This is a genomic window from Methylobacterium sp. J-068 (assembly GCF_022829445.1).
Taxonomy (GTDB): Bacteria; Pseudomonadota; Alphaproteobacteria; order Rhizobiales; family Beijerinckiaceae; genus Methylobacterium.
Genome location: NZ_JAKSXY010000063.1, coordinates 1 through 57,280, shown reverse-complemented (window position 1 = coordinate 57,280; position 57,280 = coordinate 1). Strand labels below are relative to the sequence as shown.

At 71.6% G+C, this 57,280-nt stretch carries 49 protein-coding genes (1 of these 49 cut by a window edge); 16 read left to right on the top strand and 33 right to left on the bottom strand.

What is annotated here, in order from left to right; translation table 11 throughout:
- The 3 genes from bchC to MKK54_RS08715 all read right to left on the bottom strand — a co-directional run.
- Positions 1–520, bottom strand: the 5' portion of a protein-coding gene (gene bchC / locus MKK54_RS08725; protein ID WP_244010401.1) for a chlorophyll synthesis pathway protein BchC. The gene continues 413 nt to the left of window position 1, outside the view; the window shows 520 of its 933 coding nt (coding positions 1–520); it begins with the start codon at positions 518–520; the stop codon falls past the left edge of the window.
- Between the two features lie 133 nt (positions 521–653).
- Positions 654–1,802, bottom strand: a complete 1,149-nt coding sequence (locus tag MKK54_RS08720; protein ID WP_409564151.1) for a methyltransferase — start codon at positions 1,800–1,802, stop codon at positions 654–656.
- Between the two features lies 1 nt (position 1,803).
- Positions 1,804–2,673 (bottom strand): polyprenyl synthetase family protein, encoded by an 870-nt coding sequence (locus MKK54_RS08715; protein ID WP_244010400.1) that lies wholly within the window; start codon positions 2,671–2,673, stop codon positions 1,804–1,806.
- Positions 2,674–2,765: 92 nt separating this feature from the next.
- Between MKK54_RS08715 and crtD the strand changes: the two genes are divergently transcribed.
- Together crtD and MKK54_RS08705 are read left to right on the top strand one after the other, a co-directional pair.
- Positions 2,766–4,310 carry a 1-hydroxycarotenoid 3,4-desaturase CrtD gene (gene crtD / locus MKK54_RS08710; protein WP_244010473.1) on the top strand — a complete coding sequence of 515 codons (1,545 nt, stop codon included), beginning with the start codon at positions 2,766–2,768 and terminating at the stop codon, positions 4,308–4,310.
- On the top strand, positions 4,268–5,167 hold the full coding sequence (locus MKK54_RS08705) for a carotenoid 1,2-hydratase (protein ID WP_244010399.1): 900 nt from the start codon (positions 4,268–4,270) through the stop codon (positions 5,165–5,167). Before crtD ends, MKK54_RS08705 begins: the two co-directional genes overlap by 43 nt.
- Positions 5,168–5,173: 6 nt before the next feature.
- On the opposite strand, the gene MKK54_RS08700 is transcribed toward MKK54_RS08705, so the two are convergent.
- From MKK54_RS08700 to MKK54_RS08600, 21 genes are all read right to left on the bottom strand, one after another.
- Positions 5,174–5,329 (bottom strand): hypothetical protein, encoded by a 156-nt coding sequence (locus MKK54_RS08700; protein ID WP_244010398.1) that lies wholly within the window; start codon positions 5,327–5,329, stop codon positions 5,174–5,176.
- A complete protein-coding gene (locus MKK54_RS08695; protein WP_244010397.1) occupies positions 5,326–6,402 on the bottom strand; it encodes a phytoene/squalene synthase family protein in 1,077 nt (358 codons plus the stop codon). The genes MKK54_RS08700 and MKK54_RS08695 overlap by 4 nt, the downstream gene beginning before the upstream one ends.
- Complete coding sequence (locus MKK54_RS08690) at positions 6,383–7,909, bottom strand: phytoene desaturase (RefSeq protein WP_244010396.1); 1,527 nt, start codon at positions 7,907–7,909, stop codon at positions 6,383–6,385. Before MKK54_RS08690 ends, MKK54_RS08695 begins: the two co-directional genes overlap by 20 nt.
- 44 nt (positions 7,910–7,953) lie before the next feature.
- Positions 7,954–8,871 (bottom strand): alpha/beta fold hydrolase BchO, encoded by a 918-nt coding sequence (gene bchO / locus MKK54_RS08685; RefSeq protein ID WP_244010395.1) that lies wholly within the window; start codon positions 8,869–8,871, stop codon positions 7,954–7,956.
- 11 nt (positions 8,872–8,882) lie between these two features.
- The gene (locus tag MKK54_RS08680) at positions 8,883–10,592 is read right to left on the bottom strand and encodes a magnesium chelatase subunit D (RefSeq protein WP_244010394.1); all 1,710 of its coding nucleotides are present in this window, start codon (positions 10,590–10,592) and stop codon (positions 8,883–8,885) included.
- A complete protein-coding gene (gene bchI, locus MKK54_RS08675; RefSeq protein WP_279597253.1) occupies positions 10,589–11,674 on the bottom strand; it encodes a magnesium chelatase ATPase subunit I in 1,086 nt (361 codons plus the stop codon). The genes MKK54_RS08680 and bchI overlap by 4 nt, the downstream gene beginning before the upstream one ends.
- Before the next feature lie 131 nt (positions 11,675–11,805).
- Complete coding sequence (gene hemA, locus MKK54_RS08670; RefSeq protein WP_244010393.1) at positions 11,806–13,023, bottom strand: 5-aminolevulinate synthase; 1,218 nt, start codon at positions 13,021–13,023, stop codon at positions 11,806–11,808.
- Positions 13,024–13,124: 101 nt separating this feature from the next.
- On the bottom strand, positions 13,125–13,976 hold the full coding sequence (gene puhE / locus MKK54_RS08665; RefSeq protein ID WP_244010392.1) for a putative photosynthetic complex assembly protein PuhE: 852 nt from the start codon (positions 13,974–13,976) through the stop codon (positions 13,125–13,127).
- A 1-nt stretch (position 13,977) separates the two neighbouring features.
- Complete coding sequence (acsF, locus tag MKK54_RS08660; RefSeq protein WP_409564150.1) at positions 13,978–15,054, bottom strand: magnesium-protoporphyrin IX monomethyl ester (oxidative) cyclase; 1,077 nt, start codon at positions 15,052–15,054, stop codon at positions 13,978–13,980.
- Positions 15,051–15,353, bottom strand: coding sequence for a hypothetical protein (locus MKK54_RS08655; protein WP_409564149.1), 303 nt, complete (start codon positions 15,351–15,353; stop codon positions 15,051–15,053). Before MKK54_RS08655 ends, acsF begins: the two co-directional genes overlap by 4 nt.
- Positions 15,350–15,817 (bottom strand): photosynthetic complex assembly protein PuhC, encoded by a 468-nt coding sequence (gene puhC, locus MKK54_RS08650; protein ID WP_244010391.1) that lies wholly within the window; start codon positions 15,815–15,817, stop codon positions 15,350–15,352. Before puhC ends, MKK54_RS08655 begins: the two co-directional genes overlap by 4 nt.
- A 3-nt stretch (positions 15,818–15,820) precedes the next feature.
- Complete coding sequence (gene puhB / locus MKK54_RS08645) at positions 15,821–16,507, bottom strand: photosynthetic complex putative assembly protein PuhB (RefSeq protein WP_244010390.1); 687 nt, start codon at positions 16,505–16,507, stop codon at positions 15,821–15,823.
- On the bottom strand, positions 16,504–17,280 hold the full coding sequence (gene puhA / locus MKK54_RS08640) for a photosynthetic reaction center subunit H (RefSeq protein ID WP_244010389.1): 777 nt from the start codon (positions 17,278–17,280) through the stop codon (positions 16,504–16,506). The genes puhB and puhA overlap by 4 nt, the downstream gene beginning before the upstream one ends.
- A 12-nt stretch (positions 17,281–17,292) precedes the next feature.
- On the bottom strand, positions 17,293–18,714 hold the full coding sequence (locus MKK54_RS08635) for an MFS transporter (protein ID WP_244010388.1): 1,422 nt from the start codon (positions 18,712–18,714) through the stop codon (positions 17,293–17,295).
- Complete coding sequence (gene bchM / locus MKK54_RS08630; protein WP_244010387.1) at positions 18,711–19,412, bottom strand: magnesium protoporphyrin IX methyltransferase; 702 nt, start codon at positions 19,410–19,412, stop codon at positions 18,711–18,713. Before bchM ends, MKK54_RS08635 begins: the two co-directional genes overlap by 4 nt.
- Before the next feature lie 13 nt (positions 19,413–19,425).
- A complete protein-coding gene (gene bchL, locus MKK54_RS08625; RefSeq protein ID WP_244010386.1) occupies positions 19,426–20,319 on the bottom strand; it encodes a ferredoxin:protochlorophyllide reductase (ATP-dependent) iron-sulfur ATP-binding protein in 894 nt (297 codons plus the stop codon).
- Complete coding sequence (locus MKK54_RS08620; protein WP_244010385.1) at positions 20,316–24,026, bottom strand: magnesium chelatase subunit H; 3,711 nt, start codon at positions 24,024–24,026, stop codon at positions 20,316–20,318. Before MKK54_RS08620 ends, bchL begins: the two co-directional genes overlap by 4 nt.
- Complete coding sequence (gene bchB, locus MKK54_RS08615; RefSeq protein ID WP_244010384.1) at positions 24,001–25,542, bottom strand: ferredoxin:protochlorophyllide reductase (ATP-dependent) subunit B; 1,542 nt, start codon at positions 25,540–25,542, stop codon at positions 24,001–24,003. The genes MKK54_RS08620 and bchB overlap by 26 nt, the downstream gene beginning before the upstream one ends.
- A 4-nt stretch (positions 25,543–25,546) precedes the next feature.
- Complete coding sequence (locus tag MKK54_RS08610) at positions 25,547–26,824, bottom strand: ferredoxin:protochlorophyllide reductase (ATP-dependent) subunit N (RefSeq protein ID WP_244010383.1); 1,278 nt, start codon at positions 26,822–26,824, stop codon at positions 25,547–25,549.
- Positions 26,821–27,321 carry a 2-vinyl bacteriochlorophyllide hydratase gene (gene bchF, locus MKK54_RS08605; protein ID WP_409564152.1) on the bottom strand — a complete coding sequence of 167 codons (501 nt, stop codon included), beginning with the start codon at positions 27,319–27,321 and terminating at the stop codon, positions 26,821–26,823. The genes MKK54_RS08610 and bchF overlap by 4 nt, the downstream gene beginning before the upstream one ends.
- A 332-nt stretch (positions 27,322–27,653) precedes the next feature.
- Complete coding sequence (locus MKK54_RS08600; protein WP_244010381.1) at positions 27,654–27,818, bottom strand: hypothetical protein; 165 nt, start codon at positions 27,816–27,818, stop codon at positions 27,654–27,656.
- Positions 27,819–27,851: 33 nt separating this feature from the next.
- On the opposite strand from MKK54_RS08600, the gene MKK54_RS08595 reads away from it, so the two are divergent.
- The 8 genes from MKK54_RS08595 (at position 27,852) to MKK54_RS08560 (ending at position 36,122) form a co-directional block, all read left to right on the top strand.
- Positions 27,852–28,520 (top strand): B12-binding domain-containing protein, encoded by a 669-nt coding sequence (locus tag MKK54_RS08595; RefSeq protein ID WP_244010380.1) that lies wholly within the window; start codon positions 27,852–27,854, stop codon positions 28,518–28,520.
- Between the two features lie 87 nt (positions 28,521–28,607).
- Complete coding sequence (ppsR, locus tag MKK54_RS08590; RefSeq protein WP_244010379.1) at positions 28,608–30,080, top strand: transcriptional regulator PpsR; 1,473 nt, start codon at positions 28,608–28,610, stop codon at positions 30,078–30,080.
- Between the two features lie 126 nt (positions 30,081–30,206).
- Positions 30,207–31,091, top strand: a complete 885-nt coding sequence (gene chlG, locus MKK54_RS08585; RefSeq protein ID WP_244010378.1) for a chlorophyll synthase ChlG — start codon at positions 30,207–30,209, stop codon at positions 31,089–31,091.
- A complete protein-coding gene (locus MKK54_RS08580; RefSeq protein WP_244010377.1) occupies positions 31,091–32,431 on the top strand; it encodes a BCD family MFS transporter in 1,341 nt (446 codons plus the stop codon). Before chlG ends, MKK54_RS08580 begins: the two co-directional genes overlap by 1 nt.
- A gap of 34 nt (positions 32,432–32,465) precedes the next feature.
- Positions 32,466–33,662: a geranylgeranyl diphosphate reductase gene (locus MKK54_RS08575; RefSeq protein WP_244010376.1), complete on the top strand. Its 1,197-nt coding sequence runs from the start codon at positions 32,466–32,468 to the stop codon at positions 33,660–33,662.
- A complete protein-coding gene (locus tag MKK54_RS08570) occupies positions 33,659–34,165 on the top strand; it encodes a TspO/MBR family protein (protein ID WP_244010375.1) in 507 nt (168 codons plus the stop codon). Before MKK54_RS08575 ends, MKK54_RS08570 begins: the two co-directional genes overlap by 4 nt.
- Positions 34,166–34,168: 3 nt before the next feature.
- Positions 34,169–34,489 carry a hypothetical protein gene (locus tag MKK54_RS08565; protein ID WP_244010374.1) on the top strand — a complete coding sequence of 107 codons (321 nt, stop codon included), beginning with the start codon at positions 34,169–34,171 and terminating at the stop codon, positions 34,487–34,489.
- Positions 34,490–34,559: 70 nt separating this feature from the next.
- Positions 34,560–36,122: a c-type cytochrome gene (locus MKK54_RS08560; RefSeq protein WP_244010373.1), complete on the top strand. Its 1,563-nt coding sequence runs from the start codon at positions 34,560–34,562 to the stop codon at positions 36,120–36,122.
- Between the two features lie 102 nt (positions 36,123–36,224).
- Here the strand turns inward: MKK54_RS08560 and MKK54_RS08555 are convergent, their stop codons facing one another.
- A complete protein-coding gene (locus MKK54_RS08555; protein WP_244010372.1) occupies positions 36,225–36,401 on the bottom strand; it encodes a hypothetical protein in 177 nt (58 codons plus the stop codon).
- 387 nt (positions 36,402–36,788) lie between these two features.
- On the opposite strand from MKK54_RS08555, the gene MKK54_RS24655 reads away from it, so the two are divergent.
- Both MKK54_RS24655 and MKK54_RS08545 read left to right on the top strand, forming a co-directional pair.
- Positions 36,789–37,568, top strand: coding sequence for an MASE4 domain-containing protein (locus MKK54_RS24655; protein WP_244010371.1), 780 nt, complete (start codon positions 36,789–36,791; stop codon positions 37,566–37,568).
- Positions 37,565–39,199, top strand: coding sequence for a PAS domain-containing hybrid sensor histidine kinase/response regulator (locus tag MKK54_RS08545; RefSeq protein ID WP_313898383.1), 1,635 nt, complete (start codon positions 37,565–37,567; stop codon positions 39,197–39,199). Before MKK54_RS24655 ends, MKK54_RS08545 begins: the two co-directional genes overlap by 4 nt.
- Positions 39,200–39,311: 112 nt before the next feature.
- Here MKK54_RS08545 and MKK54_RS08540 read toward each other — a convergent pair whose 3' ends face one another.
- A complete protein-coding gene (locus MKK54_RS08540) occupies positions 39,312–40,538 on the bottom strand; it encodes an acyl-CoA dehydrogenase family protein (protein WP_244010370.1) in 1,227 nt (408 codons plus the stop codon).
- Between the two features lie 240 nt (positions 40,539–40,778).
- Here MKK54_RS08540 and MKK54_RS08535 point away from each other — a divergent pair, with 240 nt between their 5' ends.
- Genes MKK54_RS08535 through MKK54_RS08525 form a run of 3 tightly spaced genes read left to right on the top strand, consistent with a single transcriptional unit; the run spans position 40,779 to position 45,355 of the window.
- A complete protein-coding gene (locus MKK54_RS08535) occupies positions 40,779–43,130 on the top strand; it encodes an ATP-binding protein (RefSeq protein WP_244010369.1) in 2,352 nt (783 codons plus the stop codon).
- 3 nt (positions 43,131–43,133) lie between these two features.
- Positions 43,134–43,598, top strand: a complete 465-nt coding sequence (locus tag MKK54_RS08530) for a response regulator (RefSeq protein WP_244010368.1) — start codon at positions 43,134–43,136, stop codon at positions 43,596–43,598.
- Positions 43,580–45,355 (top strand): hybrid sensor histidine kinase/response regulator, encoded by a 1,776-nt coding sequence (locus MKK54_RS08525; RefSeq protein ID WP_244010367.1) that lies wholly within the window; start codon positions 43,580–43,582, stop codon positions 45,353–45,355. The genes MKK54_RS08530 and MKK54_RS08525 overlap by 19 nt, the downstream gene beginning before the upstream one ends.
- A gap of 74 nt (positions 45,356–45,429) precedes the next feature.
- On the opposite strand, the gene MKK54_RS08520 is transcribed toward MKK54_RS08525, so the two are convergent.
- The 4 genes from MKK54_RS08520 to MKK54_RS24650 form a co-directional block, all read right to left on the bottom strand.
- Positions 45,430–46,341, bottom strand: coding sequence for an NmrA family NAD(P)-binding protein (locus MKK54_RS08520; protein WP_244010366.1), 912 nt, complete (start codon positions 46,339–46,341; stop codon positions 45,430–45,432).
- 101 nt (positions 46,342–46,442) lie between these two features.
- Positions 46,443–47,948 carry a glycerol kinase GlpK gene (gene glpK / locus MKK54_RS08515; RefSeq protein WP_244010365.1) on the bottom strand — a complete coding sequence of 502 codons (1,506 nt, stop codon included), beginning with the start codon at positions 47,946–47,948 and terminating at the stop codon, positions 46,443–46,445.
- A gap of 38 nt (positions 47,949–47,986) precedes the next feature.
- Positions 47,987–49,540: a glycerol-3-phosphate dehydrogenase gene (gene glpD, locus MKK54_RS08510; protein WP_244010364.1), complete on the bottom strand. Its 1,554-nt coding sequence runs from the start codon at positions 49,538–49,540 to the stop codon at positions 47,987–47,989.
- A gap of 413 nt (positions 49,541–49,953) precedes the next feature.
- A complete protein-coding gene (locus MKK54_RS24650; RefSeq protein WP_244010478.1) occupies positions 49,954–50,154 on the bottom strand; it encodes a hypothetical protein in 201 nt (66 codons plus the stop codon).
- Here MKK54_RS24650 and rffA point away from each other — a divergent pair.
- Positions 50,068–51,219: a dTDP-4-amino-4,6-dideoxygalactose transaminase gene (gene rffA / locus MKK54_RS08500; protein WP_313898380.1), complete on the top strand. Its 1,152-nt coding sequence runs from the start codon at positions 50,068–50,070 to the stop codon at positions 51,217–51,219. The genes MKK54_RS24650 and rffA overlap by 87 nt on opposite strands.
- A gap of 255 nt (positions 51,220–51,474) precedes the next feature.
- On the opposite strand, the gene MKK54_RS08495 is transcribed toward rffA, so the two are convergent.
- The 3 genes from MKK54_RS08495 to MKK54_RS08485 are packed head-to-tail and all read right to left on the bottom strand — an operon-like array spanning position 51,475 to position 56,958.
- Entirely contained in the window at positions 51,475–54,753 is a 3,279-nt protein-coding gene (locus MKK54_RS08495; protein WP_244010363.1) for an error-prone DNA polymerase, read from the bottom strand.
- On the bottom strand, positions 54,753–56,270 hold the full coding sequence (locus tag MKK54_RS08490) for a DNA polymerase Y family protein (RefSeq protein ID WP_244010362.1): 1,518 nt from the start codon (positions 56,268–56,270) through the stop codon (positions 54,753–54,755). The genes MKK54_RS08495 and MKK54_RS08490 overlap by 1 nt, the downstream gene beginning before the upstream one ends.
- Positions 56,182–56,958 carry an ImuA family protein gene (locus MKK54_RS08485; protein WP_244010361.1) on the bottom strand — a complete coding sequence of 259 codons (777 nt, stop codon included), beginning with the start codon at positions 56,956–56,958 and terminating at the stop codon, positions 56,182–56,184. The genes MKK54_RS08490 and MKK54_RS08485 overlap by 89 nt, the downstream gene beginning before the upstream one ends.
- Positions 56,959–57,280: the final 322 nt, after the last annotated feature.

The following is a 57,280-nucleotide window of genomic DNA, read 5'->3' as shown; positions in this document are numbered from 1 at the left end:
AGACCTCCGGCGTGCCGCCGAGCGCGCAGGCGATCCGGGCGACGAGTCGCCCGAGCACGCCGTGGCCGACGACGAGGAGGGGTTGGGTGAGGTCGAGCCCCGCCAGAGCGTGGTGGGCGGTGGCGGCGAGCGCGATGAGGGTGCCGCGCTCCGCCATGTCCGGATCGATGGGGACGAGGCGGGCGCCGGCGCTGACGAGGTGCGAGGCCGCCCCGCCGAAGAGGCCGCGCACGGGGCCGAAGCAGCGGGCGCCGGGGACGAACACGGTCTGCCCCGCCCGAAGCCCGGATTCGGCACCGGCCTCGACCACTTCGCCGACCGACTCGTAGCCGGGGACCAGCGGGTAGCCCATGCCCGGAAAATCCGGCATCCGGCCGGACCAGAGCAGGCGCTCCGTGCCCGTGCTGATGCCGCTCCAGCGGATGGCGACGACGGCATCCGCCGGGGTCGGCGCGTCGAGGGTCAGGGCATCGAGGCTGATCTCGCCGGGGCGATGAAGGATGACGGCCTGCGCGTCCATCGTGCCCGTCCTCCCCCTGTCCCGGCGATTCGATCCGCTTGGTTCCGGATCCGATGTGTCATCCTAGATAGACACTTTAGAACGTCAAGCATAACTTACGGATGCCCGCATCGAATTCCGCGCGACTGTCCAGTCAGGTTGACACCAGAACGCGCGTCAGCAGGGGCCGGCGGGTCCGCATCTCCCGCACCGTCGTGAAGCCCGCCTCGTGGAGCAGCCCCGTCAGCTCGGCCACCGTCCGGCAGCGCCCGCTCCCCATGGCGAGGAGGTAGAGCCCGAAATACGCGTCCGTGATCGGCGCTGCGCCGCGCGTGCCGCTCATCGGCTCGGCGATGATGAGCGCGGCGTGTTGCGGGAGCGCCGCCCGGGCGGCGCGAAGAATGTCGCGAGCGGCCGCGTCGTCGTGATCGTGTAGCACGCGCACCAGGGAGATCGCGTCGGCGCCCGCCGGCAGGGGGTCGCGCAGAAAGCTGCCGCCGAACGTCCGGACGCGCGCCCCGAGGCCCTCGGCCGTCAGGTGGGCCTCGGCCCGCGCCGCCACCGCCGGAAGGTCGAACAGCCGGAGTTGCAGCGACGGCGCCGCGCGGCCCGCCGCCGCCAGGAAGGCGCCCTCCCCGCCGCCGACATCCATCAGGCAGCGGTGCCGGTGAAGGGGATAGGCCTCGAGGATGTCCTCGGCGATCAGCGCCTGGGAGGCCGCCATCAGGGCGCCGTAGGGGGCCACGGCCTCCGATTCGAGGGCCGCGCCCTCGCCCGTCGCGTAGGGCCAGTAGCCGGCGAGCCGGGTCGGTCTCGCCTCCCCGCGCAGCAGCGCCACGGGATCGCGCAGGTCGTCGTAGAGCAGGGCGTGATGCTCCACCATCCGGCCGATGGCGGGGTTCCCGATCAGCGCCGCGCCGAGATCCGCCAGGGCGAAGCTGCCGTCGGGAAGCGGCGCGATCAGGTCGAGGGAGGCGGCCGCCCGCAGGAGGCGCAGCGCCGCCTCGGGGCCGAGGCCCATCCGCGCCGCCAGCGTCTCGGCCGGCACCGGCCCGTTCGCCAAGTGGTTGAAAAGATTGAGACGCAGGCAGGCGAACAGCGTCTGCGAATAGGTGAAGCCGGCGCACAGATCGAAGAGCGCCCGGGTGTTCGCCCGCGCGATGCGGCGCGTCAGGGGAAATCCGGCGGCCCAGCGCTGGAAGCGCGGATCGGCCACGGTCCGCGCCCGGAAGGCGCGCCAGCGCGCCCGCCAGCCGCGCGCCGGGAGCGGCCCGTGCGTGCCGATCGCGCCGCCGCGCGTCACCTCAGGCCAGTTCCCGCGCGAGGCTCGCCGGCAGGAACAGCCGCGTCTGCGCCTCGATCTCGGCCCGCAGGGTCTCGGCGCCGGGACAGGCGGGAATCACCTCGACCGCCTCGCGCACGAGGCGCTTCAGCCGCGCCAGCGCGCCGCTCATCCCCAGCAGGGCGGCGGCGTTCGGCCGGCCCAGGGTCGAATCGCGGCCGACCGGCTTGCCGACCTCCTCCTGCCGGCAGGCGACGTCGCGCAGGTCGTCGGCCACCTGGTAGGCTTCGCCGAGACACTCCCCGAGGAGGCGCCAGGGCAGCGACGGGGCGCCCGCCGCCGCCGCTCCCGTCACCGTGGCGGCGGCGAACAGCGCGCCGGTCTTGGCCTGCTGGTACTCGGTGAGCGCCACGTTCGGCTCCGATTCCCAGGCCTGACCGGCGGCGATGCCGGCCGGCGACCCGGCCGCCCGCGCGACCAGCCCGACCAGGGAGGCGAGGCGCTTGGGACTGCGTGCCGCCCCGCGCGCCAGGGTCTCGAAGGCCGAGACGATGAGGGCGTCGCCGCAGAGGACCGCCAGGGGCTCGCCGAAGGCGGCATGGACCGAGGGCTGGCCGCGCCGCAGGGGCGCGTCGTCGAAGCAGGGCAGGTCGTCATGCACCAGGGAGGCGCAGTGCAGAAGTTCGATCGCCGCCGCCGCCGCGTCGGAGGCCGCCGGATCGTCGTCCCCGCAGGCCCGCGCCACCGAGAGGCAGAGGCGCGGACGGATGCGATGGCCGCCGGGAAAGACCGCGTAGCGCAGGGCCTCGGCAAGCCGTGGAGGCGCCCCCGGCGCTTCCAGATGTGCGACGGCGGCGTCCAGCGCCTGCTCGATTCGGCAGTTCGCGTCCATATGGCCGTCCCTCCATCGTCACGTGTTGATTGTCGTGCAAAGTGTCAGTATTGATTGACACTCGTCAAGACGGATTGGAATGACGTTAGGAAATAAGCGTGAAGGTTGTGATTGTTGGCGCCGGGATCGGTGGCTTGGTGGCGGCCGCGCGGCTCGCCCATGCGGGCCTCGATGTCACCGTGCTGGAACAGTCTTCACGCCCCGGCGGCAAGATGCGCAGCGTCGCGGTCGGCGCGTGCGAGGTGGAGGCCGGTCCCACCGTCTTCACCATGCGCTGGGTGTTCGAGGAGATTTTCTCGGAATGCGGCGCCGACTTCAGCGCCCATGTCGGGCTCGAACCCGCCTCCGTTCTCGCCCGGCACGCCTGGGGCCCCGGCGAGACCCTCGATCTCTTCGCCGATCCGGACGCCTCCGAGGCGGCCATCGCGGCCTTCGCGGGGCCGCGCGAGGGGGAGGGCTACCGCCGCTTCCGCACCCGTGCGGCCGAGGTCTACGCCACCCTGGAGGGGCCGTTCATCCGGGGTGAGCGCCCGAGTCCGATCGACCTGACGCGGCGCGCCGGCCTCTCCGGCCTCGGCGATCTCTGGCGAATCCAGCCCTTCACCACCCTCTGGAGCGCGCTCGGAGACTACTTCTCCGATCCGCGCTTGCGCCAGCTCTTCGGGCGCTACGCCACCTATTGCGGCTCCTCGCCCTTCGCCGCGCCCGCCACCCTGATGCTGGTGGCGCACGTGGAGAGCCAGGGCGTCTGGCACGTCGCGGGCGGCCTCAGCCGCCTCGCCGGGGCGGTGGCCGACCTCGCGAGCCGGAACGGCGCTCGCCTTCGCTACGGAACGCCCGTGCGCGCGATCGCGGTGTCGGGCGGACGCGTCGCCGGGATCGATCTGACCGACGGCGAGCGGGTGCCCGCCGACGCGGTGGTCTGCAATGCCGACGTGGCGGCCCTGGCCGACGGCCTGCTCGGACGCGAGGCCGCCCGCGCCGCCGAGCCCGTCCCGCCCTCGGACCGCTCGCTCTCGGCCGTGACGCTCTGCCTGAAGGCGCGGGCGCGGGGCTTCCCGCTGGCGCGCCACACCGTGTTCTTCTCGGCCGATTACGCGGCCGAGTTCGCGCAGATCCGGCGCGGGCACCTCCCCGGCGACCCCACGATCTACGTCTGCGCCCAGGACCGGAGCGACGCGCGCCCGTCCCCGGACGGGGCCGAGCGCCTGCTCTGCCTCGCCAACGCCCCCGCCCGCCCCTTCAGCCCCTCGGAGATCGAGACATGCGTGACCACGATGCGGCGGCGCCTGAGCGCGAGCGGGCTGGACCTCACGGAGACGGCCGAGTCGGTGACGACGCGGCCGGAGGATTTCGCACGCCTGTTTCCGGGCACGGCGGGCGCCCTCTACGGGCGGGCTTCCCACGGCTGGATGGCGTCGTTCAAGCGGCCGGGGGCGCGCACGAAGATCCGGGGGCTCTACCTCGCGGGGGGGAGCGTTCACCCGGGGCCGGGCGTGCCGATGGCGGCGCAGTCGGGGCGGATCGCGGCGGACAGCCTCCTGCGGGACAATGTCTCGCGGGACACGCACGGCGCCCGCGCTTCGACACGCGGGTGGACCGCGACGGCTACGTCTGGTGGTACGTCGACGCCCTGAGCGCGGACGGGCGTCAGGGGCTGACCATCATCGCCTTCATCGGCAGCGTGTTCTCGCCCTATTACGCCTGGGACACGCGGCGCGACCCCTTCGATCACTGCGCCGTCAACGTGGTGCTCTACGGGGAGCGCGCGAACCGGTTCTGCATGACCGAGCGCGGACGCGCCGCCCTCGCCCGCGATGCCGACCACATCCGGATCGGCCCGAGCGGGCTCGACTGGGACGGGACCACGCTGACCATCCGCCTCGACGAGGTCACGGCGCCGATCCCCACGCGGGTGCGCGGCACCATCCGCCTGAGCCCGCCCGGCTTCACGCCGGGGCCTCACGACCTCGACCCCGCCGGCCGACACCGCTGGTGGCCGATGGCGCCCTCCTCGCCCGTCGAGGTCGCGCTCAGCGAGCCGGATCTCACCTGGCGCGGCACCGCCTATTTCGACACCAACCACGGCGACACCGCCCTGGAGGCCGCCTTTACGGACTGGACCTGGTGCCGGGCGGACCTTCGGGACGGGGCGGCGATCCTCTACGACGTGCATCGCCGCGACGGCAGCCACCAGAACCTGACGCTGTGCTTCGCGTCCGACGGGACGCCGCGCGAGATCGAGGCGCCTCCCGCCGCAGCCCTGCCGCCGACGCGCCTGTGGCGGATGCCGCGCGGGACCCGCAGCGACGACGGCCAGTCCCGGATCCTGCGGACCTTCGAGGACACGCCGTTCTATGCGCGCTCGCACCTCGCCTCGATCCTGCGGGGAGAGCCGGTGCGGCCGGTGCACGAAAGTCTGTCGCTGACGCGGTTCAGTCACCCCCTGGTGCGGCTCATGCTGCCGTTCCGGATGCCGCGCCGGACCCGGTGAGGCTGATCAGGCGGGCGGGTCCGCGTCGCGGTCCCGCGCCACGGCCTCGGCCCGGTCGCGCCGGATGCCGCGCCTGAGCACGACGAGCTGCCAGATCGCCAGTCCCAAGGCGAGCGCGAAGACCAGTCCGATATCGAAGGCGGCGAAGAGCGGGTCGCTCATGGACCGGCGGTCGCCGTCTCCTCGCGCTCCCGCAGGGCCTCGATGAGATCGAGGACCCGCGCCGCCCGTCCGCCCACGTCCCACCAGGCCGGTCGCGCCGGCACCGGCCGGGCCGCGACGGCGTCCACCAGGAAGGCGGTCTCGGCGAGGGGCGGGACGGGGTGCGCGTGGGCTGCCGGAGCCGGCCGCAGCGCGCGGGCCAGGAGCACGGCCTTGCGGCGGCCCGTGACGTGGGCGCGGGTGGAGATGGGATCGAGCCCGCCCCGCTCGAGTTCGCGGCCGATCTCGGCGTAGATCAGGCGGGCGCCACGGATCGCCGGCCTGCAATCCAGGGGCAGGCCCGCGATGCCGGCCTCGGAACGGGCGTAGAGGCCTTCCGCCACGGCGAGGAGTCGGGCGACGATGCCCCGCAATGCCGCGCTCGAGGTCGGATCGGCCAGGAACGCGTTCGGATCGAGCCCCGCCTCCCGCATCCAGGCCAGGGGCAGGTAGAGCCGGCCGGCGCGAGCGTCCTCCCCGACGTCGCGGGCGATGTTGGTGAACTGCATCGCGACCCCGAGGTCGCAGGCGCGGGCGAGGGTCCCGGCGTCGCGCACGCCCATCAGCACCGTCATCATCGTGCCGACGCTGCCCGCCACCCGCGCCGCGTAGCCTGTCAGGTCGGACAGGGTCTCGTAGCGCCGCCCTTGCGCGTCCCAGGCCAGTCCCTCGATCAGGGCCGCCGGCAGGGCGTGCGGAAGCTGATGGGCCGCGACGAGGTCCGCCATCGCCCGGTCGGCCGGCGCGTCGCAGGGGGTGTCGTCGTAGATCCGGGCGAGCCGCGCGGCCAGCCGCGCCAGGGCGGCCGGGCGATCGCGCGCCGCCGCGTCGTCCACGGCATCGTCGGAGAGCCGGCAGAAGGCGTAGAGCCCGTAGGCGGGCCGCCGGATGCGGGCGGGGAGCAGGGCGGAGGCGGCGAAGAAGCTGCGCGAGCCGAGCCGGATCGCCTCCCGGCAGGCCGCGTGATCGGCCGCGTTCGCATGGGGAATCGCCCAGAGCGGGGCGCGCGCGGCGTCAAGCGTGAATGCGCGCATCCGGCACCACCGTGTCGAGGACCTTGGCCGAGGAGAGGACGCCGGGCAGGCCCGCGCCCGGATGGGTGCCCGCCCCGACGAGATAGAGGTTCCGGACGGCCGACGAGGCGTTGTGCGGCCGGAACCAGGCCGATTGCGTCAGCACCGGTTCGAGGCCGAAGCCGGAGCCGCGAAAGCTCAGGAAATCGGTGGCGAAATCCGCGGGTGTGGTCATCCGCGAAGTCACGATCGAGCCCGTCAGGCCCGGCATGACCGTGGCGTCGAGATTCGCCTCGATGGCCTGCCGGTAAGGCTCGGCGAGGACGGACCAGTCCTGGCCGCCCGCGAGGTTCGGCACCGGGGCGAGGACGTAGAACGCATCGCAGCCGGGGGGCGCCAGGAGCGGATCGGTGGCGGTGGGCCGATGCAGGTAGAGGCTGAAATCCGGCGCCAGGATCTTGCGCACGAAGATGTCGGCGATCAGTTCGCGGTAGCGCGGCCCCATCAGGATGGTGTGATGGGCGATGTCGGAGAACTTGCGGTTCGTGCCGAAGTACCAGACGAACAGGCCCATCGAGGAATGCGAGGCCTTCAGCTTCGCCCGACCCCAGCCACGCCCCGCATCGGCCAGCAGAGTCAGGTAGGTGTGGGCCGAGTCGGCGTTCGAGACCACGATGTCGGCGGGAATCCGCGTGCCCTCCGTCAGCGTCACGCCGGTGGCGCGCCCGGCGGCCGTGTCGATGCGGGCCACCTCGGCGCCGCAGCGCACGGCACCGCCCTGCCCCTCGATCAGGCCGACGAGTCCGTCGACCAGACGGCCGGTTCCTCCCATCGCGAAGTGGACGCCCCAGCGCCGCTCCAGATGCGCGATCAGGCAGTAGATCGCGCTGGCCCGAAAGGGCGAGCCGCCGATGAGCAGCGGGTGGAAACTGAAGATCGTCCGCAGGCGCTCGTCGCGGATGTAGCGCGCGACGAGATCGTAGACCGAGCGATGCCCGCCGAGGCGCAGCAGGGCTGGCATGATCCGCAGCATGTCGGACACCGAGGAAAAGGCTACGTGCCCGAGTTCCTCGAAGCCCACCCGGCAGATCGCGGCGCTGCGCGCCATGAAGCGCTCGTAGCCCGCGACATCGTCGGGTGAGAACCGCGCCACCTCGGCGCGCATCGCCGCCGGGTCGCCGCTATAGTCGAAGGTCGCGCCGTCCGGGAAGCGGATGCGGTAGAACGGCAGCATCGGCGCCAGGGTGACATCGTCCACCATGCGGCGTCCGCACAAGGCCCAGAGTTCCTCGAACAGGAACGGTGCCGTCACGATGGTCGGGCCGGCATCGAAGGTGAAGCCGTCCTGGCGATGCACCCGCGCCCGCCCGCCCGGCTGCTCCAGGCGCTCCAGCACCGTGACCCGGTAGCCCCGTGCCCCGAGCCGAACCGCCGCCGCGAGGCCGCCGAAGCCGCTGCCGACCACCACGGCATGGGGCCGCTGGCCTTCGTGTGTCGTTGGGCTCGGCGAGTCGGCGAGTGTCAACATAAGATGACACTATCAAGGGAAAACTCAGGCGTGCAAGCGCGGATTCACGGTACGGTCCGATAGAGGCTCTTCGGCGCGGCCGGCAGGCCTTCGAACGCCTCTAGGATCACGGCCGCCACGCGGTCCGGCGCCTCCTCGTGGGCGAGGTGCCCGAGATTGCGCAGCAGGTTCACGCGCGCATTCGGCAGCCGATCCTTGAGCGCGAACGCCGTTTCGGGCGCGATCGCCTTGTCGTCGCCGCCCACGACCAGCAGGGTGGGCACCGCGAGAGCGGCCACCGCGCGGTCGAGGCTGGCGAGGTCCCAGTTCGCCATCATGCCGAGGGCGCCGGCAACGTGTCCGGGGCAGCGGAACAGGCGTCGGTACAGATCCAACGAGCGGGCGTCGAGGCGCGAACCGGTCCCCCGGATCAAGCGCTCTACCGCCGGGCGATCCGCCGTCCAGGCGAAGATGCGCGGCGTGATCGGGTTGAGGAACAACATCCGGGCGAGGCCGGGGAACAGCACGGAGGCGAGGCCGGGGAACGGGGTCAGCGCCCCATTCAACGCGACGAGCAGGCGCGGCGACAGCCCGTCGAGGCAGAGCCTCACGAGGATCGCCGCGCCGGCGGAATGCCCGACCACGATGGACGGCGTGACGGCGAGTTCGCCCATGAGATCGCGGATCGCGTCAGCCATTCCGGGCAGGGACAACCGGCCGGCGGGAAGCGGATCGGTGAAGCCGTGGCCCGGCAGATCCGGCGCGACGACCCGGAAGCGCGCGGCGAGCAGCGGCGCGAGCCGGGCCCAGGAATGCGTCGCCGCGCCGGTGCCGTGGAGCAGCAGCAGGACCGGCGCCTCGGAATCACCCATCTCCTGAACGTGCCATCGCAGACCGGACGCCGTGACGAACCGGCTCGCCGCGCGATTCGGCCAATCGGCGCCCTCGCGTTCCCACACGGGCCTGTCGCTCGGCGCGCTCATTCGCAGAACCTCTATCGCGCCGAGCGGATCGCGCTGCTCAGGACCGTCGCGTCGGCATACGGGAGGGGCAGATAGCGCGCGCCCATCGCCTCGGCGAGGCGGCGGGCCGGGTCCTGCGGCCGTGCCGCGGTGTCGATGAGGATGGTGCGGATGTCCGCCGCCCGGATCAGGCGCGCGGCGTGGAGGGCGTCGGCCCCCGCCTGGGCGCGTCCGGGTGCGCCGGAGCGCGCGACGTTGGCCCGCCCATCGGTGAGCACGACGACGACGGCGCTGCCCCCGCCCCGCCCGACGCTGCGGGCGAGGTCGGCGGCGGCGTCGAGGCCGGAGGCGAGCGGCGTGCCGCCGCCGCCCGGCAGCGCACCGAGGCCGCGCCGGGCGCGCGCCAGGGCCCGCGTCGGGGGCAGCAGGATCTCCGCGCCACTGCCACGGAACGACACGAGGGCAACCTTGTCCCGGCGGATATAGGCCTCGGCGAGGAGCAACTCGATCGCGCCCTTGGCCTCGGCCAGGCGTTCCAGCGCGGCGGAGCCGGAAGCATCCACGGCGAAGATCGTGGTGGTCTCTCTGCGCTGGCGGAACCGGGTGATGCGGAAGTCCGAGGCCTGGACCCGAATGCCGGGTCCGCCCGGGCCCGCTTGCGCGCGGAGGCGCTGCCAGGGCGCGGCGGCGCGCAGCGTCTCGATCAGGGCGAGCCGGCCCTCGCGGGGATGGCCTGGTCGTGTGCCGGCCGGGCGGCCCCCGCGCGTCGCGGAGACGGGCGCGCCGGCCTTGCCCGCCTTCGCGGCCGGGACGCGGCAGGCCGCGGCAGTGAGTTGAGCGAGCAGCCCGGCCGGGATCGCCGCCCTGGCGGCTTCGACCACGCTCTCCACCCCGGATGCCATCGTGTCTTCGGTCTCAGGGGACGACCCTTCCGGGCTGTCCTGCGGCGGCGCGGCCGAGGGGGCCTCCGCGCGATCGTCCGCCTCGGGCGGAAGCCGCGTCGCGCGGGGCGCCAGCACGAGGCGGGCGGCCTCGTGGACGTGCTCCTCGCTGAGCGCGGCCTCGCCGTCACAGAGCGCCACGCGACGCGCGACGCGCAGGGCGAGGAGCGGTGCGCGCAGGGAGGCGATGCCGAGACGGTCCGCGGCGTTGCAGAGATCGGCGACCGCCGTCGTGGAGGGTCGATCGCTCGGGGAGCCACCGGGCACCGGAGCCGCCGAGACCGGATCGGTCTCGCGCCAGCGGATGCCGGTCAGGTCCAGGTGGAAAGCGAGGCGATCCGCCAGCGCGTCCGGGACGCGCTCCTCGTCGCCGATGCCCTCGTCGAGGAGGATCAGGCCGATCCGGGCCGGTACCGAGGCCGCGAGGCCGTCGCGCGCCACCCGAATCAGGCTCGTGTCGAGGGCGCTCGCGAGGCGTGCGGCGAGCCCGGGCGTCAGGCGCTCGGCCATGGGCACCACGAAGAAGCCGCCATCGGCTTCGGCCAGGAGGCCGGCCTGGGTGATCGGGCGCCCGGCGCTGAGGGTGGCGGCGAGGTCGAGGCCGCCGAGCAGGCGGTCGTCGGCGATGCCGGGCGGCATGCGCAACAGGCGCCGCCCGGCGGCGAGATGCCCGCGCAGGTGGTCGAGCCAGAGGTCGCGCACCGGCCCGGCCCCGGCCCGGACCACCACGCCGCCGCAGCCATGCGGGTCGGCGGCGGCCAGCCGGGCGGCCCGGAGAGCCAGGGTCCACGCCGTGCTCATCGCGCCAGCACATCCTCCACGGCCCGCGCGACCCGCGCGGTGGAGCCTGATTCGTCGAGGGGGTTGCGGCGAAGGCGATGGCGCAGGGCGGAGGGCGCGATGCGGGCGAGGTGATCGAGGCTCACCGTCTCGGCGCCCTCGTAGGCGGCGAGCGCGCGGGCGGTGCGCATCAGGGTCAGTTCGCCGCGCAGGCCGTCGGTGCCGAGCGCGAGGCAGAGCCGGGCCGCCGCCTCCAGGGTCGCGTCCGGCACCGTGAGGGCGGGCAGACGCGCGCGGGCCGCCGCGAGGGTCTTCCGGATGGAGCGATCGGCCTTGGCATAGGCCGCGCAGAACCCGGCCGGATCGCGCTCGTAGGCGTCGCGCCGGCGCACCACGTCGATGCGGGTCGGCAGGTCGGTGGGCGTCGTCACCTCGACCGCGAGACCGAAGCGGTCGAGGAGCTGGGGCCGCAGCTCGCCCTCCTCCGGGTTGCCGCTGCCGACGAGCACGAACCGGGCGGGATGCCGGATGCTCAGGCCCTCGCGCTCCACGGTGTTCACGCCGGAGGCCGCCACATCGAGGAGCAGGTCGACGAGGTGATCGTCGAGGAGGTTGACCTCGTCGATGTAGAGGAAGCCGCGATTGGCCCGGGCCAGCAGCCCCGGCTCGAACGCCTTCTCGCCCCTGGTCAGAGCCCGCTCCAGGTCGAGGGCGCCGACGACCCGGTCCTCGGTCGCGCCCAGCGGCAGGTCCACGACCGGTACTGGGATCGCCTGAGCCTTGCGCGCACCGGATCGCCCGGAGCAGTGCGGACAGAGCCCCGCCGGCTCGCCCGGATCACAGGCATAGGGGCAGCCTGCCACCGCCGCCATCGGCGGCAGCAGGGCGGCGAGGCCCCGGATGGCGGTGGATTTGCCGGTGCCGCGGTCGCCGAACACCAGCACGCCGCCGACCGAAGGATCGACGGCCGCGATGAGGAGCGCGCGGCGCATCTCGTCCTGGCCGACGATGGCCGAGAACGGGAAGGTCGGCGGGACGGCGGGATCTTCGCGTGCGGCCGTGCGCCTGACCTCGACGGTGAGGCTCGCGGGTCGACGCGGCATCCGGATGCCGTGCGCCTCGGTGGGATGCGAGGGCGGCGCTGGTGCCGCTGCTCTGGGCAATCCGTTGATCGGCATGGGGCCACCTCGATGTCAGATCGATCCGGTCGCGGGACGGGTCGAGGATCTCGCGGCTACTCCGCCGCCACCCGCTGCACGTCCATCCGCGCCCAGATCGCGGTCAGAGCGCCGACCAGATGGTCGATGTCGGCATCCGTGTGCAGGGGCGAGGGCGTGATGCGCAGGCGCTCGGTGCCGCGCGGCACGGTCGGGTAGTTGATCGGCTGGACGTAGATGCCGAACTCGTCGAGCAGCGTGTCGCTGATCGCCTTGCAGAGCACCGGGTCGTAGACCATCACCGGCACGATGTGGCTGTCGTTGTGCAGGTAGGGAATGCCGGCGGCGTCGAGGCGGGCCCGCACCGCGGCCGCCCGGTCCTGATGCCGGACCCGCTCGGCTTGGCTGGCCTTGAGGTGGCGGATGCTCGCCGCCGCGCCCGCCGCCACGGCGGGCGGGAGCGACGTCGTGAAGATGAAGCCCGAGGCGAAGCTGCGCACGAAGTCGCAGAGCTTCGCGGACCCCGTGATGTAGCCGCCATGGACCCCGAAGGCCTTGCCCAGCGTGCCTTCGATCACGTCGAGGCGATGGGCGAGGCCCTCGCGCTCCGAGATGCCGCCGCCGCGCTCCCCGTAGAGGCCGACCGCGTGGACCTCGTCGAGATAGGTGAGCGCGCCGTGCGCCTCGGCGACATCGCAGATCTCCGCGATGGGGGCGATGTCGCCGTCCATCGAGTAGATCGATTCGAAGGCCACGATCTTCGGCCGCGCGGGGTCGACGAGGCGCAGCTTGCGGTCGAGATCGTCGGGATCGTTGTGGCGGAAGATGTGGCGCTCGGCGCGGGCGGCCTTGATGCCCTCGATCATCGATGCGTGGTTGCCGGCATCCGAGAAGATGGCGCAGCCCGGCATCTGCGATCCGAGCGTGCCGAGTGCCGCCCAGTTCGAGACGTAGCCGGACGTGAACAGCAGGGCCGCCTCCTTGCGGTGCAGGTCGGCGAGTTCGCGCTCCAGCAGCACGTGGTAGTGGTTGGTGCCCGAGATGTTGCGGGTGCCGCCGGCGCCGGCGCCGCAGCGGTCCAGCGCCTCGTGCATGGCCTCGATCACGGCCGGGTGCTGGCCCATGCCGAGATAGTCGTTCGAGCACCAGACGGTGACGGGCCGCGTGCCGTCGGGCGTGTGGTGCGTGGCGTGCGGGAAGCGGCCCGCCTGTCGCTCGAGGTCGGTGAAGACGCGGTAGCGCCCCTCGCGATGCAGGCCGGCCAAAGCAGAGCCGAAGATCTCTTCGTAGTTCATGCCCGTCCCCTTCCCTCGTTGCTCGGCGGGTCTTTCGAGCCCGCTCGTCTGCCCTGCCGCCGGGGCGGCGTTCGCATCTCCGCTCCACCGGAGCGGGTGGTTCAGTGTCCGTCGACCTCGGCGAGACGGCGCTCCCCGACGCACGGCGTTTCGCCGCGCGCGGCCGGGATCGGCGACGGCATCGGGCGGGCGTCCGCGATCTTCGGCAGGCTCCATTGCCAGAGGGCGGCCGAGGGCAGCGGCAGCATGAGGAAGCCGTGCTCCAGGGTGGCGAGCGCCATCAGGGTCGCCAGGATGCTGAGACCCGCGACCTCGTGGGCGGTCGCGCCTTCGCCGAGCGCCGCCAGCACGAGGGCGATGGTGGCGATCCCCGCCGCCGTCACCGAGACCGGGAAGAGCGGGTTCATGGCGCGCGTCCGCAGGTAACTGCCGAGATAGGCGAGGTGCTCGGGCAGGAGCTCGGCGTTGAGGTTGCGGACCCCGAGGAATAGGTTGAGGCGGGCCGAGAGGTTCATTCCCCACAGGACCAGGTAGGTCCAAAGGGCGAACCGGTTGGGCTCGCCCCAGGTCAGGGCCAGGATGGCGAGGCCGCCAGCGACGATCGCCGCCTCGTGCCACAGGCTGGTGGCCGCCGCCGCCCGGAAGCGTTGGAGGCCGCTGGCGCCCGGCGGGCAGCCGAGGGTGCGCGGACCCGAGACGAAGCCCATGTAGTAGCTCATCTCCTGCCAGCCCCAGACGAGGAGGGCCGCCGTGAAGGCGATGTAGGCGCTCCCCGCGCTCGCATCTCCGGCCGAGGCGCCGATCGCCCAGAGCGACAGGCCGAGCACGCCCGTCCCCGCGACCATGCTGAGCGCGTGCGTGGAGCGCGGGCGATGGTCGAGGAGCAGGATCAGGCCGGTGGAGAACCACCAGACCAGCACCGCGTAGAGGGCGGGAAGCGCGTAGGCCCCCATCCTACCAGACCGGCTTGAGGCGGATTTCCGCCGGCATCGGGTTGTCGAGGGTCGGCAGGGCGTAGAGCCGCGCGAAGTTGACCGCCGAGGCGGCGATCCAGGCGCCGTGCCTGAGCTTGCCGAGGAGTCCGCCCTGGGCCTTGGCGTCGGCGATCTTCTCCGAGCAGGTCAGGAGCCGGTCCAGAGCCTGCTTGAAGCGGGGATTGTCGAGGTCGAGGGTCAGCGGGAAGGTCTGCTTCGAGATCTCCGAGGTGATCCGGAAGACCTGGAAGTCGTAATCGGTCGGATCGACGCCCAGCGCGTCGTGGAAGGCCGGGCGGCAATGGTCGCGGACATACATCGTCGCGAAGACCGCGAGCAGAAAGAACTTGATCCAGTAGCGGTTGACGCCCGAGGTCAGCTTCGGATTGGCGCGCATGAGCAGGGCGAAGGCCTCGCCGTGGCGGAACTCGTCGTTGCACCACTTCTCGAACCACTTGAAGATCGGGTGGAAGCGGCGCTCCGGATTGCGCTCCAGCTCGCGGAAGATCGTGATGTAGCGGGCGTAGCCGATCTTCTCCGAGAGGTAGGTGGCGTAGAAGATGAACTTCGGCCGGAAGAAGGTGTACTTCTTCGATTTCGTCAGGAAGCCCAGGTCGACGCCGATGCCGAAATCCTTGAGCACGTCGTTGATGAAGCCGGCATGGCGCGCCTCGTCGCGGCTCATGAAGCCGAACAGCTCGCGGATGTCGGGGTTCTTCGCCCGCTTGCGCATCTCGGCGTAGAGCACGCAGCCCGAGAACTCGGCGGTGATGGACGAGACCAGGAAGTCCATGAACTCCTTGCGCAGGGCCGGATCGAGCCCGGACATGTCGCAGTCGAATTCTTCGTTCCGCGTGAAGTGGCGCTTGTTCGGGTCGGCGCGCAATTCCGCGATGAGCTTGTTCCACTCCGCCCGCACGGGCTCGACGTCGGTGCGGTCGAGTTCCTCGAAATTGGTCGTGTAGAAGCGCGGCGACAGAAACGTCGTCTCCTGCGCGGCCTTGGTCGCCTCGTTCATCGGCGTTTTGGGGACGGGCTGCTGGATCGCTGCGGTCACAGGCGCCTCCTCTCGGAAAAGCTGACTTCGTAGAGTTCGGTGAGTTCGAGGTGTCCCGCGAGCTTGGTCCAGAGCCGCTCGATGCGGCCGGCGCGGGTCACGGTGGCGGTCCGGCGCACCACGAGGCGCTCGCCGTAGGGCACCGAGGTCGGGGCGTCGTGCACCTGCACGGCGTCACCGGGCTCGATCTCGAAGGTCGCGTCGAGGACCACGTGAGCGTGCAGGCTCTCGGCGGTCTGCTCGATCTCGACGGTGCAGGGGACGTCTACGCTGCGGCGTCCGTTCAGCCAGGCCATCATGGTACGGTTCCGTCATTCGGCATCAGGCGGGCGAAGGCGGCGAAGTTCGACGGGCCGAAGGCGCCGAAATCGACGCTGCGGCCGGTGAGCGCGTCGTCGAGGCGCAGCGAGCCGTCGTCGAAGCGCGTGAGGCGGAAAGGCACCTCGCGGGACAGGCCGGCCCGCAGCCGGCCCTGCGCGAAGCCCCGCAGGGTGGCGCGGATGAAGTTGTCGGCCCCCGGCCGGACCGTGGCGACGAGGTCGCCGCGCTCGGCGTCCCGCAGGGTGATCGAGCCGTCCGCCGCGTCGTCGACCCGGAGCGCGAGGCTCTGGACCGGGCGGGCCGGCTCCATCCGCGTCAGGCCGACGCTCTCGACGCGTCCGACGGTGACCGCGGCGACCACGAAACCGACGAGGAGACCGACCCCGACGACGAGGGCCCGTGAGGTGCGTCCCGCGCTGCGGGCGAGCGGATGCGGGTCCATCGCTCAGCTCGCGGTCGCGAGACGCGGGGCCGGCGCGGCACGCGGGCGCAGGACGACGGGGCCCGCCACCTCTTCCGGCAAGGCGCGATGGGCCGTCAGGGCGCGCGCGAGGATCTCGGCGACCGCGCGGCCATCCGGGATCGCGCGCAGCATCGGCTCGGGCCGGTTCACGCGCCAGGGCCGGGCATGGGGCCAGAGGTGCAGGTAGGCGACGCGGTTGCCGGCGCGCAGGCGCAGGGGCAGGTCGGCGCTGCCGTCCGGATGGAGCGCGCACTCGGCCGCCTCGACGAGGGCGAAGGGCAGGTTCAGGGTCATCGGCAGGGCGATGCCGACCCGCATCACCACCCGGCGGTTGGTGATGGTGTAGGCCGTGGTGCGGGCCGAAAGCCAGCCGAGCAGCGACAGGAGCGCCAGTGCCCCCGCGCCGACGCCGAGGGTCGGGGCCGCCAGGGTCCCGGCCTCGATCCACCGCCCCGCCAGAGCCGGCGGCAGCGCGGCCCAGAGGGCGAGCCCCGCGAACCATATTCCGACGAGACGCAGGTGCAGGGCTCGGAAGGCGATGCCGAAGCCGCAGGGCCGGCCCTGCCAGAGGATGTGCTCGCCGGCCGGGAGGGCCGCCGGCAGGCCGGGCGGCGCGTCGAAGGCATTGGCGGGCAGGTGATGGGAGGGGCGCTTGGCGGACCGGCTCACAGGAAGGCCTCCTGGCGAAGCGGCGTGGCGTAGAGGGTGCCGCCGCCGTAGAAGGCCATGATCCGCTCCTCCTCGTAGAGGGTGACGGAATCGGGGTCCTTCGTGGTCGGGACATCGGCGAACTGGTGCGCGAGCAGCGCCTCGCACGTGACCGTGCGCGAGAAGCGCCCGGTCCTGCAGAAGGTGGCGGGCATCAGGACGCGGCGCCCGCCGGCCCCGAGTTCGACCTCGTAGTATCGCACCATCGACTCGCCCCGGTCGACCCAGAGGTCGCTGACCGTGCCGGCGACCTGCCGGTCGGCGCCGAACACCGACATGCCGATCGGGTTGGGGCCGTCCTCGTGGACCACGAAGTGATCGGCGACGCGCAAGGGGACGATACGCTTCTCGCGGTCCCAGGTCTCGTCGTGGCTGTCCTCGCGGTTGGCGTAGGAAGCCGGGCCGATGGCGTCGTGCAGGCCGTCGGTCTCGGGCTCCAGGGGGGCGCCCGGCCAGACCTCGAGCTTGTGGCCGCGAAAGGTCCAGGGCGTGCGCTCGCCGATCTGGGGCGCGAACTTCACGTGGCCGTTGGAGAGCAGGAAGCGCTTGGGCGACGGGATCAGGAACGGGTCCGGCGGCATGGCCCGGCCGCGCGCCGCCTCGGATTCGAGCGGATAGCCCTCGCGGCGATCCTCCCGGCGCAGGTAGAAGACCAGGCCGGCGAAGAAGATCCAGAACGCGTAGAGCACCACCTGCGCGACATCGACGTAGCCCGTGATTTCACCTCTCGGCATGGCCGGTCTCCTTCAGGCTGAGCGGGGCAAGGGTTGTGGCGCGCGGCGGGCGGGGCGCACGTCGCGGACGAGGGGGCCGATCGCCAGCAGGGTGGCGAAGAGCAGCGCGATCTCGAGGTGGTAGACGATGAGGTAGCCGGTCGAGGGCAGGTTCATCGCCTCACCGAGGCGGCCGGATTCGGCCAGATGGGCACCGAGATCCCGCAGGATGCCGCTGGCCGCGATGGCGAGGCCGGCCGCGCTCGCCTGGACCGCGCCCCAGGCGCCGAGCGCCAGGCCGGTATCCTCCGGGCCGGCCTTGGCCATCGAGGCCGTGAGGGTGCCGTGGGCGAAGAGCCCCCCGCCGAGACCGATCAGGCCGACACCGACCGCGAACAGCCGGGCGGAATCGAGCGGCGCGGCGAAGATCACCGCCGAGAAGGCCGCGATCCCGACGACGGCTCCGGAGGCGGCGACCCGGAAGGCGTCCCCGCCCCGGTCGAGCCAGCGCGCGGCGATGAGGAGGCCGAGGCCGCCCCCGGCCGCCAGCAGGGCGGTCAGCGCCGTGGTGGCGGCGACGGGCAGGTGCAGGATCTGCCCGCCATAGGGCTCCAGCAGGATGTCCTGCATCGAGAAGGCGGCGGTGCCGAGGCCCGTGGCCACGAGGCGGCGGCGCGCCCTGCCCCTGCCGGCATAGAGCGCCCAGGATTCCGAGAAGGCCGGGCGGGGCAATTCCCGCGCCGTGCGGCCCGGCGCGCGGGGCTCCTGTTTCCACAGGGCGATGCCGTTGAGCACGATGGTGACCAGTGCGGCCCCCTGGATCACCTTGATGAGGCGGAGCGCCGAGAAGTCGGCGAGCAGCAGCCCGAAGGCGACGGCGCTCACCACCATGCCGACGAGCAGCATGACGCAGAGGAGCGCGACGACGCGGGGCCGCGCATGGGCCGGTGCGAGGTCGGTCGCCAGCGCCAGGCCCACGGTCTGCGTGGTGTGGAGGCCGGCGCCGACCAGCACGAAGGCGAGGGCCGCCGCCACGTGCCCGGGCCAGGCCGAGCCGGTGGTGTCGCCAGACAGGATCAGCAGGGCGAAGGGCATGATGGCGAGCCCGCCGAACTGCAGCAGCGTGCCGAACCAGATGTAGGGCACCCGGCGCCAGCCGAGCACGGAGCGGTGCGTGTCCGAGCGGAAGCCGACCAGCGCCCGGAACGGCGCGAAGATCAGCGGCAGCGACAGCATCACGGCCACGATCCAGGCCGGCACCGCCAGTTCGACGATCATCACCCGGTTGAGCGTGCCGATGAGGAGAACGGCCGCCATGCCGACCGTGACCTGGAACAGGGCGAGGCGAAGCAGGCGCCCCATCGGCAGTTCCGCCGTCGCCGCGTCGGCGAAGGGCAGCATGCCGGGGCCGACGCGCTGAAGCGCACGGGCCATGGAGGCGCCGAGGCGGGTCATGACGCCCGCCTCAGTTCGAAGGCCTGCGAGAGGTAGAACCCGCTGTTCACCCGGTGCGCGCGCGCGATGCCGACACCCGCCAGGGCCGGATCCGCCGCCACGCGCCGGCGCAGATCCGCCTCGCCGACCGGCACGATGGCGGGCGCCCGGTCGCCGCGCGGGAAGGCGCGGCCGGCCATGTGCATCAGTGTGAGGAGCGGGGTGCGCGGCGCCACCGTGAACAGCACCGAAGTCTCGGTGCGGTCCGCGAGGACGGCGAGCGCCCGGACGATGTCCGGCGTGGCGTAGTGGATCAGCGAATCCATCGCCACGATGTGGTCGAAGCGACCCAGGGCCGGATCGAGCATGTCGCCGACGCGGAACTCGATGCGGCCCGGACCGGAGAGGCTCGTGCGCTCCCGAGCCAGGCCGATCAGCGTCGGCGAGACGTCGATGGCGACGACCTCGGCCCCCCTTCGGGCGGCCTCCAGGCTCAGCGCCCCCGTGCCGCAGCCGGCATCGAGCAGGCGCCGGCCCGTGAGGTCGGCCGGCAGCCATCCCAGCAGGTTGGCCCGCATGGCATCGCGCCCGGCCCGCACGGTCGCGCGGATCTTCGAGACCGGCGCGTCGGAGGTCAGGCGCGCCCAGGCCTCGACGGCGGTGCGGTCGAAGTAGGTGGTCAATTGCGAGCGGCGGGCCGCGTAGCTGTGCGAGGTCATGGTCCGGCTCCCCTCAATCGAAGCCGAGGAATTCGAACAGGTCGCGGTCCTTCATGGGAATCGCGTCGAGGGGCTTGCCGCCCGCCCAGAGATGGGCGGCCAGGCGCATGTATTCGGTGGTGACGGCCTCGAGTTCCGGCGTCGGCTCCATCTCGAACAGGGTCGACTTCTTGAGGCGCGAGCGCCGGACCACGTCGAGGTCCGGGAAGTGCGCGATGCGCTCCAGGCCCACGGCGGCGTTGAAGCGGTCGATCTCGTCGGTCTTGGCCGAGCGGTTGGCGATGACGCCGCCGAGGCGCACGTTGTAGTTCTTCGCCTTGGCGTGGATCGCCGCGACGATCCGGTTCATGGCGAAGATCGAGTCGAAGTCGTTGGCGGTGACGATGAGTGCCTGATCGGCGTGCTGGAGCGGCGAGGCGAAGCCGCCGCAGACCACGTCGCCGAGCACGTCGAAGATCACCACGTCGGTGTCTTCCAGCAGGTGGTGCTCCTTGAGGAGCTTCACCGTCTGCCCCACGACGTAGCCGCCGCAGCCGGTGCCGGCGGGCGGTCCGCCGGCCTCGACGCACATGACGCCGTTGTAGCCTTCCGCCACGAAGTCCTCGATGCGCAGTTCCTCGGAGTGGAACTGCACCGCCTCCAGGGCATCGATGACGGTGGGGGCCAACCGCTTCGTCAGCGTGAAGGTCGAATCGTGCTTCGGGTCGCAGCCGATCTGCAGCACGCGCTTGCCGAGCTTGGAGAACGCCACGGACAGGTTCGACGAGGTGGTCGACTTGCCGATGCCGCCCTTGCCGTAGACGGCGAACACCTTCGCGGTGCCGATCTTGAGGTTCGGGTCGAGTTCGACCTGAACGCTTCCCTCGGGCTGGCGCGTGGGCACCGGATTGCGGATGGCGATGTTCATGCGGCGACCCCTGCGGTGATGCCTTCGACGCGGTCCTCCAGTTCCTCCTCGGCGCGGTCGAGCGCGTCGCGCGTCTCCGCGTCGGGGGTCCAGAAGCCGCGCTGGTGCGCCTCGATCAGCCGGTGTGCGACCTTGGCCGAAGCGGTCGGGTTGAGCGCCGCCATGCGTTCGCGCATGGCGCCGTCGAGGACGTAGGTCTCGGTGATGCGCTGGTAGACCCAGGGGGCGACGCCGTTGGTGGTGGCCGACCAGCCGAGCGTGTTGGTGAGGTGGGCCTCGATCTGACGCACGCCCTCGTAGCCGTGGCCGAGCATGCCCTCGGTCCATTTCGGGTTGAGCATCCGGGTACGCGTCTCGAGGCTGACCTGCTCAGTCAGCGAGCGCACCACGCCCTCCCCCCGGGTCTGGTCGCTGATGAAGATCGGCACCGCCGCGCCGCGCGCCTTGGCGACCGCCCGGCCCATGCCGCCGAGGCCGTCGAAGTAATGGTCGACCGAGGTCACGCCGACCTCGACGGAATCGAGGTTCTGATAGGCCAGATCCACGGTGGCGAGCACGCTGCCCATCAGGGCGCGCTGGGCCGTCGGCACGCCGTTGCGGCCATAGGCGAAGGACTTGCGCCGCGCGAAGGTCTCGGAAATCTCGTCGGCATCCTCCCAGCGGCCGGATTCCACCAGCGCGTTGACGTTGGCGCCGTAGGTGCCCTCCGCGTTGGAGAAGACCCGAAGTGCCGCGACTTCCAGGTCGACGCCGTGCTCGGCCTGAAGCGCCAGGGCGTGCTTGCGGACGAAGTTCTGCGCGATCGGCTCGTCGGCGCTGGCAGCGAGGTAGGAGGCCTCCGCCAGCAGCTTGGTCTGAAGCGGCAGCAGATCGCGAAAGATGCCCGACAGGGTTACGACCACGTCGATGCGCGGGCGCCCGAGGGTCTCCAGCGGGATCAGGGTGGCGCCGCTGAGGCGGCCGTAGCCATCGAAGCGGGGGGCCGCGCCGATCAGCGCCAGGGCCTGGGCGATCGGGCCGCCCTCGCTCTTCAGGTTGTCGGTGCCCCACAGGACCAGGGCGATGCTCTCGGGGTAGGCCGCGCCCTCGTCGCGGTAGCGGGCGAGGAGGCGCGCGGCCTGCCGGGCGCCGTCGGCAAGCGCGAAGGCGGAGGGCAGGCGGTAAGGGTCGAAGCCGTGCAGGTTGCGCCCCGTGGGCAGGATGTCGGGATTGCGCAGGAGGTCGCCGCCCGCCACGGGCGCGATGAAGCGGCCGTCGAGGGCTCGGAGCAGGCCCTGGATCTCGTGATCCTGTGACAACAGGCGATCCGTCTCGCGCAGGGCCGCGAAGGCGGCGCGGTTCGGCTCGGTGAGGGCGAGGCGACCTTCCGCCAGCGCCGCGTCGAGGGGCGCGCCGGAGACGAGGGCGGCGAGCCCCGCGCGCGCCGGGTTCAGGCCGTGGCTGGCTTCCGCCAGGGCGAGGAGGATGTCGGTGCGCTCCTCCGGAGCCGTCCCCTGCCCGACCACGTGCAGGCCGTGCGGGATCAGCGCGTGTTCGAGTTCGTGCAGGGCGGTGCCGAGGCGCTGGACGTGGCCGGCGAGGTCCGCGCTCCAGACCGGCTCGGCGGCGACGAGATCGAGGCCGGCGCCCTGCGCCTGGATCAGCTCGGCGAGATCGCGGCGCTCGGCCACGGCTTCCGGCTCCAGGGCGCGCCAGCGCTCGATCGAGGCCTTGAGGTCGATCAGCCCGCGATAGAGCCCGGCCTGGGCGAGACTCGGGGTGAGGTAGCTCACGAGCGTCGCGGCGGAGCGGCGCTTGGCCAGCAGGCCCTCGGAGGGGTTGTTGGCAGCGTAGAGGTAGACGTGCGGCAGGGCGCCGATCAGGCGCTCGGGCCAGCAGGCGCCCGAGAGGCCGGTCTGCTTGCCGGGCATGAATTCGAGTGCCCCGTGGGTGCCGAAATGCAGCACCGCGTCGGCGCGGAAATCCTCGCGCAGGTAGCGGTAGAAGGCCGAGAAGGCGTGGGTCGGGGCGAAGCCGCGCTCGAACAGGAGGCGCATCGGGTCGCCCTCGTAGCCGAAGCCCGGCTGGACGCCGACGAAGACGTTGCCGAACTGGGCGCCGAGCACGAAGATCTGCGAGCCGTTGCTGTTCTGGCGTCCCGGGGCCGGCCCCCACTGGGCCTCGATCTCGGAGAGATGCCGCTCGCGCCGGACATGGTCGTCGGCCGCGATGCGGTGGTGGACGTTGGCGGGCGTGCCGAAGCGGGCAGCATTGCCGCCGAGCACGGCCTCGCGCAGCGCGTCGGCGTCGTCCGGAACCTCGAGCGTGTAGCCCTCGGCCTTGAGCGCCGTCAGGGTGTTGTGCAGCGACCGGTAGACCGACAGGAAGGCGGCGGTGCCGATGCTGCCGGCATTCGGCGGGAAGCCGAACAGCACCACCGCGACCCGCCGCTCGGCCCGCGCCTTACGCCGCAGGGTCACGAGGCGTTCGATGCGGGCGGCCAGCGTGTCGGCGCGCTCGGGGTGCACGACCATGTCGCGGGTGCTGGCGCCGAGGGAGCGGCTGGAGCGGCCGCCGAACACCATCGGGGCGGTGGCGCCGTCGAGTTCGGGGATCGCCACCATCATGGTGGCCTCCACCGGCGAGAGGCCCCGGTCGGAGGCTTCCCACTGCTCCAGGGTCTGGAATTCGAGGGCGTGGGCGGCAAGATACGGCACGTCGAGTTCGGCGAGCAGCGCCTGCGCCCCGGCGGCGTCGTTGTAGGCGGGGCCGCCGACGAGCGAGAAGCCGGTGAGGGAGACCAGAGCGTCGATGGTCGGGCGGCCGTCGCGCCGGAAGAACGCGTCCACGGCCGGGCGGTTGTCGAGGCCGCTGGCGAAGGCCGGCACCACGGCGAGCCCGCGCGCCTCCAGGGCGGCGATGACGCCGTCGTAATGGGCGGTGTTTCCGGCCAGCACGTAGGAGCGCATGACGAGGAGGCCGACGCGGCCCTTCACCGGGCCCGCGGGCACCGGCACCCGCGCCCCGTCCTCGCCGATCCGTCCGGCCATGCGCGGATGGTAGAGGCCGGTCTCGGGGTAGCTCAAGGGAGCGGGGGCCGCCGCGATCCGGCGCCAGCCCTCGCGCGGGCCGGCGGCGTAGCGCCCGACGAGGAAGCGCACGAGGTTGGCGATGTTCTCGTCCGAGCCCGAGAGCCAGTATTGCAGGGTGAGGAAATAGGCCCGCACGTCCTGGGCCGAGCCCGGGATGAAGCGCAGGATCTTGGGCAGCCTGGCGATCATCGCCATCTGGCGGGCGCCGTTGCCCTGGGCGCCCGGCTTGCCGCGCAGCTTCTTCAGGAAGTCGAGGGCGCCGCGCTTGGTGCCGTCCATGTCGAAGCGGTTGAGGCGGGTGGTCTTCACCACCTCGCTCGCCGACAGGCAGCCGATCATCGCGTCGCAATGGGGGCGGCGGGCGAGCAGGGACGGCAGGATCGCCCGCACGTGCTCGTCCATGAACAGCATCGTGGAGATGACGATGTCGGCCCGGGCGATGTCGGCCTTGCAGGCGTCGAGGGCGCCCGCATCGGTGTCCCAGGCGGCGGCGGCGTGGAAGTCGAGAACGAGGCCGGGCAGGTCGCGGGTCAGGCGCTGGCGGGCGCGTTCGAGCGCGCTCGCCACGTGATTGTCCATCGTCACGAGGACGACCCGGAGCGCCGGGCGCTCAGCGTCCGAAATGCGCTTTGGCATCGTACAATGTCTCGAGGGTGATGAGCGGCAGCGCGCGTTCCCGCGCGAAGCGCTCGGTGTTCGCGCGGGCCTTGCCCCGCACGAAGAACGGAATCTTCTTCAGCTCCTTCTCGGCCTCCGAGGCCCAGGTGAGGATGATCGGCTCGGCCGGCGCCGCGGGCGCCTCCACCACGATGGGCGCGGGCTCCGCGCCGTGCCGGGGCAGGTGCGAGGGGGCGGCCGCGCCGTGGAACTCGGAATCCTCGCGGAACATGCCCAGCAGGTGTTCCTCCAGGCCCATCATCAGCGGATGGACCCAGGTGTCGAACAGGACGTTGGCGCCCTCGAAGCCCATCTGCGGCGAGTGCCGGGCCGGAAAGTCCTGCACGTGGATCGGGGCCGAGATCACCGCGCAGGGCAGTCCCAGGCGCTTGGCGACATGGCGCTCCATCTGCGTGCCCAGGACGAGTTCCGGCTGCGCCGCCTGGATCGCGGCCTCGACGTCGAGGTAATCGTCGGTGATCGTCGCCTCGATGCCGTGAAGGGCGGCCTCGGCCCGGACCTCGCGGGCGAATTCGCGGGTGTAGGTGCCGAGACCGACGACCCGGAAGCCGAGTTCCGTGGCGGCGATCCGGGCGGCGGCGAGCGCGTGGGTGGCGTCGCCGAAGATGAAGACGCGCTTGTCGGTGAGGTAGGTCGAATCGACCGAGCGCGAGTACCAGGGCAGCCGCGAGGGTGCGCCGGCGAGCACGGGGGCCGGGTCGACGCCGGCGGCTCGGGCGACCTCCTCGACGAACCGGATGGTGGCCTGGACCCCGATCGGCACGGTCTCGACCATCGGCTGCGCGAAGGTCTTCTGCAGGTGCTGGGCGGCCGCGCGGGCGATCTCGGGATAGAGCACCACGTTGAAGTCCGCCGCCCCGAGACGGCCGAGATCGGCCGGCGTCGCGCCGAGCGGCGCCACCACGTTCACGTCGATGCCGAGCGCGCCGAGGATCTTCGTGACTTCGACGAGGTCGTCGCGGTGGCGAAAGCCCAAAGCCGTGGGGCCGAGGAGGTTGCAGAGTGGCCGGCGCTCCGCGCGGGGCGTGCGCGTGCCGCCGGCCAGCGCCCGAACGAGACGATAGAGGGTCTCCGAGGCGCCCCAGTTCTCCTTCTTCTGGTAGGCGGGCAATTCCAGGGGAATGACCGGGATCGGCAGGTCGAGGGCGCGGGCGAGGCCGCCCGGATCGTCCTGGATCAGCTCGGCGGTGCAGGAGGCGCCGACGATCATCGCCTGCGGATGGAAGCGCGCGTAGGCCTCGGCCACGGCGTTCTGGAAGATCGCGGCGGTGTCGGCGCCGAGGTCGCGGGCCTGGAAGGTGGTGTAGGTCACCGGCGGGCGGGCATCCCGCCGCTCGATCATGGTGAAGAGCAGGTCGGCATAGGTGTCGCCCTGCGGCGCGTGCAGCACGTAGTGCAGGCCCCGCATGGCGGTGGCGATCCGCATCGCGCCGATGTGAGGGGGCCCCTCGTAGGTCCAGAGCGTGAGCTGCATGGCCCTAGACCTCCAGCCGGGCGCGGCGCTTGAGCGGGCGCGCGAAGAGTTCGGCGAGGTCTCCGGCCTGGTCGTAGCCCTGGATCGGGGTGAACAGGAGTTCGATCGACCACTTGGTCGCAAGCCCTTCGGCTTCCAGCGGGTTGGCGAGGCCGAGCCCGCAGATCGTCAGGTCGGGCCGGGCCGCCCGGCAACGGTCCATCTGCGCGTCGAGGTCCTGGCCCTCGACCACCTTCGTCCCGGCGGGCAGCAGGTCGAGTTCCGGCGCGTGGTGCTGGCGATGCAGGTAGGGCGTGCCGACCTCGATGAGTTCGGCGCCCATCTCGCGTGACAGGAAGCGGGCCAGGGCCGGTTCGAGCTGCGAATCGGGGAAGAAGAACACGCGCTTGCCGTCGAGGCGGTCGCGGTAGAGGGCAAGCGCCGTCGCGGCCCGGGCGCGGCCCGGGGCGGTGACGCGCGCGAAACGCTCGTCCGTCACCCCGAAGGCTTCGGCGGCGGCCCGGAGCCAGGAGGTGGTGCCCTCCGAGCCGAGGGGGAACGGCGCCGCGATCCGCGTCGCGCCCCGCGCTTCGAGGGCACGGGCGGTGTCGGCCAGGAAGGGCTGGGCCAGCAGGTAGCGGGTGTTCGCGCCGAGGTCCGGCAGGTCGCCGGCCCGGCGTGCCGGCAGGAACCGCACATCCGTCAGCCCGAGTTCCGCGAAGAGGCGGGCGAACTGGTCCTCGACCACGTCCGCGAGCGCGCCGACCACGAGGAGCGACGGCACGGCGGTCTCGGCCGCGCGCGGCATGTCCGGCACCAGCGCGGCGAGGCAGGCATCCTCGCCCTGCGTGAAGGTGGTCTCGATGCCGCTGCCGGAATAGCTCAGCACGCGCACGTCGGGATGGAACGTCCGGCTCAGGCGCTGGGCCGCCCGCGACAGGTCGAGCTTGATCACCTCCGACGGGCAGGAGCCCACGAGGAACAGCAGTCGGATGTCGGGCCGCCGCTCGATCAGGCGGCGCACCACGCGGTCGAGCTCTTCGTTCGCGTCGGCGAGGCCGGCGAGATCGCGCTCGTCGATGATGGCGGTGGCGAAGCGCGGCTCGGCGAAGATCATCACGCCGGCGGCCGACTGTATGAGGTGCGCGCAGGTGCGCGAGCCGACCACGAGGAAGAACGCGTCCTGGATCTTGCGATGGAGCCAGACGATGCCGGTGAGCCCGCAGAACACGGCACGCTGGCCGCGCTCCTGCCGGATGTCGCAACCCGTCTCCAGGCTCAGGGCCGGGGCGTGGGCGTTCATCGCGCGGCCTCCGTGAGGAGGCCGGCCGGCGCGGCCTGGAGGCGCGCGGTGCGGAGCTTCAGGATGAACTGCGCGGCGTTCACCGCGTAGGAGGCGTAGGCGGCGAGCGCCAGCACCATCAGCCCGGCCGTGTCGAGGATGCCGGTCGCCAACGCCACGAGGTAGGCGCTGTGCAGGGCCAGCACGAGCATGCTGACCATGTCCTCCCAGTAGAAGGCCGGGGCGAACAGGTAGCGGCCGAACACGGCCTTCTCCCAGATCGAGCCGGTGACCATGATCGCGTAGAGGACCAGGGTCTTGGCGACGACGGAGGCGTTGGCGAGGACGGCGCCCTCCCCGGTGGCCAGCGTGCGCAGCACGAGACCGAGGCTGACCGCGAACACGAGGAATTGAAGCGGGGCCAGAATGCCCTGGACCAGGGTCCAACCGGAGGCATCGCGGCGGGCGCGCTGCTCGGCGTCGTAGAGCGGTCGTGTTGGCCTGTCCGATCTCCGGATCATGCGGTCCGCCCTCTTCTGGGAGCCTGTTCGACGGAGTCTGACGGGCTCGTTGAAGGGAGGTTAGGAAGCCCTCGAGGGAGTGTCAAGCTGGCTTTACGTCAAAACACTTTGACGGATTGAATGCAGAATAGTTATAGTTCGGGCATTGATTCATCCATTTTCCGGCGTATCGTCACGCTGCCTTTCGGGTCCGCACAGGTCGGCCCTTTTTACGCCAGGGGTGCTCAGGCGCCCGATCAGATTGAAGTCCGGAATTCGACACGCAAGATCGAACCGATAGTTGCGCCGTCAGCTGCATTGGGGAGAGACCAATGGATGATGTGAGGCAGTTAGGCGATTGTTTGCGTTACGAGATTTCCAGCCGGGAGCTCGCCGGATTCGGTGATTTCGGCATTGCGGCCCAGCTCGCGGATTTCGGTCGGAGCCTGCGATTTCAGGAAGATCTGGCCCGCGTCGTCGAGGCCGAGATCATCCCCCGGCTCATGCTGACCCATCGGCAGGATGTCGCCGCGTCTTTTTGCGGTATATTGCCTGATGCCGAGCAGGTCGCGGCGTTCACCGATCTGATGCTCGCGCCGGCCGGAGACGACCTCGACGCCAGGATTGCGGCCCTCCTGGCGAGCGGCCTCGCCACCGACAGTCTGCTCCTCGATCTGCTCGCTCCGACGGCGCGCCACCTCGGCACGCTGTGGGAAGAGGATCTCTGCGACTTCGTCGAGGTGACCCGGGCGATGGGGCGCCTGCAGCGGATCATGCGGGAGGTCGTCCACCGGTTCGGGGTCGAGCCGGTGGAGCCGCGCGAGGGCCGCCGCATTCTCCTGCTGCCCTGTCCGGGCGAGGCGCACAGCTTCGGCCTCACGGTGGTCGAACGATTCTTCCGGGAGGCCGGGTGGGATGTGACCTGCACGGCCTCCGAGCCGAGCCACGACACCCTGGCGCGGGTCCGGAACGACTGGTTCGACGTGGTCGGCCTCTCGCTCGCCTGCGACGTCCTGATGTCCCGGATGACCGAGACCGTCGCGGCCCTGCGCCGGGATTCGCGCAACCCTGCCCTTCGTGTCATGGTCGGCGGCCCGGCCTTCACGGCCAATCCCGAGGGCTGCCGTCAGGTCGGCGCCGATGCCGCCGCCTCCGACGCGCGACAAGCCCTGTGCATTGCTGAAAGCCTGCTTGATCTGTCGGTCATACCCTGCTGAAAGACGAACCCGGCAAAGGATACGCCCGATCGAGAAGGTCTCCCTCATTCTCCCTTTCTACCTGACCACATTACGGCGTGGTGACCTGTGACCAGCTCGGCGCTCCCTGCCACGAGCCCTGCGCTTGCGGCGCTTCAGAAGTCACTCGGACCACTCGACGCGCAAGCGGCCGGGCTGTTGGTCGCCGCCGCGACGGATCTCTCGCTCGTGATCGATGCCGAGGGCGTCATCCGGGACGCCACCTTCGGCAGCTCCGACCTGGAGGGCGAGGGCTGCGAGGCGTGGCTCGGGCGACCCTGGGTCGATACGGTGACGATCGAGAGCCGGCCGAAGATCGCCGCCCTCCTGAAGGACGCCGCGCCCGGCGCGGTGACGCGCTGGCGACAGGTCAACCACGTCTCGCCCACCGGGATCGATCTGCCCGTGCGCTATGCCGCCATGCGGCTCGCCAAGGATGGCCAGATCCTGGTCCTCGGTCGGAACCTGCGCGCCATGGCGTCGCTGCAGCGGACGCTCGCCGAGACGCAGCAGGCGCTCGAGCGCGACTACCTGCGCATGCGCGGCGCCGAGACGCGTTATCGCCTGCTCTTCCAGCTCGGCTCCGAGCCCGTCCTGGTGGTGGATGCGGGGACCCGGCGGGTCACCGAGGTCAACCCCGCCGCCGCGCGCCTGATCGGCCGCGCGGACAAGCGGATCGTCGGGCAGGACGTCGTCGACCTGTTCGACGCCACCAGCCTGCGCGACCTCGAATCGCTCTTCGCGGGCCTGCGCGTCACCGGACAGGCGACCGACCTCGATGCCAGGCTCGGAGCCCGGCGCGGGTCCGTCCGGGTCGCCGCGTCGCTGTTTCGCCAGGAGAACGTCACCAGCGTGCTCCTGCGGCTCGCCTCGTCCGAGCCGGCGAGCGCGGAGGCCGAGCCGCCGCGGGCCGGTGCCCTCGCGGTGATCCGGAGCCTGCCGGAAGGATTCGTCGTCACCGATGCGGGACGGCGCATCCTCACCGCCAACCCGGCCTTCCTCGACCTCGTCCAGCTCGCCACCGAGGAGCAGGTCCGGGGCCAGCCCCTGGAACGCTGGCTCGGGCGGGAGGAATCCGAGGCGGCCGCCCTGTTCACGACGTTGGCCCAGCACGGATCGGTGCGCCACTTCCCCTCCTACATCCGGGGCGCCTACGGGACGGTCGAGGAGGTGGAGGTCGCGGCCGTGTCGGCGACGGGCGGAGGGCAGCCCTGCCTCGGCTTCACCCTGCGGGCGACGCCGCGCCGGGCCGCCGTCTCCGGCGGGCGGGAACTCCCGCGCTCCGTCGAGCAGATGACCGAACTCGTCGGCCGGGTCTCGATGAAGAACCTCGTTCGGGAATCGACCGACCTGATCGAGCGCCTCTGCATCGAGGCGGCCCTGCGCATCACCCGCGACAACCGGGCCTCGGCGGCGGAGATGCTCGGCCTCAGCCGGCAGGGCCTCTATGCGAAGATGCGGCGCTACGGCATCGGCGATCTCGACACGCCCGAAGACATGGGCCGGCCGGACGACATGGGCCGCCCCGAAGACATGGGCTGACAAGACAGCGTCGATTCGCCGTTCGAAGAACGACGCGACTGCGCGCCCCCTGCGGCAACACGATCCCGCGCAGGGCGTGTAAATCAAACTTGACACTTGGTAGCGTTAAAAACTAGCGTCGTCCTCATGGCAACGCCCGCACCCAGCGCCCTCGTCGAGCTTCTGAAGCCGATCACATGGTTCGCGCCGATGTGGGCCTTCACCTGCGGCGTGGTCTCCTCCGGCTCCTCGCCGAGCGGACAATGGCCGGTGATCGCCGCCGGAATCGTACTCGCCGGGCCCCTGGTCTGCGCGACCTCGCAGGCGGTCAACGACTGGTACGACCGCCACGTCGACGCCATCAACGAGCCGCACCGGCCGATCCCCTCGGGCCGGATGCCGGGGCGCTGGGGCCTCTACGTCGCGGCGGGCTGGACCGTGCTGTCGCTCCTGGTCGCGGCCGCCCTCGGCCCCTGGATCCTCGGCGCCGCGCTGTTCGGCCTCGTGCTGGCGTGGATCTACAGCGCCCCGCCGCTGCGCCTGAAGCGCAACGGCTGGTGGGGCAACTCGGCCGTGGCCCTCTGCTACGAAGGCCTGCCCTGGTTCACGGGGGCGGCCGTGATGGCGGCCTCGGTGCCCGATTCGCGCGTTCTCCTCGTGGCCCTGCTCTACTCCATCGGCGCGCACGGGATCATGACCCTCAACGACTTCAAGTCGGTGGAGGGCGACCGGCGCATGGGCATCCGCTCCCTGCCGGTCCAGCTCGGCACCCTCGGGGCCGCGCGCCTCGCCTGCCTCGTCATGGCGCTGCCGCAGGTCGCCGTGATCCTCGGGCTGTTCGTCTGGCACCGGCCCTGGCACGGCACGCTGATCGGTGCGCTGCTCCTCGGGCAGTTCGTCCTGATGCGCCGGCTGCTGGCCGAACCCCGCGCGCGCGCCGCCTGGTACAACGGCACCGGCACGACGCTCTACGTCCTCGGCATGCTGGTGGCGGCCTTCGCCCTGCGGCCCCTGGCGATGGGAGCCCCGTGATGGCCACCCTTCCCTTCGGCTGGCTCGCCATCGTCCGGCTCGGCCTCGTGCAGACGGCGCTCGGGGCCGTCGTGGTTCTGATGACCTCGACGATCAACCGCGTCATGGTCGTCGAACTGGCGCTACCCGCGATCGTGCCCGGTGGTCTCGTCGCCCTGCACTACGCCGTGCAGGTCCTGCGTCCGCGCTGGGGCTACGGCTCGGACAGGACCGGCCGCCGCACGCCCTGGATCGTCGGCGGCATGGCCGCCCTGGCACTCGGCGGGTTCGGGGCGGCCGTCGCCACGGCCCTGGCCGAAACGCACCCGGCCGCCGGCCTCGCCCTGGCGGTGCTCGCCTTCCTCACCGTGGGCATGGGGGCCGGGGCGGCCGGCACCTCGCTCCTCGTTCTCCTCGCCACCGGCGTCGAGGCCCGTCGCCGGGGTGCGGCCGCCACCATCGTCTGGGTGATGATGATCGCCGGGTTCGCCATCACGGCGCCGCTGGCCGGCCATTTCCTCGATCCCTTCTCGGGCGCCCGCCTCGTCGCGGTCTCCGGCACGGTCTCGCTGATCGCCGTCCTGGTCGCCATCCTCGCGGTGCGCGGCATCGAGCCCGCCCGGATGGACCCGGCGGATGCCGGGGCGGCCAAGCGCCCCTTCCCCGAGGTGCTGGCCCGGGTCTGGGCCGAGCCGGACTCCCGCCGCTTCACGATCTTCATCTTCGTGGCGATGCTCGCCTATAGCGGCCAGGAACTCATCCTCGAACCCTTCGCCGGGCTCGTCTTCGCGATGTCGCCGGGCGTCACCACCAAGCTCGCGGGCCTGCAGCACGGCGGCGTGCTCGCCGGCATGCTGGTCGTCGCCGGGCTGACCATCGGCATCGGCGGGCCCGTGCTGGGATCGCTGAAGCTGTGGACGACGCTCGGCTGCGCCGGCTCGGCGCTCGCCCTCCTCGGCATCGCGGGCGGCGGCCTCGCGGGCGCGGACTTTCCCTTACGCATCCCGGTCTTCGCCCTCGGGCTCTTCAACGGGATCTTCGCGGTCGCCGCCATCGGCTCGATGATGGCGCTGGCGGGGGCCGGCGGCGAGGCCGAGCGGGGCACCCGCATGGGCGTCTGGGGCGCGGCGCAGGGGCTGGCCTTCGGGGCGGGCGGCTTCCTCGGCACGGTGGCCGTCGATCTCGCCCGCCTCGTCGCGCCGCGGGCCGTCGATGCCTATGCGGGCGTCTTCGCCGGGGAGGCCGTGCTGTTCGTCCTCGCCGCCGCGCTCGCGCTGCGGATCGCGCACGCGCCCGCGACCGAGGTGCCGCGCGCCCGGCGCGTCGCATCGCCCTTCGAGGCAACGCTGTCCATCGGGTGACGTCAGGCCAACTCAAGTCTTGCGAGGTGAAGTCATGGCTCCGAGCGGTAGGACCGAACCCGAGACCTACGACGTGGTGGTGGTGGGCGGCGGCCCGGCCGGCGCCACGGCGGCCACCGATCTGGCGCGGAGCGGACGGCGCGTCCTGCTCCTCGACAAGCCGGGCCGGATCAAGCCCTGCGGGGGCGCGATCCCGCCGCGCCTGATCCGCGACTTCGCGATTCCCGACCACCTGCTCGTCGCCCGCATCCGCTCGGCCCGGATGGTTTCACCGAAGGACAAGCGGGTCGACATGCCCATCGGCGACGGCTTCGTCGGCATGGTCGACCGCGCCGATTTCGACCCCTGGCTGCGCTGCCGCGCGGCCGAGGCCGGGGCGGTGCTGCGCGCGGCGAGCTTCCGGCACATCGAGCGGGACGAGGCCGGCGCCACGGTGCATTACCTGCAGGACGGCTTTCCCAGAGCCGCGCGGGCGCGGCTCGTCATCGGCGCGGACGGGGCGAGTTCGCCCGTGGGCCGGGCCGAGATCCCGGGCCATGCCGCCATGCGCCAGGTCTTCGCCTATCACGAGATCGTCCGGCTGCCGGAGACGGGGGGCCACGACGTCGAGGCGACGCGCTGCGACGTCTACTACCAGGGCAAGCTCTCGCCGGATTTCTACGCCTGGGTCTTCCCCCACGGCGACACGGTCAGCATCGGCACCGGCTCCGCCCACAAGGGCTTCTCCCTGCGCGGCGCCATCCGGGCGCTGCGCGCCTCGACGGGCCTCGAGGCCGGCGAGACCGTCCGCCGGGAGGGCGCCCCCCTCCCCCTCAAGCCCCTGCGCCGGTGGGACAACGGCCGGGACGTGCTCCTCACCGGTGATGCCGCCGGCATCGTCGCCCCGGCCTCCGGCGAGGGGATCTACTATGCGATGCTGGGCGGGCGCCTCGCCGCCGAGGCGGCGGAAGCCTTCCTCGCCACGGGTCAGGCCAAGGCGCTCGCCGGGGCGCGGCGGCGCTTCATGCGCCTGCACGGGCGGGTCTTCCTGATCCTGCGCATCATGCAGGGGGTCTGGTACCGCAACGACGCCCTGCGCGAGCGCTTCGTCTCGATCTGCCGCGACCGCGACGTGCAGCAGCTGACCTGGGATTCCTACATGAACAAGGAGCTGGTCCGGGCGAAACCCGTCGCCCATGCGCGCATCTTCTTCAAGGATCTGGCGCACCTGTTCCGCTGGGTCTCGCCGTGACGGGAGTGCCGGAGGCCACCGCCAGCGGCTGGGCGCCGGCCCTGGTGGCGGCCGGGGCGGCCTTCCTCGTGGCGCTCGCCGGGGGCCTGCTGACGACGACCGGCCCCTGGTATCAGGCCCTGCGCCGCCCGGCCTGGAAGCCGCCGGACTGGGCCTTCGGCCCGGTCTGGACGACCATCTTCACCCTCACGGCCGTGTCGGCGGTCCTGGCCTGGAACGCCGATGCGGGTTTCGCCGCACGGGCGGCCCTCCTCGCCGCCTACGCGGTCAATGCCGGTCTCAACATCGCCTGGAGCGGCCTGTTCTTCCGTCTGCGGCGGCCGGACTGGGCTCTGATCGAGGTTGTGTTCCTCTGGCTCTCCATCGCGGCGCTGATCCTCGTCACCGCGCGCGTCTCGGGCACGGCCGCCCTCCTGCTCCTGCCCTACCTCGCCTGGGTCGGTGTCGCGGCCTTCCTGAACCGGGCGATCGTCCGGCTCAACGGTCCGTTCCGGAGCGCCTGAGCGATGGCCGGTCTGTTCGCCAGCGGACGCATCATCGACGCGATCCTGGTGCTCGTCGCGCTCGAAGCCCTCGTCCTGATCCTGTGGCGCCGCCGCGACGGTTTGCCCCTGCCCCTGGTCTGCAACCTGACCTCCGGTGCCGCGCTGATGTTGGCGCTGCGCGCCGCGCTGACGGGAGCGGACTGGACGGCCATCGCCGGCTGCCTCGCGGTCTCGGGGCTGGCGCACGGCATGGAGATGACCCTGCGCCTCGGCGGCCTGGCAGCGCCCGGCCGTCCGGCACCCGCCCGACCCGAACCCATGCCCCTCGACCCGCACGGCTGACCGACCGCTCTCAAAAGTCATTCACATCGAAGATCCATTCACCCCGAAGACCCACCCGAGGAGAGACGCCATGAGGAACCGCCGCACCGCTCTCCGTCTGGGGGCCGGGCTCGCCATCGGCTTCATCGCGAGCGCCGCCGCGGCGCAAGATTCGGACTTGATCAAGCGGGGCGAATATCTGGCGACCGCGGGCGATTGCGTCGCCTGCCACACCGCGCCGGGCGGCAAACCCTTCGCGGGCAATTACGTGCTCAACACGCCGATCGGGAAGATCCGGACGCCGAATCTCACGCCGGATCCGGAGACGGGCCTCGGCACCTGGAGCGCGGACGATTTCTACCGGGCCTTCCACGAGGGCATCACCAAGGACGGCTCCTACCTCTACCCGGCCTTTCCGTTCGCCTGGTACACCAAGGTCACGCGCGCGGATTCCGACGCGATCTTCGCCTACCTGAAGTCGCTGCCGGCGGTGCACGAGCCGCGCCAGCCCTCGGAGATCCCCTTCCCGTTCAACATCCGCACCGCGCTCATCACCTGGCGTACCGCCTTCTTCACGGCGGGCGAGTTCAAGCCCGATCCGCAGGCGAGCGAAGAGGTCAATCGCGGCGGCTACCTGGTCGAGGGGCTCGGCCATTGCGGCATGTGTCACAACGCCAACAAGATCGTCGGCAACAGCGGCTTGGCCGGCAAGCTCGGCGGCGGCGTCATCGACGGCTGGTACGCGCCCAACATCACCCCCGACGACCATAGCGGCATCGGCGCCTGGAGCGACGATCAGGTGGTGACCTACCTGAAGACGGGTACGGCACCCGGCACCCTGCCCGGCGTCGCCGCCGGCCCGATGCGCCAGACGATCGAGGAATCTCTCTCCAAGCTGACCGATGCCGACCTCAAGGCGATGGTGGCCTATCTGCGCACGCAGAAGGCCAAGGAGAGCTACAAGGTCAAGGACCTGCAGGCCTTCAACGCGGCCGGCGCTCCCGGAGCCGCCACTTATCTCAGCTACTGCTCGTCCTGCCACAAGCCGGACGGCAAGGGCGTGGAGGGGGCGATCCCGGCGCTCGCGGGCAACGGTTCGGTGCAGGCGAAGGGACCCGAGACGGTGATCCGCGTGATCCTCGGCGGGCTCGCCGCCCAGAATGGCTACGCGCCGATGCCGGCGATCGGCGCCGGCATGACCGACCAGGAGGTCGCCGACGTCACGGATTACGTGCGCAACGCCTGGGGCAACGCCGCCCCGGTGATCGTCGAGCGCGGCATCGTCGCGACGGCCCGCAATGCGACGCAGACGATGCTGGCCGGAACGGCGCCCTGCGCCGAGATCGCCCAGCCCGACGTCGCCAAGGCGATCGCGGATGCGGGGACCGTCGAGCGACTCAAGGGGGTGGGCCAGGAGAACTTCATCGCGACGATCAACACCCTGCTGCCCCCGATCCGGGCGGCGCTGCCCGATGCCAAGGGCGACGACCTCGTGAACGGCCTGACGACGGCGTTCTGCCAGGCCGGGCGGAACGACCCGAGCTACGACAAGGCGGGCTGGCACGCGGTGATCGGGAGCTTCTCCAGCATCGTCTACAGCCAGCTGAAGAATCCGGAGGTCCGGGCCTCGAACGCGGCCGCTCCGAAGCCCTGAGCGCAGCCCGCCCCGTCCCGGAAAAGCGGAGGCCCCCCTCGTAATGCAGGCGGCGCCCTCGCGGTGCAGGCGGCGCCCTCGGCGAGAGCGCCGCGCAGCCCCTCAATGCTCGGTACCCGGCCGGTTCTTCCGGGGCGGTCCGCCATGCGTGTCGAGGAAGGCGGAGCGTTCGGGCGTCTTCTTCTTGGCGGCGATACGAGCCCGCATGACCAGAAGTACAGCGATGGCGATCGCGAATGTCGCGAGCGCGAGGCCGAAGATCAGATATTGATCCTGCATGGTTTTCTCCGAATGTTCGATCGAAGTCTGAAGCGTATTCCGAGTTTACGGGTTCCAGCTTGATCTTTTGTTTTTCGAGTAGGCGCGACAACGGCGTCGTCGTTTTTCTTGAAATCATGGAATATGATTCGATGGATCGCGTTCGATTTGGATTGACCGCGCCCGGAAAAATGCGGGGTGCGTCCGATCGGCCGATGTCTCGGCTCGGGCGGCGTCCGCCCCGAGCGCGCGCGCACGTTCTGTAGTTCGCGACATGGTCGGGGCGTTGCCGATCGGGCGGGCCTTCCGTCTGAGGCGGTCATGGGCACGGATTCCGGAAGGTGCTAGACCGTTGCAGGTCCTGATCGCCGGGTGATCCGCTCCTGGTGCCTGGCCCGGGAGCCCGACGTGCCGGAAACCGCTGGACTTCCAGACCTTCCCACCTTCGCGAACGCGCCGCCGAGCCGGCCGCAGCGGCGGTTCGCGTCGGCGGTCTCGGCGGCCTTCGCGCTGCTGACGCTGGCGCTCCTGCCCATCGTGACCGACCCGGTCGGGGCCATGCCGGGCTTCGTGCCGAGCTATCAGGCGGCGCTGATCACGGTCTACGCGGTCACCACCTACCTGTTCTTCGCCCAGTACCGGCGCACCGCTTCCGTCCCGCTCCTCGTCCTGGCGGCCGGCTCTCTCTTCACGACCCTGATCGTCGCGGTGCAGCTCCTGACCTTTCCGGGCGTGTTCGCACCGGGCCGCATCCTCGGCTCGGGGCCGGGGACGACCACGTGGTTGTGGACCCTGTGGCATGTCGGGCCGCCGCTCTTCGCGCTGCCCTACGCGATCATGGAGGGGGATGGCCGTCCGCGCTGGGTGCGGCCCGATCGTGTCGGCCGGGTCGGCGGCCTCGCCGCTCTGGCGGTGGTCGCGGGGGTCGCGATGCTGACCTGGGTCGTGGTCGCCTGGGTCGAATACCTGCCGCGCTGCGTCGATGGCGACGATTACCGGCTGCTGACCACCTCCGGCATCGGGCCGGGCGTGATGGTCCTCACCCTCGTGGCGCTCGCCACTCTGTGCTGGACCACGCGGTCTCGCTGCTGCTCCTCGTCTTCGACAACGTGGTCACCCTGCCGGGCGCGGCGCGGGGAAGCGTGGGCTGGTTCGCCGGACGGCTGGAGGCGCTCGCCGCCGGCATGATCCTGCTGGGCGTCTACCTGCGCGAAGTCGACGGGCTCTACGGCGCGGCCGAGCGGGCGGCGCGCTTGAGCGAGCGCCAGCGGGCGGATCTCGCGATGGCGCGGGACAGCCTCGTGGTCGCCCTCGAGGCCGCGGATATGGGGGATTGGCACCTCGACCTCGCCACGGGCAAGTCCAGCCGGACACTGCGGCACGACCGGATCTTCGGCTACGAGACGCTGCTGCCCGATTGGGGCGTCGACGACTTCCTGCGCCATGTGGTGGAGGACGACCGTCCCGGCGTCGAGGCCGTCCTAGCGCGGGTCCGGCAGGACAGCCGGTCCCGGGACGAGCATTTCGAGGTCCAGTGCCGGATCGTCCGGGCGGGCGACGGCGCCGAGCGCTGGATCGACGTGCGCGGACGGACCTACCGGGACCCCGCCGGCGATCCGGCGTTCATGGTCGGTGTGGTCATCGACACCACCGACCGTCGCGAGGCCGAGCAGCGCCTGAACCAGGCCCAGAAGATGGAGGCGATCGGCCAGCTCACGGGCGGCGTCGCCCACGATTTCAACAACCTGCTCACCGTGATCGTGGGCAATCTCGACATGATCGTCCGCCGCCCCGACGACGCGCGGCGGGTCGAGCGGCTGGCGACCTCGGCGATGACGGCGGCGCGGCGCGGCGCCGAGGTCACCGAGAAGCTCCTCTCGTTCTCGCGCCGGCAGGTCTTGCGGCCCGAGACGGTGAACCCGAACCACCTGCTGAAGGATTTCCAGGGCCTGCTTCGGCGTGCGCTCGGCGAGACCGTGACCCTCGTCCTCGACCTCGACGCCGCCCTCGATCCGGTGCGGCTCGATCCCGGCCAGTTCGAGAGCGCCATCCTCAACCTCGCGGTGAATGCGCGCGACGCCATGCCGGGCGGCGGCACCCTGACGGTGCGGACCGAGAACCTCGCCGTCACCCCGGAACGCCGCGCCGCCTGGCCGGACCTGACGGAGGGGGACTACGTCCGCGTCTCGGTCACCGATACCGGAACGGGCATGGATGCGGCCACCGCCGCGCGGGCCTTCGAGCCGTTCTTCACCACCAAGGACGTCGGCAAGGGCACCGGCCTCGGCCTGAGCCAAGTCTATGGCTTCGTCCGACAGGGTGGCGGCCAGGTCCGCGTCGCGAGCGCGCCGGGCCTCGGCACCACCCTCACCATCGACCTTCCGCGCTCGGGGGAGCCGGCGGCCGTGTCGGCGCGCACCGACGCGCTCCTGCCCTTGCGCCGGGCGGCGGAGGGCGAGGTGATCCTGGTGGTCGAGGACGAGGCCGCCGTGCTGGAGATGGCGGTCGAGAGCCTGTCCGAGCTCGGATACCACACCCTCACCGCCACCCACGCGGCCGAGGCGTTGGAGCGCCTGAAGGGGCCCGAGCGCATCGACATCCTGTTCTCGGACGTGGTCATGCCGGGCGGCATGAACGGAATCGAACTCGCCGTGCGGGCCCGCCGCCTGCGCCTGGGCCTGCGGGTGCTGCTCGCCTCGGGCTACACCGGCTCCGCCCTCGGCGAGCAGGGCGTGCCCGTCGACCTTCCGCTCCTCAGCAAGCCCTATCGGCGGGAGGACCTCGCCGACAAGCTGCGCGTGGTGATGGGTGGGCGCTGAGGCGCGTCGGACCAGATCCGTTCGATCCCCTCGGGATGGCGGATCTGGGCTTCGCTCAGGCGCCGCGCGGGCTGAGCGAGACCGTCTCCGCTTCGATCGAGCGGCGACGGTCTCACGCCTTGGGCAGCATCCGGTCGCTGATGATCCGGCGCTGGATCTCGCTGGTGCCCTCGAAGATCGTGGTCAGCCGCGCGTCGCGCCAGTAGCGCTCCACCCGGCGCTCGGTGGTGTAGCCGTTGCCGCCGTGGAGCTGCATCGCCTGGTTGGTCACCCGCACCGCCATCTCGGTACAGACGAGCTTGACCATGGCGGACTCGCTCTCCGCCGGTTCGCCGGCATCGAGGAGATGGGCCACCTGCTGCCAGAAGGCGCGGGCCTGAGCGACGTCCGCCGCCATGTCGGCGAGCGCGAAGCGAAGGGCCTGGAAATCGCCGATCGGATGGCCGAACTGCTCGCGCTCCTGAAGATAGGCCTGGGTGTCCTCCAGGGCCGCGCGGGCGACGCCCACGGCGCGGGCGGCGGTGTGGACGCGCGCGATGTTGAGGCCGCGCTGAACGGAGGCGAAGCCGCCGGAATCCGCGTCCGCGCCCTGGTCGCCGTAGAGGCCCGTGAGCCGGTCGCTCTCGGGCACCCGCACCCCGTCGAGGTCGAGCTCGAAGGTGAGGAAGCCGTGATAGCCGATCTTGTCGATGACCCGTCCGGTCATGCCGGGCGGGAAGGTGCCGGGCTCCTTGACCACGAGGAAGGGCTCCAGCCCGGCCGAGCGCGGCTCGCCCGGCTGCGGGTCGCGGGTGCGGGCCAGGACCTCGATGAAATCGGCCGCCTTGGCGAAGCCCGCCCAGCGCTTCATCCCCGACAGCACCCAGGTGTCGCCCTCGCGCACCGCGCGGGTCTGCACGCCGGCGAGGTCCGAACCGGCGGCCGGCTCGGACAGGGCGATGCCGCCGATCCACTGGCCCTTGGCCGAGCTCTCGAGGAGGCCGCGCCGCCGCTCCGGATCGAGCGTCTGGGTGCCCAGGCCCTGGCCCCGGGCCAGGATGCTTCCCACGGAGAGCCAGGCCCGCGCCAGCTCCTCCGAGACGAGGCAATATTCGAACACACCGAGGCCGAGGCCGCCATGCTCGGCCGGAATCGTGATGCCGAACCAGCCCTTCGCGGCCATCCGGTCGATCAGGGAACGGGGCATCTCCGCTTTCTGCGGGTCGAGTTCGTCGGCCAGTGGCATCACGACTTCGTGGGCGAAGGCGCGGGCCTCCGCCTGGAGCGCCACCCGCGCCTCCGTGCGCCAGGGGCTCTGGAGTTCCGGCGGGCGCGACTCCACGCGATCCGACTTCGACATGCGTTTCCCCCCGCTTTCGCCCGCCGCCCGCGCGGCCTCGTCCCATCTCGGCCAAGCTAGGGCGAGTCCGGTCCAAAGTCGAAGACGCGGTCCGCTCGGTTCGGGTGCAACCCCCGATCGTCATGCGTCGCCGGCCGGGTTTCCCCTCCTTCGTGCCACGTTGCGCTCGTGGGGCGATCCGCGTAGGCACGACCCTGTGGACGGGCATGTCGGGCTGTCCGGTGCCAGGGAGCGGACGCCTTGACCTCGACCGCCAGGGGCCCGCGCGAGGCGGAACTGACCGCCTGCGACCGGGAGCCGATCCATCGCCTCGGCACCCTCCAGCCGCATGGGTTCCTCATCGCCGTCGAGGGGCCCCGGCGGCGCATCGTCCAGGCGAGCGCCAACGCGCCGCGCCTCGAAGGCCAGCCGGACGCGCCGCTCCTCGGCCGGGATTTCGCATCGGTCTTTCCGGACCTCGCCGACCCGTTCACCGGCCTCGACGCGCGCGACCGCGACGGCGCGCTGTATCTGCGCACCGTCACGCTGGCGACGGTCGACGGCGCCCGCGCCTACGATCTCGCCGTCCATCATTCCGACGAACTGACGGTTCTGGAATTCGAGGCGGTGGCGAGCAAATCCGCTTCCCAGCACAGTCTCGACGCGCTCTACCCGCGCCTCAGCCGCTTCGTCGAAGGCCTGCCCGAGGCGGATTCGGTGGTGGCTTTGTGCCAACTCCTGGCGGTAGACATCCGCCACATCACCGGCTTCGATCGCACCCTCGTCTATCGGTTCGATCGGGACTGGCACGGCACCGTGGTGGCCGAGGACGGCAACGGTGCCCTGCCCTCCTATCTCGATCTGCGCTTCCCGGCCTCCGACATCCCCGCCCAGGCGCGCGAACTCTACCGGCGCAACCGCCTGCGCATCATTCCGGACGCAGCCTATCTGCCCGTGCCGATCCTGCGCGAGCCGGGCGCGGCGGACGACGAGCCCCTCGATCTCAGCCAGTCGATCCTGCGCAGCGTCTCGCCCGTGCACGTGGCCTACATGCGCAACATGGGCACCGAGGCGTCGATGTCGGTCTCGATCCTCGTCGACGGGGCTCTGTGGGGCCTGATCTCGTGCCACAACCGCGCGGCGCGGCGCGTGCCGCTCCAGGCCCGCAACGCCTGCGACTTCCTCACCCGCATCTTCGCGCTGCAACTCGCCGCCAAGGAGCGCGGCGCCGAGGCCGAGCAGCGGCTCGCGCTCGGGACGATCCAGGCCCGGCTCCTCGGCTACATGGCGGAGGAGGAGAACTTTCTCGAGGGTCTCCTGAAGCACACGGACGACGTCCTGGCCCTGGCGGGCGCTTCGGGCGCGGCGGTGGTCACGGCCGAGAGCTGCCGGCTGATGGGCGTGACGCCGACCGAGGGCGAGGTCCGCGCCATCTACCAATGGCTCTCGAGCGGCCCAGGCGGCGCCGACATCGTCGCCACCGAGGCGCTGGGCGAAGAGCATCCGCCCGCGCGCGCGTTCGCGGACCGGGCGAGCGGCCTCCTGGCCATCTCGATTTCGCAGAAATACGCGAGCTACGTGCTCTGGTTCAGGCCGGAGGTCGTGCGCACCGTGCGGTGGGGCGGCGACCCGAACAAGGCGGCGCTGGCCGACCCGGCCGGCGGCCCCGATCGGCTGCACCCGCGCAAATCCTTCGAGATCTGGAAGGAGACGCTGCAGGGCCGCGCCCTTCCGTGGTCGCGCGCCGAGACCGAGGCCGTGAAGGAGCTGCGCGGGTCGGTGCTCGGCATCGTGCTGCGGCGGGCCGAGGAACTCGCCGCCCTCAGCGAGGAACTCCAGCGCTCCAACAAGGAGCTGGAGGCCTTCTCCTACTCCGTGAGCCACGACCTGCGCGCACCCTTCCGGCACATCGTCGGGTATTCCGAACTCCTACGTTCCCGCGAGGGCGCCCGGCTGACGGACAAGGGGCGCCACTACGTCGACACCATCGTGGAGGCCGCGTTCTCCGCCGGCACCCTCGTCGACAACCTGCTGCGCTTCTCTCAGATGGGCCGCAATTCCCTGAAACCCGTGACCTGCGACCTCACCCTGCTGGTCGAGGAGGTCCGGCGCTCCACCTTGCGCGACGTCGGGCCGGAACGGACCATCCACTGGACGATCGGACCGCTCGGCCAGGTCCATGCCGATCCCGTGATGCTGCGCCTCGTCATCGAGAACCTGCTCTCGAACGCGGTCAAATACACGCGGACGCGCCCCGAGGCCCGCATCGAGGTGGGGCGCCTCGAAGCGGACGCGGTGGGCGGGCGCCCGGACGACCACGGGGCCGACCAGCCGGTGTTCTTCGTACGCGACAACGGCGTCGGCTTCGACATGGCCTATGTGGGCAAGCTGTTCGGGGTCTTCCAGCGTCTGCACCGGGTCGAGGAATTCGAGGGGACCGGCATCGGCCTCGCGAACGTCCGGCGCATCGTCGAGCGCCACGGTGGGCGCACCTGGGCCGAGGGCGTTCTCGGCGAGGGCGCCACCTTCTGCTTCACGCTGCCGTCGCCCAGAGCGGTGGTGAATCCCGGGACCGCGTCCCGTTCCCGATCCGCGTCGAAGGAAGCGCGCTGAACCATGCCCGACCTGAAGCCGATCCTCCTCGTGGAGGACAACCCGAACGACATCGAGCTGACGCTCGCCGCCCTGGAGAAGAGCCAACTCGCCAATCAGATCGTGATCTGCCGGGACGGCGCGGAGGCCCTCGACTTCCTGTACCGGCGCGGTCAGCACGAGGGCCGCGACGCCCGAGACCCGGCCGTGGTGCTCCTGGACCTGAAGCTGCCCAAGGTCGACGGTCTGGAAGTGCTCGCCAAGGTGAAGGGCGACATCCGCACGCGGGCGATCCCCGTGGTGATGCTCACCTCCTCGCGGGAGGAGACCGACCTCGTGCGTTCCTACGACCTCGGGGTGAACGCTTTCGTGGTCAAGCCCGTTGGGTTCACGGAATTCTTCGAGGCGATCCAGGATCTCGGGGTCTTCTGGGCGGTGCTGAACGAACCGCCGCCGCACCGTGGGGGAGAATGGCCATCGAACAGTTGAAGGACGCCGAGACGGAGCCTGGTCTGGCGGAGGGGTACGGTTCGGAGCCGCTGCGGATCCTGCTCCTGGAGGACAGCGATCTCGACACCGAACTGCTCGGCGGGGTGCTCGACGACCTGGGGCACCCCTACGATCTCGACCGGGTGATGACCCAGGCCGATTTCACCCGCGCGGCGGCGGCGCGTGCCCACCACCTGATCCTGGCCGATTACGTCCTGCCGACCTTTGACGGTCTCAGCGCCCTCGCCATCGCCCGGGTGCAATGCCCCGGCACCCCGTTCGTCTTCGTCTCCGGCACCCTCGGCGAGGACGTGGCGGTGGAGGCCCTCAAGCGCGGCGCCACCGATTACGTCACCAAGCAGCGGCTCGACCGCCTGCCCCGCACCATCATGCGCGCACTCTCCGAGGCCCGGGCGCGGGCCGAGCGCGAGCGTGCCCTGCAGGATCTGCGCGAATTGAACGAGACCCTGGAGGCGCGGGTCGAGGCGCGCACCCGCGAACTCGCCGCCGCCAACACCGAACTGCATCGCCAGATCGTCGAGCGCGAGCGCGTCGAGGAAGCCCTGCGGCAGGCCCAGCGCCTGGAGGCGGTGGGCCAACTCACCAGCGGCGTTGCGCACGACTTCAACAACCTCCTCACGGTGATCTCGGGCAACATCGAGTTCCTGGGGCGCGCCGTGGCCGACGAGCGCTCGAAAAACCGCCTCGCCATGATGCGGGGCGCGGCCGACCGGGGCGCGCGCCTGACCGCGCAACTCCTCGCCTTCTCACGGCGCCAGCGGCTGGAACCGACACCGGTCGAGCTGAACCAGACCGTCGCCTCGATGCGCGACCTGCTGCAGAGTTCCATCGGCGGCGCAGTCCGGATCGAGATGACGCTTCAGGGCGATCTCTGGTCGGCGCTCGTCGACGCGACGCAGATCGAGCTCGTGATCCTCAACCTCGCGATCAACGCCCGCGACGCGATGGCGGTGGGCGGATGCCTGACCATCGAGACCGCCAACGTCACGCTGACGCAGCCGCCCGCCCGCGTGGAGGAGCCGAGCCCCGGCGCCTACGTGATGGTGGCGGTGAGCGACACCGGGACCGGAATCCCGCCCGACGTCCTGGCGCGGGTCTTCGAACCCTTCTTCACCACGAAGGCGGTCGACAAGGGCTCCGGCCTCGGGCTCGCGCAGGTCTACGGCTTCGCCAAACAATCGGGCGGCGGCGTCCGCATCGACACGCGGGTCGGCGAGGGCACGTCCGTCCGGGTCTACCTGCCGCGCGCCGAGGCCGGCCCTCGCGCCGAGCCGGTCGCGCCGCAGGCGGTCGACTGCGCTGCTCGACGTGAGTCGGACGACAGGCCCGTCATTCTCGTGGTGGACGACGACAGCGCCGTGCGCGAGGTCACCACGACGATCCTGTCGGAGACCGGGTACGCCGTCCGGGAGGCCGGGTCCGGCCTCGCGGCGCTGCAGGCCCTGGAGCTCGATCCGTGCGTCGACCTCATCCTGCTCGACTTCGCCATGCCGGGCATGAACGGCGCCGAGGTGGAGGGCGAGATCCGGCGCCGCTGGCCGCACCTGGCGGTGATGTTCGCCACCGGCTACGCCGACACCACCGTCCTGATGCGGGGCGGCGAGGTCGGGACGGATCGGATCGTGCAGAAGCCGTTCCGGGGCGGCGAACTGGAGCGCAAGGTCGCGGCGGCGCTGGCCGATCCACCCGTTCAGGGCCTGCGACTCGTGGCGAGCCGCGCCGGCCGGCGAGACTGAGACCGGCTCGGGCTGCGCGGACACGGGGTGACGGCGGTGGGCCCGACACCGAAGCGATCGACCGGCACCGGTCCTTACGCGTCGGCCGCCAGCACCGCGCGCGCGCTGGTCCAGGGCCTTGCGCCGTAGCGGTCGTTGTCGAGGGGATCGAGCTTGCCGAGGCCGCTCGCCATGTCGCGCAGGTACTGCATGCCCTGCCAGGCCGGGAACACCGCGTCGCTCGACGGCGTCAGGCGGCGCACGATCCGGATGGCGAGCCCGAGGCGGCCGAGACCGCCCGCGCGCCAGAGTCCGTGGGTCTCTCCGGTGACGTCGCTCATGATGGACGCGAGGTCACGCGGCGTCACGACATCCCCGGCGATGCGCAGGATGCGCGGCGCCTGCCGGTCGAGGGCGGCGGCCGCGGTGTAGCGCGCGACGTCTTCCTTGGTGGTGACGTCGAGGGGCTGGTCGGCCGAGCCCCAGTAGAGGATCTTGCGCGGCCGTTTCAGGACGATCGGCGCCGCGCCGGTGAGGAGCTCGGCGAAGGCACCGTTCAGGATCGAGGTCGCGCGGATCGGCGTCCGGTCGATCCGCGCCATGAAGGCTCGGCGCAGGTCGAGATTACGGTTGTCGCCCGGCCGGGTCTTCGTGAAGTCGAGGGAGAAATCGGAGGGGATGAAGCGCGGCACGCCGGCCGCCACGGCCGCGTCGAGGAGCTGGCCCTGGACGCCGAGGATCACGGGTTCGAGGCCGTTCAACGCCGAGACCACGCAGGCCGCGCCGCCGCAGGCCGCCGACAGCCCCGTTGCGTCCGAGTAATCGACGGGCACGCGCGTCAGGCCCGGGATCTCCGGCGCGTGGCGCGGACTCATCCCGCTCGTCCGGCGCACCAGCGCCCGCACCTCCGCGCCCTCGGCGATGAGGGCCCGGGCGATGCGGCCGCCGAGATCGCCGCCGATGCCGGCGAGGACGACGGTCGGTTTTGCTGGTGCGTGATGATCCATGAGGTTCGTTCTGTCCCGCCCGCCGTCGTGACCGGGACAGGGCCCGGCCCGGTGTCAACACCGCCGGCCGGCATCGGTGCCGGGCCGGTTCGCAGCCATCCTCAATCGTCCGGGTCATCCCAGTCGAGCGACCTTTTCACGGCCCGGCCCCAGGCGGCGGTGATGCGCCGGCGCTCGCCCGCATCCATGTTCGGCTCCCAGCGCCGGTCGACGCCCCAGTTCCGCACGAGGTCGTCGGTGCCGCGCCAGTAGCCGGTGGCGAGGCCGGCCGCGTAGGCGGCCCCGAGGGCCGTGGTTTCCGCCACGCGCGGGCGCACCACCGGAACGTCGAGGATGTCCGCCTGGAACTGCATCAGGGTGGCGTTGGCGACCATGCCGCCGTCGGTGCGCAGCTCCCGCACCGGAATGCCGGAATCCGCCCCCATCGCCTCCAGCACCTCGCGCGTCTGGAAGGCGGTGGCCTCCAGGCAGGCGCGGGCGATGTGGCCGCGATTCGCATAGCGGGTCAGGCCGATGATCAGCCCGCGCGCGCCCTCGTTCCAGTGCGGCGCGTAGAGCCCCGAGAAGGCGGGCACGAAGTAGACGCCGCCATTGTCCGCCACCGTCGCGGCGAGGCGCTCCACCTCTGCGCTGTCCTGGATCATGTGCAGGTTGTCGCGCAGCCACTGCACCAGGGCGCCCGTGATGGCGATCGAGCCTTCCAGCGCGTAGACCGCCGGCTGCTCGCCGAGCTTGTAGGCCAGCGTCGTCACGAGGCCGCAGGTGGAGGGGACCGGGCTTGTGCCGGTATTCATCAGGGCGAAGCAGCCGGTGCCATAGGTGTTCTTGGCCTCGCCCGGCTGGAAGCAGGTCTGGCCGAACAGCGCCGCCTGCTGATCGCCGAGGATGCCGGCGATCGGCACGCCCGCGAAGGGCGACCGCGTCTCGCCGTAGACCTGCGAGGATGAGGCGATGGCGGGTAGCATCGCGCGCGGGATGCGATAGGCGGCGAGCAGGCCCGCATCCCAGTCGAGGCTGTCGAGGGCCATCAGCTGCGTGCGGCTGGCATTGGTCACGTCGGTGATGTGCAGGCCGCCCTCGGGCCCGCCCGTGAGGTTCCAGACGAGCCAGGTGTCGACCGTGCCGAACAGGACGTCGCCGGCCTCCGCCCCCGCGCGGGCGCCCGCGACGTGGTCGAGGAGCCAGCGCAGCTTCAGCCCGAAGAAGTAGCTCGCCAGCGGAAGGCCGGTGAGCGCGCGGAAGCGGTCGCGTCCGCCCGCGCGAGCGAACTCGGCCACGAGCCGGTCGGTGCGGGTGTCCTGCCAGACCAGGGCGTTGTGCAGCGGCGCGCCGGTCCGCCGGTCCCAGATCACCGTCGTCTCGCGCTGGTTGGTGATGCCGATGGAGAGCAGGTCGGAGGGGCCGAGCCCCGCCGCGTCGAGGGCCTCCCGCATCACCGCCCGGACGTTGGCCCAGATCTCCGCCGGATCGTGCTCGACGAGCCCGGGCGCGGGGTAGATCTGCGCGTGCTCCCGCTGCCGGGAGGCGACGATGCGCCCGTCCCGATCGAACACGATGAAGCGGCTGCTCGTGGTGCCCTGGTCGATGGCGCCGACATAGCGGGTCATGGCGGATGCCTCCTGGATGCTTCGTGTTCGGCCCGGCCTCAGGCGGGCGCCGTCGAGTCCGCGCCGGACGTTGCGTGGCGCGCGAGGTAGGCCTCCAGCCGTGCCACGCCGTCGGGCGAGGTGCGCAGGCCGAGCTTGGAGCGGCGCCACAGGACGTCGTCGGCCGTGCGTGCCCACTCGGCGCGCACGAGGTGGTCCACCTCCGCCGCCGTGAGGCCGCCCTCGAAGCGCTCCCCGAGATCCGCGAGGCACCGCGCCGCGCCGACGATGCCGTGGGCTTGCGTGCCGTAGGCCCGGGCGAGCCGGTCCGCGGTCTCGGCCGGCAGGAAGGGGACCGCGTGGGCGAAGGCCGCCCGGAAGGCCTCGAAATCGGCATTCGCCATGTCGCCGCCGGGCAGCGTCGCACCTCCGGTCCAGGCCGGGCCGAGATCCGGGAAGGACGGGGCGAGGCGCGCCAGCGCGTGTTCGGCGAGGCGCCGGTAGGTGGTGATCTTGCCGCCGAACACCGAGAGGGCGGGGGCTTGCCCGGCGGGCGCATCGAGGTCGAGCACGTAGTCGCGGGTCACCGCCGAGGCTTCGGTGGCGGCGTCGTTGTAAAGGGGGCGCACGCCGGAATAGCTCCACACCACGTCGCCGGGGCCGATGCGGGTCGCGAAGCTGCGATTGATCGCGTCGCAGAGGTAGCGCGTCTCCTCCGTCGAGATCGTCACCGCGCCGGGCGGCCCTTCATGGGGCACGTCGGTGGTGCCGATCAGGGTGAAGGCGCGCTCGAAGGGGATCGCGAAGACGATGCGCTGATCGGGCTGCTGCAGGATGTAGGCGTGCTCGCCCGGATAGAGCGCCTTCACGACGATGTGGCTGCCCTTGATCAGCCGCACGGCCGCGCGGCTGTCGATGCCGAGGGTGACGCCCAGGGTCTCGCCGACCCAGGGGCCGGCGGCGTTGACGATGGCGCGCGCCCGCACCTCCCACCTGCGCCCCGTCACGCCATCCCGCAGGCCGGCGCTCCAGGCGCCCGCGCTCCGGTGGGCCAACTCGACGCCGGTGCGGGTGCGGATCACGGCGCCGCGCGCGTGCGCATCCATGGCATTCAGCACCACGAGGCGGCTGTCCTCGACCCAGCAATCCGAATAGACGAAGCCCTTCGTCAGGTGGGCCTGAAGCGGTGCGCCGAGGGCCGAGCGGCGCAGGTCGACCCCCGATGAGCCGGGCAGCGTCCGCAGGCGCGCCAGGTGATCGTACAGGAACAGGCCGAGGCGCAGCAGCCAGGCGGGGCGCAGGCCCGTATCGTGGGGCAGCACGAAGCGCAGGGGCCAGATGATGTGCGGCGCCATGCGCAGCAGGCGCTCGCGCTCGGCGAGGGCCTCACGGACCAGGCGGAACGCGTATTGCTCGAGGTAGCGCAGGCCGCCATGGATCAGCTTGGTGCTGGAGGAAGAGGTGAACTCGGCCAGATCCCCCCGCTCGCAGAGCAGGACGCGCAGGCCGCGACCCGCCGCATCCCGGGCGATGCCGGTCCCGTTGATACCCCCGCCGATGACGAGCAGGTCGTAATCGGCGGTGGATGGGTCGGCGTTCGCAACTGTCGTCATGGCTCCCTCGCGCCGCGTTCCAGCAGGGGGAAAGGATAGCGCGGGAAGCCCCGTCGGGGAGAGCGCCTCCCGCATCGCGTGGGCGCTGGCGACAGCCGAGGACCACAACGACTTTGCATGCCGCACGGGAAGGCCGAAGTGAAATCGGTAGGACCGAATGCCTCATGACGGAATGGAGACTGCCATGTCAGGTTGAATTCCCGAGAGCCCTGTCGCTTTGAAGAAAATCAGGACCGTCCGACACGAGGTTTTGACGCGAGATATCGAAGTAATCCCCAGGTCGCTTTGCGTCCGGTTGACCTTTCCGTTGAACGCGCTAAACGAGAATCGTATGTTGGCTGCGCGTCTCAAAGCTGGCGGCCCCATCGTCTGGACGATGAGCTAAGTAATTTGCATCATGTTCGGTCGCGCGTTCAAACAATAAATATTTCAATAGTAAATCGGAAGATCTTGCCTTTGTCGCCCGCCGGTTCAGCTGGAAATTCAAAACTCAGGGCTGGATCTTGATTCCGTTCTATCGACCGGCCGTGTCCGCTCACGCCCAGGCGGATGTGAGCCGCGCCCTCGCGGCGGGCGCGTTGCAGGGCGGCGGGGCCTTTACCGAGCGTTGCCACGCGCAGCTTCGCGAGGCCGTTCCGGGTAGCCGGCCGTTCCTGACGACGTCCTGTACCGACGCCCTGGAAATGGCCACGCTGATCATCGGCCTGAACCCCGGTGACGAGGTCGTCATGCCGTCCTGGACCTTCTCGTCCACGGCGAACGCCGTGGCCTTGCGCGGCGCGGTGCCGGTCTTCGTCGATATCCGGGAAGACACGCTCAACATCGATCCGGTGCAGGCCGCCGCCGCGGTGACTCCGCGCACGCGCGCCCTGGTGTGCGTGCATTATGCCGGTGTCGGCTGCGACATGGACACGTTGGTCGGGTTGTGCCGCGATCGGAACATCACGCTGATCGAGGATGCCGCCCAGGCCTTCGGCGCGACCTGGAACGGCGCGCCGCTCGGAGGCTTCGGCGATTTCGGAGCGTTCAGCTTCCACGCATCCAAGAACGTGAGCTGCGGCGAGGGGGGAGCCTTGCACGTGAACCGGGCGGATCTCGTCCAACGGGCCGATCTCGTCTGGCACAAGGGCACGGACAGGTCCCGGTTCGACCGCGGTGAAGTCCAGCGCTACGAGTGGTGTGCGCTCGGATCGTCCTTCACGCCGTCCGAAGCGACCGCCGCACTCCTGTCCGCGCAACTGGCGGAGGCCGCCGCGATCAACCGGGCGCGTCGATGCGCCTGGGCCTATTACGCCGAGCTTCTCGAAGGGGCCGGTTCGACGGCGCACCTGCGCCTGCCGCACATTCCCGTGGAGGCAGGCCACAACGGTCACATCTTCGCAATCCGGACCTTGGATCAGGACGCCTGCGAAAGGACGCTCGAGGCGTTCCGGTCGCATGGAATCGACGCGCGAACGCATTATCGCCCGCTCCATTCGTCCCCCGCCGGGCGGCATTATGGACGAAGCCGGGGCCGGCTTCCGGTGACGGACGCCGTGACCGGAACCCTCATCCGTCTCCCGCTCGACGCGGCGATCACCCGTACGGAGCAGGAATACGTCGTCGAGATTCTCCTGGGGGCCTCGCGCAGCGCCGACCGGCGCGCCCGCGCAAGCGCACAGGGATCGTCCCGAGCCTGACCGGTCGATCGGCGGCATGAGATCGAACAATTCTCGTGCGTTTTGATCGATCCCGGACGGGGCCCGCTCCTGGACGTCCAGGCCAATCTTCGGGAAACCGTCGGGACGGGTTTTTCGACGTCCGGGGATGCTTTTGAAAGCGTGTGCAACCGAGCCGCGCGGGTATTCCATGCAATGCCGGGTCACCGCGTTTCCGGACGGAACCGTGGTTTGTCAAAACCATTCCATGGGGAAGTCGAGAGGCTCCCGTTCCGGCTACCGGAAGTTCCGGGTCGCGATCTTGATCGCCGAGGTGGAGGAAGGCGCCGCCGGGAGGGAAGGTGCGCCACGGTCCGCACGCTCGGAGAGAGCCGGTTCCCTCTGATCCCGTCCTCCGTTGCGTGCCGCGTCGCCGCGGCCCTTCGGCGGCGGGAGCGCGGCGTCCCCCTCCGTCCGGTCGCCGACCCGACGCAACAGGGCGGTCAGGTCGACGAGGCCGTCCACGAGGACGTGGACGACGAGGCCCTGGCGCTGCACCCGGCCCCGCACCCCCACCATCCCGGCGGTCAGGATCAGGCGCCTGTACCGTTCGAACACGGGCGGCCAAACGATGAGGTTGGCGATGCCGGTCTCGTCCTCCAGCGTGATGAACATCGTGCCGTTGGCCGAGCCCGGCTTCTGCCGCATCAGTACCAGACCCGCCAGCCCCAGCGCCCGCCCGGTGGTCGCGGCGTCGAGCACCTGGCACGGCCGGTAGCCTTGGGCAGCGAGATCGCCGCGCAGGAAGGCGAGCGGGTGCGCGCGCAGGCTCAGGCCGGTGGCGTGGTAGTCCTCCACGACCTCGCGTCCCGCGCTCATCGGCACCAGATCGACCGCGGGCTCGACGCGCTCGGGTCGCGGCTGCCCCTCCCGCGCGTCGGCCGCCGCGAACAGGTCGAGCGGCCGGTCGGCAAGGCCGCGAATGGCCCAGAGCGCCGCGCGCCGGTCGAGGCCGAGCGACAGGAAGGCGTCGGCCCCGGCCAGCGCGCGTAGGGCGCCGGCCGCCACGCCGGCGCGCCGCCACACGTCCTCGACCGAGGCGTAGCCGACCGGCGGCCGCGCCCCGATCAGCCGTGCGGCATCGCGTTCCGCCAGGCCGCGGGCCATGCGCAGGCCTTCGCGCACGGCCAGCAAGGGTCCCTGCGACGCCTCCAGGGTGCAGTCCCAGGCCGAGGCGTTGACATCCACCGGCCGGACCTCGACGCCGTGCCCCTCCGCATCCCGGACGAGCTGCGCCGGCGCGTAGAAGCCCATCGGCTGCGCGTTCAGGATCGCGCACAGGAACACGTCCGGGTGCCGGCACTTCAGCCAGGACGATGCGTAGGCGATCAGGGCGAACGAGGCGGCGTGGCTTTCCGGGAACCCGTAGCTCCCGAAGCCTTCGAGCTGCCTGAAGGTGCGCTCGGCGAACTCGGGGGCGTAGCCGTTGCCGACCATGCCCCGGATCAGCTTGTCCCGGAACGGGGACACCCCGCCCGTGGACTTGAAGGTCGCCATCGCCCGGCGCAGCCGGTCGGCCTCGTCCGGCGTGAAGCTCGCCGCCACGATGGCCACCTGCATCGCCTGCTCCTGGAACAGCGGCACGCCGAGCGTCTTCTCCAGCACGCGGCGCAGCGCCTCGGTCGGATAGGCCACCCGTTCGCGGCCCTCCCGCCGGCGCAGATACGGGTGGACCATGTCGCCCTGGATCGGGCCGGGACGGACGATGGCGACCTGGATGACGAGGTCGTAGAAGGTGGTCGGCTTCATCCGCGGCAGCATCGCCATCTGCGCGCGGCTCTCGATCTGGAACGTGCCGACCGTATCGGCGCGCCGGATCATCGCGTAGGTGGCGGGATCCTCGGCGGGAATCGTCGCGAGCCCGGTCGGGGCACCGGGGCGGTGGGCGGCGAGCAGGTCGAAGGCGCGGCGCAGGCAGCCGAGCATCCCGAGCCCGAGCACGTCCACCTTCATGAATCTCAGGGTCTCGATATCGGTCTTGTCCCACTCGATGGTCTGCCGGTCGGCCATCGTCGCCGGGATCACCGGGCATAGCTCGTCGAGGCGGTGCAGCGTCAGCACGAAACCGCCGGGATGCTGGCCGAGATGGCGGGGCGTGTCGATGAGCTGGCGCGCGAGGTCGAGCGTCATCCGCAGGCGCCGGTCGTCGGGGTTGAGGCCGAGGCTCGCCACCTCCCGCTCGCCGACGCCGTCCCTCGACATGCCCCAGACGAGGCCGGCGAGCGCGCCGGTGACGTCCTCGGGCACGCCCAGCGCCTTGCCGACCTCGCGCACGGCGCCGCGCGTGCCGTATCGGATCACGGTGGCGCAGAGCGCGGCGCGGTGGCGCCCGTAGGTCTCGTAGACCCACTGGATCACCTCCTCGCGGCGCTCGTGCTCGAAGTCGACGTCGATGTCGGGCGGCTCGCCGCGGTTCTCCGAGATGAACCGTTCGAACAGCAGGCCTTGCCGCACGGGGTCGATCGAGGTGATGCCGAGCACGAAGCACACGGCGGAGTTCGCGGCCGAGCCCCGGCCCTGGCACAGGATGCCCCGCGTCCGCGCGAACCGGACGATGCTATCGACGGTCAGGAAGTACGGCGCGTAGCCGAGGCGCTCGATCAGCGTGAGCTCGTGCCGGATCTGGGCCGGAACCTTGTCGGGGAGCCCGGCCGGGTAGCGCTCGGCCGCGCCTGCCCAGGTCAGCGCCTCAAGGCGGTCCTGCGCCGAGGTGCCGTCCTCGGCCGCTTCCGTCGGGTAGCTGTAGGTCAGCTCGTCGAGGGAGAAGGTGCAACGCGCGAATATCTCGCCGGTGCGCGCGACCGCGTCGGGGTGGCGCGCCATCAGGCGCTCGGCCTCGGGCGGCGCGACGAGATGGCGGCCGGCATGGCGCTCGCGGGCATGGCCGAGCCGGTCGACGGTCGTGCCGAGGCGGATCGCCGTGACCACGTCCTGCAGCACCCGCCGGTCGGGCACGTGGTAGAGGACGTCGCCGATGGCCACGGTCGGGACCCGGGCGTCCCGCGCCAACGCGGCGACCGCGTCCAGCCGCAGGGCGTCGTCGGGCCGATAGCGTCGCGTCAGGGCGCAGTAGGCCCGATCGCCGAAGCTCCGCTTCACCCGTGCGAGGTCGTCGGCGAGGGCCGCGTCGGGCCGGTCGGCGAGGAGAACCGCGACGATCCCGTCCGCCCACGCGCCGACATCCTCCCAGTGCAGCCGGCAGCCACCCTTCTCCGCCCGGCCCTTGCCGAGGGTGAGGAGGCGGCACAGGCGGCCGTAAGCCGCCCGATCGGTGGGATAGACCAGGAGCGAGGGGCCGCCGGGCTCCGTCAGGTCGAGCCGGCAACCGACCACCAGCCGCAGGCCCGTGGCCCTGGCGGCGTCGTGGGCCTGGACGATGCCGGCCAGCGAGTTGCGGTCGGCGATCCCGAGCGCCGCGTGTCCGAGGAGGGCGGCCGTCGCGAACAGCTCACGCGGCGAGGAGGCGCCGCGCATGAAGGAATAGTGCGTCGTGACCTGGAGCTCGACGTAGCCCATCACGCCTCGCCGACGCCATGCAGCCACCAGCGTCCGCCCTCGAGCGCCGGGGCGTCCCGGAACAGCCAGAACCGGTCGCCGGCCGTCGTCTCGACGCGGTAGTAGTCGCGCACGAGCCCGCCTTCCGCGTCCGAGACCCACCACTCGCCGTGGACCCGCTCCGGACCGTCGGCGCGCGCGACGCGCAACCGGGAGCGGCGCCAGACGAACAGCGCCGGCGGGTGGTCGGGTGCGAGCGCGACGACCATCACGGATTCCGGCGGCCGGAGCAGGCGGACGGGCCGCGGCAGGCCGGCGGGCCAGTCCGCATCCGGCACTGCCGCGAGGGGCCCGACGCGGCGCACGGACCGTTCCGGCAGCCCACTCGCGACGGGAGCGATGCGGAACACCCGCCGCGTACCGAGCCGGACCGTCAGGCGGTCGACAAGTTCGGCGAGGTCGGCGTCCGCTCCCTCGCCCACAAGGTCGCCGAGCGGTGCCTGGGTCGCGTCGAACCACTCCACCGCCGATGCGGCGAGCACCGCCTCGTCGATGCCGAAGCCCGGATCGACCAGCGCCAGCCGCTCGACGAACAGGCGCAGGAGATGGCGCACGGCTCGCGTCGGCTGGGCGGTCGCCACCCGTACCCCTTGGCTCACGCCGTCCACGCGGCGGAACAGCAGGTCGAGGCGGCGCACCCCGACCCCTTGCCGCTCCAGCACCGCGCAGAGATCGGACAGCAGCCGCTCCGTCACGCGCACGAGGGTCTCCGGCGCGCCGATCGGCTCGGCGAAGGCCAGCCGGACGCGCGGCACCTTCGGCGAGGCGAGGTAGGCCAGCGGCTCGGGGGTGCGGCCCAGCGCCTGGTCGAAGCGCAGCACCGCCTCCTCGCCGAAGCGCAGGCGCAGGGGCGCGCGGGGCTTGGCCGCGAGCTGGCCCACGCGCTCGATCCCGAGCTGCACCAGCCCGGCGACGGTCTCGCGGGAGAGACGAAGGCTCCGCACCGGCAGCTCGGCGATGGAGGCCGCCTGGGCTCCCGACGCGATCACGGGCTCACGCGGGGCGAAGCGCGCCACCGCCCAGGCCGCGCCCGGCGTGTCGGCGACGGCGGCCCTCGCCGAGAGCGCCCGCCGCGCCAGCCCGGCGACGAGGTCCTCGATCAGGCGCGCCTCCCCCTGGAACAGGTGGGCGGCCCCGGCGACCTCGATCCAGAGGCCGTCCGGCAGGTCGAGGGCGACGAGGGGCGAATAGCGGCGCAGGCACCACGCGCCGAGATCCTGCAGCGCATCGGCGGCAGCCTCCGGATCCGCCTCGACCACCGTCAGGTCGGGGACCGCCGCCTGTGCATGGGCCACCGTCATGCCGGGCCGCAGGTTGAGGCGCCGCGCCGCGCGGTCCACGGCGACGAGCACGCGTCGCGGGCCGTCGCTGGCCGCGACGACGAGCGGGCTATCCCATGCCGGCGCGCGGGATGCGTTCCGGCGCCGCCACAGGTCGGTCGACCAGGTCGGAAGGTACACGGAGACGACCCGTCGCATCAGGCGCGTCCAGGATCCAGGAGCGGGGGGCGTCCGCGCCGCGGGCACGGGTGAGTTCGACGAGCCAGCGGGCCCGGGGCAGGCCCGGCATCGGCGGCCCGGCGCCGGGCTGGGGCGACACCCGCCAACGGGTCAGGGCCACGGTCGGGTCGCCCTCGCCGGCCCCGCGCTCCGCGCCGGTCCGCCACCGCCTGATGACGAGCGCCATGACGCCGGTTCGCTCGGCCGCGAGCTGCATGCGCCGGGAGGCGGTCAGCCCGAGGCGCGAGACCTCGCCCACCACGGCGGCGAGGCCGCGGGTGCGCAGGCCCTCCTCCATCGCGGGCAGCGCCTCGGCATCGTTGCCTGTCTCGGCGAACACGATCCGACCGGGCATCAGGCCGACGCCGACGAGGGAAGGGGCGAACAGGTCACCACCGCGCAGGCACCACAGCACGGGACCGGGAAGGCGGGCAAGGATGCCGGCGGTGAACAGGCAAGCGAGTGCGCCATGCTCGGCGGCCGCGCCGGTCTCGGCCACTTCATGGAGCGCGCCGCACCGCAGGCCGCCGTTCGGCAGGTGCGCGTCGAGGGCGGGTACGCCGAACGGGAGCGCCGACCGCTGCCGGACCCGGTCGCGCACCGCGTCGTTGAGTTGTCGGCGCAGATCGGCGAGCCGGTCGTCGTGTCCGTTCGCGGCCTGCGGCATGACCAATTTCTCTTTCGCGGCGGGTTCTGTTCCTATTTTGTTCTTATGCTTGGCTGTGTCAACGCACGGCATGGGTTGTGGACAGGCGCTCGACAAACCCATGGTCCGTAAAGGCAATCGCACGAAATAGGCCTGTGGATAGAGCGATCCCGGTACGTCGAGCCCCGAAATTTCTGATCCATCATACGGCCTCCGGTAGATTAGGTCGGACAGCTGACGAGACGGAGCGCGGGTCCCCTCTCCTGGAAGGAGAGGGACAGGGTGAGGTGCGTGACCTCTCCGGAGATGGACTACACCTCACCCCAACCCTCTCCTTCCAGGA

Excerpts from the sequence above, each read along its gene's own strand:
- MKK54_RS08575 (WP_244010376.1), top strand. The coding sequence starts at position 32,466 with ATGGCTCCGAGCGGTAGGACCGAACCCGAGACCTACGACGTGGTGGTG.
- chlG (WP_244010378.1), top strand. The coding sequence starts at position 30,207 with ATGGCAACGCCCGCACCCAGCGCCCTCGTCGAGCTTCTGAAGCCGATC.
- MKK54_RS08635 (WP_244010388.1), bottom strand. The coding sequence starts at position 18,714 with ATGACCCGCCTCGGCGCCTCCATGGCCCGTGCGCTTCAGCGCGTCGGC.
- hemA (WP_244010393.1), bottom strand. The coding sequence starts at position 13,023 with ATGAACTACGAAGAGATCTTCGGCTCTGCTTTGGCCGGCCTGCATCGC.
- puhA (WP_244010389.1), bottom strand. The coding sequence starts at position 17,280 with ATGCCGAGAGGTGAAATCACGGGCTACGTCGATGTCGCGCAGGTGGTG.
- MKK54_RS08540 (WP_244010370.1), bottom strand. The coding sequence starts at position 40,538 with ATGTCGAAGTCGGATCGCGTGGAGTCGCGCCCGCCGGAACTCCAGAGC.
- MKK54_RS08485 (WP_244010361.1), bottom strand. The coding sequence starts at position 56,958 with ATGCCGCAGGCCGCGAACGGACACGACGACCGGCTCGCCGATCTGCGC.
- glpD (WP_244010364.1), bottom strand. The coding sequence starts at position 49,540 with ATGACGACAGTTGCGAACGCCGACCCATCCACCGCCGATTACGACCTG.
- MKK54_RS08610 (WP_244010383.1), bottom strand. The coding sequence starts at position 26,824 with ATGAACGCCCACGCCCCGGCCCTGAGCCTGGAGACGGGTTGCGACATC.
- MKK54_RS08700 (WP_244010398.1), bottom strand. The coding sequence starts at position 5,329 with ATGAGCGACCCGCTCTTCGCCGCCTTCGATATCGGACTGGTCTTCGCG.
- MKK54_RS08525 (WP_244010367.1), top strand. The coding sequence starts at position 43,580 with ATGGCCATCGAACAGTTGAAGGACGCCGAGACGGAGCCTGGTCTGGCG.
- MKK54_RS08530 (WP_244010368.1), top strand. The coding sequence starts at position 43,134 with ATGCCCGACCTGAAGCCGATCCTCCTCGTGGAGGACAACCCGAACGAC.
- glpK (WP_244010365.1), bottom strand. The coding sequence starts at position 47,948 with ATGACCCGCTATGTCGGCGCCATCGACCAGGGCACCACGAGCAGCCGC.
- MKK54_RS08555 (WP_244010372.1), bottom strand. The coding sequence starts at position 36,401 with ATGCAGGATCAATATCTGATCTTCGGCCTCGCGCTCGCGACATTCGCG.
- MKK54_RS08495 (WP_244010363.1), bottom strand. The coding sequence starts at position 54,753 with ATGGGCTACGTCGAGCTCCAGGTCACGACGCACTATTCCTTCATGCGC.
- MKK54_RS08545 (WP_313898383.1), top strand. The coding sequence starts at position 37,565 with ATGATCCTGCTGGGCGTCTACCTGCGCGAAGTCGACGGGCTCTACGGC.
- bchI (WP_279597253.1), bottom strand. The coding sequence starts at position 11,674 with ATGCCGCGTCGACCCGCGAGCCTCACCGTCGAGGTCAGGCGCACGGCC.
- MKK54_RS08565 (WP_244010374.1), top strand. The coding sequence starts at position 34,169 with ATGGCCGGTCTGTTCGCCAGCGGACGCATCATCGACGCGATCCTGGTG.
- puhE (WP_244010392.1), bottom strand. The coding sequence starts at position 13,976 with ATGGGGGCCTACGCGCTTCCCGCCCTCTACGCGGTGCTGGTCTGGTGG.
- MKK54_RS08715 (WP_244010400.1), bottom strand. The coding sequence starts at position 2,673 with ATGGACGCGAACTGCCGAATCGAGCAGGCGCTGGACGCCGCCGTCGCA.
- MKK54_RS08695 (WP_244010397.1), bottom strand. The coding sequence starts at position 6,402 with ATGCGCGCATTCACGCTTGACGCCGCGCGCGCCCCGCTCTGGGCGATT.
- bchB (WP_244010384.1), bottom strand. The coding sequence starts at position 25,542 with ATGCAGCTCACGCTCTGGACCTACGAGGGGCCCCCTCACATCGGCGCG.
- MKK54_RS08690 (WP_244010396.1), bottom strand. The coding sequence starts at position 7,909 with ATGTTGACACTCGCCGACTCGCCGAGCCCAACGACACACGAAGGCCAG.
- MKK54_RS08620 (WP_244010385.1), bottom strand. The coding sequence starts at position 24,026 with ATGCCAAAGCGCATTTCGGACGCTGAGCGCCCGGCGCTCCGGGTCGTC.
- MKK54_RS08680 (WP_244010394.1), bottom strand. The coding sequence starts at position 10,592 with ATGAGCACGGCGTGGACCCTGGCTCTCCGGGCCGCCCGGCTGGCCGCC.
- MKK54_RS08490 (WP_244010362.1), bottom strand. The coding sequence starts at position 56,270 with ATGCGACGGGTCGTCTCCGTGTACCTTCCGACCTGGTCGACCGACCTG.
- MKK54_RS08600 (WP_244010381.1), bottom strand. The coding sequence starts at position 27,818 with ATGGGTCAGCATGAGCCGGGGGATGATCTCGGCCTCGACGACGCGGGC.
- MKK54_RS08580 (WP_244010377.1), top strand. The coding sequence starts at position 31,091 with ATGGCCACCCTTCCCTTCGGCTGGCTCGCCATCGTCCGGCTCGGCCTC.
- MKK54_RS08560 (WP_244010373.1), top strand. The coding sequence starts at position 34,560 with ATGAGGAACCGCCGCACCGCTCTCCGTCTGGGGGCCGGGCTCGCCATC.
- MKK54_RS08655 (WP_409564149.1), bottom strand. The coding sequence starts at position 15,353 with ATGATGGCCTGGCTGAACGGACGCCGCAGCGTAGACGTCCCCTGCACC.
- bchO (WP_244010395.1), bottom strand. The coding sequence starts at position 8,871 with ATGAGCGCGCCGAGCGACAGGCCCGTGTGGGAACGCGAGGGCGCCGAT.
- bchL (WP_244010386.1), bottom strand. The coding sequence starts at position 20,319 with ATGAACATCGCCATCCGCAATCCGGTGCCCACGCGCCAGCCCGAGGGA.
- puhC (WP_244010391.1), bottom strand. The coding sequence starts at position 15,817 with ATGGACCCGCATCCGCTCGCCCGCAGCGCGGGACGCACCTCACGGGCC.
- MKK54_RS08520 (WP_244010366.1), bottom strand. The coding sequence starts at position 46,341 with ATGGATCATCACGCACCAGCAAAACCGACCGTCGTCCTCGCCGGCATC.
- bchM (WP_244010387.1), bottom strand. The coding sequence starts at position 19,412 with ATGACCTCGCACAGCTACGCGGCCCGCCGCTCGCAATTGACCACCTAC.